The 57671-nt window shown below is 46.1% G+C and carries 49 protein-coding genes and 1 pseudogene (1 of these 50 only partly in view); 36 read left to right on the forward strand and 14 right to left on the reverse strand.

What is annotated here, in order from left to right; translation table 11 throughout:
- A protein-coding gene (locus tag H6F52_RS21390; protein WP_190536686.1) for an NAD-dependent epimerase crosses the window boundary here: on the forward strand, nt 1-218 show its end. The gene continues 793 nt to the left of window position 1, outside the view; only the last 218 of its 1011 coding nucleotides appear in the window; its start codon lies off the left edge, out of view; its stop codon occupies nt 216-218.
- Between the two features lie 88 nt (nt 219-306).
- Here H6F52_RS21390 and H6F52_RS21395 read toward each other — a convergent pair whose 3' ends face one another.
- Together H6F52_RS21395 and H6F52_RS21400 are read right to left on the reverse strand one after the other, a co-directional pair.
- Nucleotides 307-2679 (reverse strand): polysaccharide biosynthesis tyrosine autokinase, encoded by a 2373-nt coding sequence (locus H6F52_RS21395; protein ID WP_190536687.1) that lies wholly within the window; start codon nt 2677-2679, stop codon nt 307-309.
- Between the two features lie 161 nt (nt 2680-2840).
- Nucleotides 2841-4358 carry an SLBB domain-containing protein gene (locus tag H6F52_RS21400; protein WP_190536688.1) on the reverse strand — a complete coding sequence of 506 codons (1518 nt, stop codon included), beginning with the start codon at nt 4356-4358 and terminating at the stop codon, nt 2841-2843.
- Nucleotides 4359-4513: 155 nt separating this feature from the next.
- Between H6F52_RS21400 and H6F52_RS21405 the strand changes: the two genes are divergently transcribed.
- From H6F52_RS21405 to H6F52_RS21500, 20 genes are all read left to right on the forward strand, one after another.
- On the forward strand, nt 4514-6259 hold the full coding sequence (locus tag H6F52_RS21405) for an S-layer homology domain-containing protein (protein WP_190536689.1): 1746 nt from the start codon (nt 4514-4516) through the stop codon (nt 6257-6259).
- 25 nt (nt 6260-6284) lie between these two features.
- Nucleotides 6285-6848 (forward strand): hypothetical protein, encoded by a 564-nt coding sequence (locus H6F52_RS21410; RefSeq protein ID WP_190536690.1) that lies wholly within the window; start codon nt 6285-6287, stop codon nt 6846-6848.
- 124 nt (nt 6849-6972) lie between these two features.
- Nucleotides 6973-8346 (forward strand): lipid II flippase MurJ, encoded by a 1374-nt coding sequence (locus H6F52_RS21415; protein WP_347276241.1) that lies wholly within the window; start codon nt 6973-6975, stop codon nt 8344-8346.
- Nucleotides 8343-9086 carry a TylF/MycF/NovP-related O-methyltransferase gene (locus H6F52_RS21420; protein WP_190536691.1) on the forward strand — a complete coding sequence of 248 codons (744 nt, stop codon included), beginning with the start codon at nt 8343-8345 and terminating at the stop codon, nt 9084-9086. The genes H6F52_RS21415 and H6F52_RS21420 overlap by 4 nt, the downstream gene beginning before the upstream one ends.
- 38 nt (nt 9087-9124) lie before the next feature.
- Nucleotides 9125-9814: a class I SAM-dependent methyltransferase gene (locus H6F52_RS21425; protein WP_190536692.1), complete on the forward strand. Its 690-nt coding sequence runs from the start codon at nt 9125-9127 to the stop codon at nt 9812-9814.
- Nucleotides 9811-10545, forward strand: a complete 735-nt coding sequence (locus H6F52_RS21430) for a class I SAM-dependent methyltransferase (protein ID WP_190536693.1) — start codon at nt 9811-9813, stop codon at nt 10543-10545. The genes H6F52_RS21425 and H6F52_RS21430 overlap by 4 nt, the downstream gene beginning before the upstream one ends.
- Nucleotides 10536-11642: a glycosyltransferase family 4 protein gene (locus tag H6F52_RS21435; RefSeq protein ID WP_190536694.1), complete on the forward strand. Its 1107-nt coding sequence runs from the start codon at nt 10536-10538 to the stop codon at nt 11640-11642. The genes H6F52_RS21430 and H6F52_RS21435 overlap by 10 nt, the downstream gene beginning before the upstream one ends.
- Nucleotides 11639-12466 carry a class I SAM-dependent methyltransferase gene (locus tag H6F52_RS21440; RefSeq protein ID WP_190536695.1) on the forward strand — a complete coding sequence of 276 codons (828 nt, stop codon included), beginning with the start codon at nt 11639-11641 and terminating at the stop codon, nt 12464-12466. The genes H6F52_RS21435 and H6F52_RS21440 overlap by 4 nt, the downstream gene beginning before the upstream one ends.
- Nucleotides 12467-12732: 266 nt before the next feature.
- Nucleotides 12733-13677: a glycosyltransferase family A protein gene (locus H6F52_RS21445; protein WP_190536696.1), complete on the forward strand. Its 945-nt coding sequence runs from the start codon at nt 12733-12735 to the stop codon at nt 13675-13677.
- A 1-nt stretch (nt 13678) separates the two neighbouring features.
- Nucleotides 13679-14392 carry a class I SAM-dependent methyltransferase gene (locus H6F52_RS21450; RefSeq protein WP_190536697.1) on the forward strand — a complete coding sequence of 238 codons (714 nt, stop codon included), beginning with the start codon at nt 13679-13681 and terminating at the stop codon, nt 14390-14392.
- A gap of 42 nt (nt 14393-14434) precedes the next feature.
- Complete coding sequence (locus H6F52_RS26540; protein ID WP_347275932.1) at nt 14435-15583, forward strand: glycosyltransferase; 1149 nt, start codon at nt 14435-14437, stop codon at nt 15581-15583.
- On the forward strand, nt 15568-16722 hold the full coding sequence (locus H6F52_RS21460; RefSeq protein ID WP_190536698.1) for a hypothetical protein: 1155 nt from the start codon (nt 15568-15570) through the stop codon (nt 16720-16722). The genes H6F52_RS26540 and H6F52_RS21460 overlap by 16 nt, the downstream gene beginning before the upstream one ends.
- An 18-nt stretch (nt 16723-16740) precedes the next feature.
- The gene (locus tag H6F52_RS21465; RefSeq protein WP_190536699.1) at nt 16741-17874 is read left to right on the forward strand and encodes a glycosyltransferase; all 1134 of its coding nucleotides are present in this window, start codon (nt 16741-16743) and stop codon (nt 17872-17874) included.
- The gene (locus H6F52_RS21470; protein WP_190536700.1) at nt 17849-18214 is read left to right on the forward strand and encodes a hypothetical protein; all 366 of its coding nucleotides are present in this window, start codon (nt 17849-17851) and stop codon (nt 18212-18214) included. Before H6F52_RS21465 ends, H6F52_RS21470 begins: the two co-directional genes overlap by 26 nt.
- A 295-nt stretch (nt 18215-18509) precedes the next feature.
- The gene (locus H6F52_RS21475) at nt 18510-18656 is read left to right on the forward strand and encodes a hypothetical protein (RefSeq protein ID WP_190536701.1); all 147 of its coding nucleotides are present in this window, start codon (nt 18510-18512) and stop codon (nt 18654-18656) included.
- 247 nt (nt 18657-18903) lie between these two features.
- Entirely contained in the window at nt 18904-20871 is a 1968-nt protein-coding gene (asnB, locus tag H6F52_RS21480; protein WP_190416090.1) for an asparagine synthase (glutamine-hydrolyzing), read from the forward strand.
- A 98-nt stretch (nt 20872-20969) separates the two neighbouring features.
- Nucleotides 20970-22400: a hypothetical protein gene (locus tag H6F52_RS21485; protein WP_190536702.1), complete on the forward strand. Its 1431-nt coding sequence runs from the start codon at nt 20970-20972 to the stop codon at nt 22398-22400.
- Between the two features lie 364 nt (nt 22401-22764).
- Nucleotides 22765-22971, forward strand: coding sequence for a hypothetical protein (locus tag H6F52_RS21490; RefSeq protein ID WP_190536703.1), 207 nt, complete (start codon nt 22765-22767; stop codon nt 22969-22971).
- Between the two features lie 48 nt (nt 22972-23019).
- Complete coding sequence (locus H6F52_RS21495) at nt 23020-24324, forward strand: nucleotide sugar dehydrogenase (RefSeq protein WP_190536704.1); 1305 nt, start codon at nt 23020-23022, stop codon at nt 24322-24324.
- A gap of 241 nt (nt 24325-24565) precedes the next feature.
- Complete coding sequence (locus H6F52_RS21500) at nt 24566-25744, forward strand: glycosyltransferase family 4 protein (RefSeq protein WP_190416086.1); 1179 nt, start codon at nt 24566-24568, stop codon at nt 25742-25744.
- Between the two features lie 489 nt (nt 25745-26233).
- Here the strand turns inward: H6F52_RS21500 and H6F52_RS21505 are convergent, their stop codons facing one another.
- The 3 genes from H6F52_RS21505 to H6F52_RS21515 all read right to left on the reverse strand — a co-directional run bounded on the left by H6F52_RS21505 (nt 26234) and on the right by H6F52_RS21515 (nt 28962).
- A complete protein-coding gene (locus tag H6F52_RS21505) occupies nt 26234-27280 on the reverse strand; it encodes a fatty acid desaturase (protein WP_190416084.1) in 1047 nt (348 codons plus the stop codon).
- A 203-nt stretch (nt 27281-27483) separates the two neighbouring features.
- Nucleotides 27484-27747 carry a hypothetical protein gene (locus H6F52_RS21510; RefSeq protein ID WP_190416083.1) on the reverse strand — a complete coding sequence of 88 codons (264 nt, stop codon included), beginning with the start codon at nt 27745-27747 and terminating at the stop codon, nt 27484-27486.
- Between the two features lie 258 nt (nt 27748-28005).
- Nucleotides 28006-28962, reverse strand: coding sequence for an aldo/keto reductase (locus H6F52_RS21515; RefSeq protein ID WP_190416082.1), 957 nt, complete (start codon nt 28960-28962; stop codon nt 28006-28008).
- Between the two features lie 114 nt (nt 28963-29076).
- On the opposite strand from H6F52_RS21515, the gene H6F52_RS21520 reads away from it, so the two are divergent.
- Together H6F52_RS21520 and H6F52_RS21525 are read left to right on the forward strand one after the other, a co-directional pair.
- Nucleotides 29077-30525: a BCD family MFS transporter gene (locus tag H6F52_RS21520; RefSeq protein ID WP_190416081.1), complete on the forward strand. Its 1449-nt coding sequence runs from the start codon at nt 29077-29079 to the stop codon at nt 30523-30525.
- A gap of 73 nt (nt 30526-30598) precedes the next feature.
- Nucleotides 30599-31405: an inositol monophosphatase family protein gene (locus H6F52_RS21525; protein WP_190536705.1), complete on the forward strand. Its 807-nt coding sequence runs from the start codon at nt 30599-30601 to the stop codon at nt 31403-31405.
- 167 nt (nt 31406-31572) lie between these two features.
- Here the strand turns inward: H6F52_RS21525 and ggt are convergent, their stop codons facing one another.
- The 3 genes from ggt to H6F52_RS21540 all read right to left on the reverse strand — a co-directional run bounded on the left by ggt (nt 31573) and on the right by H6F52_RS21540 (nt 38847).
- A complete protein-coding gene (ggt, locus tag H6F52_RS21530) occupies nt 31573-33318 on the reverse strand; it encodes a gamma-glutamyltransferase (RefSeq protein WP_190536706.1) in 1746 nt (581 codons plus the stop codon).
- 103 nt (nt 33319-33421) lie between these two features.
- Entirely contained in the window at nt 33422-38662 is a 5241-nt protein-coding gene (locus H6F52_RS21535; RefSeq protein ID WP_190536707.1) for a PAS domain S-box protein, read from the reverse strand.
- Nucleotides 38656-38847 carry a hypothetical protein gene (locus tag H6F52_RS21540; RefSeq protein ID WP_190430582.1) on the reverse strand — a complete coding sequence of 64 codons (192 nt, stop codon included), beginning with the start codon at nt 38845-38847 and terminating at the stop codon, nt 38656-38658. The genes H6F52_RS21535 and H6F52_RS21540 overlap by 7 nt, the downstream gene beginning before the upstream one ends.
- Nucleotides 38848-39105: 258 nt before the next feature.
- Between H6F52_RS21540 and H6F52_RS21545 the strand changes: the two genes are divergently transcribed.
- The 3 genes from H6F52_RS21545 to H6F52_RS21555 all read left to right on the forward strand — a co-directional run bounded on the left by H6F52_RS21545 (nt 39106) and on the right by H6F52_RS21555 (nt 42875).
- Nucleotides 39106-40647: a DEAD/DEAH box helicase family protein gene (locus H6F52_RS21545; protein ID WP_190536708.1), complete on the forward strand. Its 1542-nt coding sequence runs from the start codon at nt 39106-39108 to the stop codon at nt 40645-40647.
- Nucleotides 40648-40678: 31 nt separating this feature from the next.
- Nucleotides 40679-41893, forward strand: a complete 1215-nt coding sequence (locus tag H6F52_RS21550; protein ID WP_190536709.1) for a DUF790 family protein — start codon at nt 40679-40681, stop codon at nt 41891-41893.
- Between the two features lie 556 nt (nt 41894-42449).
- Nucleotides 42450-42875 (forward strand): hypothetical protein, encoded by a 426-nt coding sequence (locus H6F52_RS21555; RefSeq protein ID WP_190536710.1) that lies wholly within the window; start codon nt 42450-42452, stop codon nt 42873-42875.
- A 103-nt stretch (nt 42876-42978) separates the two neighbouring features.
- On the opposite strand, the gene H6F52_RS21560 is transcribed toward H6F52_RS21555, so the two are convergent.
- The 3 genes from H6F52_RS21560 to H6F52_RS21570 all read right to left on the reverse strand — a co-directional run bounded on the left by H6F52_RS21560 (nt 42979) and on the right by H6F52_RS21570 (nt 46610).
- Nucleotides 42979-43281 (reverse strand): RNA-binding protein, encoded by a 303-nt coding sequence (locus H6F52_RS21560; protein ID WP_190416073.1) that lies wholly within the window; start codon nt 43279-43281, stop codon nt 42979-42981.
- 168 nt (nt 43282-43449) lie between these two features.
- Nucleotides 43450-43680, reverse strand: a complete 231-nt coding sequence (locus tag H6F52_RS21565) for a hypothetical protein (protein ID WP_190416072.1) — start codon at nt 43678-43680, stop codon at nt 43450-43452.
- A 176-nt stretch (nt 43681-43856) separates the two neighbouring features.
- Nucleotides 43857-46610 carry a cation-transporting P-type ATPase gene (locus H6F52_RS21570; RefSeq protein ID WP_190536711.1) on the reverse strand — a complete coding sequence of 918 codons (2754 nt, stop codon included), beginning with the start codon at nt 46608-46610 and terminating at the stop codon, nt 43857-43859.
- Nucleotides 46611-46862: 252 nt separating this feature from the next.
- Between H6F52_RS21570 and H6F52_RS21575 the strand changes: the two genes are divergently transcribed.
- The 4 genes from H6F52_RS21575 (at nt 46863) to H6F52_RS21590 (ending at nt 49637) form a co-directional block, all read left to right on the forward strand.
- Entirely contained in the window at nt 46863-47519 is a 657-nt protein-coding gene (locus tag H6F52_RS21575) for a CAP domain-containing protein (protein WP_242029188.1), read from the forward strand.
- Nucleotides 47520-47767: 248 nt separating this feature from the next.
- Entirely contained in the window at nt 47768-47956 is a 189-nt protein-coding gene (locus H6F52_RS21580) for a hypothetical protein (protein ID WP_190416070.1), read from the forward strand.
- Nucleotides 47957-48140: 184 nt separating this feature from the next.
- Entirely contained in the window at nt 48141-48851 is a 711-nt protein-coding gene (locus H6F52_RS21585) for a pentapeptide repeat-containing protein (protein ID WP_190536712.1), read from the forward strand.
- 246 nt (nt 48852-49097) lie between these two features.
- A complete protein-coding gene (locus H6F52_RS21590; protein ID WP_190434800.1) occupies nt 49098-49637 on the forward strand; it encodes a hypothetical protein in 540 nt (179 codons plus the stop codon).
- 477 nt (nt 49638-50114) lie between these two features.
- On the opposite strand, the gene H6F52_RS21595 is transcribed toward H6F52_RS21590, so the two are convergent.
- A complete protein-coding gene (locus H6F52_RS21595; RefSeq protein WP_190536713.1) occupies nt 50115-50657 on the reverse strand; it encodes an adenylate kinase in 543 nt (180 codons plus the stop codon).
- A 355-nt stretch (nt 50658-51012) separates the two neighbouring features.
- On the opposite strand from H6F52_RS21595, the gene H6F52_RS21600 reads away from it, so the two are divergent.
- A complete protein-coding gene (locus tag H6F52_RS21600) occupies nt 51013-51573 on the forward strand; it encodes a methanogen output domain 1-containing protein (protein ID WP_190430577.1) in 561 nt (186 codons plus the stop codon).
- The gene (locus tag H6F52_RS21605; RefSeq protein ID WP_190434791.1) at nt 51570-53216 is read left to right on the forward strand and encodes an ATP-binding protein; all 1647 of its coding nucleotides are present in this window, start codon (nt 51570-51572) and stop codon (nt 53214-53216) included. Before H6F52_RS21600 ends, H6F52_RS21605 begins: the two co-directional genes overlap by 4 nt.
- A gap of 35 nt (nt 53217-53251) precedes the next feature.
- Here the strand turns inward: H6F52_RS21605 and H6F52_RS21610 are convergent, their stop codons facing one another.
- Nucleotides 53252-53494 carry a hypothetical protein gene (locus H6F52_RS21610; RefSeq protein WP_190536763.1) on the reverse strand — a complete coding sequence of 81 codons (243 nt, stop codon included), beginning with the start codon at nt 53492-53494 and terminating at the stop codon, nt 53252-53254.
- A 349-nt stretch (nt 53495-53843) separates the two neighbouring features.
- Here H6F52_RS21610 and H6F52_RS26230 point away from each other — a divergent pair, with 349 nt between their 5' ends.
- Both H6F52_RS26230 and H6F52_RS26235 read left to right on the forward strand, forming a co-directional pair.
- Nucleotides 53844-54152 carry a phage holin family protein gene (locus tag H6F52_RS26230; RefSeq protein ID WP_190536714.1) on the forward strand — a complete coding sequence of 103 codons (309 nt, stop codon included), beginning with the start codon at nt 53844-53846 and terminating at the stop codon, nt 54150-54152.
- 38 nt (nt 54153-54190) lie between these two features.
- Nucleotides 54191-54343 (forward strand): annotated as a pseudogene (locus H6F52_RS26235) (phage holin family protein); the annotation flags it as partial.
- 78 nt (nt 54344-54421) lie between these two features.
- Here the strand turns inward: H6F52_RS26235 and H6F52_RS21625 are convergent.
- Nucleotides 54422-54820 (reverse strand): hypothetical protein, encoded by a 399-nt coding sequence (locus tag H6F52_RS21625; RefSeq protein WP_190536715.1) that lies wholly within the window; start codon nt 54818-54820, stop codon nt 54422-54424.
- Between the two features lie 258 nt (nt 54821-55078).
- Between H6F52_RS21625 and rppA the strand changes: the two genes are divergently transcribed.
- The gene (gene rppA, locus H6F52_RS21630; protein WP_190536760.1) at nt 55079-55762 is read left to right on the forward strand and encodes a two-component system response regulator RppA; all 684 of its coding nucleotides are present in this window, start codon (nt 55079-55081) and stop codon (nt 55760-55762) included.
- Between the two features lie 139 nt (nt 55763-55901).
- A complete protein-coding gene (locus H6F52_RS21635) occupies nt 55902-57161 on the forward strand; it encodes an ATP-binding protein (protein WP_190536716.1) in 1260 nt (419 codons plus the stop codon).
- Nucleotides 57162-57671 lie beyond the last annotated feature (510 nt).

A 57671-nucleotide genomic window follows, 5' to 3' on the forward strand; every position in this document is an offset into this window, starting at 1 on the left:
ATACGCCGGTTGAATTAGGGCGTTTTATCGAGGTTTTAGAAGATTGTCTCGGTACGAAGGCAGTGAAAAATATGCTGCCAATGCAACCGGGAGATGTTCCTGAAACTTATGCCGATATTAGTGATTTACAAAGAGATGTTGGGTTCAAGCCTAGTACACCCATTGAGGTTGGAATTCCACGTTTTGTTGAGTGGTATCGCTCTTTTTATGGGGCTTAGCAGTTAGTCATCAGTCATTAGTTCTATCCATGATTTAAAAAAATGACTAAAAACTAATGACTAATTCCTAACAATTAATCGCCAAGAGCTAGCGCAATCCGAGTTTCTTTTGCAAGAGTTTCTTGGCATTCTCTACTTCTGATTCTTGATTAGAAGTGTAGTAGCGATCGTAGTAATAGTACGATCCACCGGCGTTTCTTCTCACACCGTTGGCAACCATACCCAAGACGGGGGCACTAGAGATTTTTAATGCATCTATCGCTTGTAGCAGGATGGAGCGATCGGTTTTGCCCAGTCTCGCTACCATGATCACGCCATTGGTATGGACAGCCAGGAGTCTGCCATCTGCCAGACCTAGTATCGGTGGCGTGTCATAAATCACTAGATCAAAAACAGCGTTCAACTGCTCCATCAAATACTGCATTCGCTTGGAGGAAAGCAGTCTGGTTGGGTCTGGTGGGATTTGTCCAGCGGTTAGCACGTAGAGATTGTCCCAGGAGGGCAAGCGCTGGATGGCTTCTCTGGGAGTTAGACCTGTGGCAATGACGTTGCTCAGTCCCTGGTGGTTTTCTAAACCGAGGACATTATGAACCTGAGGACGCCGCAAATCTGCATCTACGAGCAAAACTCGCTGTCCCATTGCCGCAGCCGCCTGTGCTAGGTGTACGGATACAGTGGATTTACCATCACCTGGGGACGCTGAGCTAACCACTAGCGAGTGGATGGGGGTATCAGAACCGAGAAAACGAATATTGGTATGGAGAGAACGGAAGGATTCTAAGAAGGGAGAAGCATTGTACCAGCTAGCTTTGCGAGTGGTGGCACGCTCTTTGGATGGGCTATCTCCGATTTGGTTTTTGGCTGAGGCTCCGTTGCCATTTGGCTGGGCAAAATTGGCGAGTTCTGCGATGGGTTTGAATAGTTTGAGTTCTTTGTGGTGGGGAATCAAGCCAAGAATGGGCAGTCGGGTGCTGTCTTTGAGTTCTTCGGGGGAGTGGAAGACATTGTCGAGTCGCTCTGCTAATAAGGCAGATGCCAGCCCTAACATTACCCCAGCGATCGCTCCTAATATCAAATTTTGCTTTGGCTTGGGAAAGATAGGATCTTCTGGCTTTTGAGGTTTGGCAATCAGCTGCCAGGGGAGAGCCTTCTGTGCTGCTTCAATTTGCAGGGTTTCCCGAACGGCTAGAAAGCGGTTTAAACTCTCGGTTGCGACGTTGAGTTCCCGCTGTAAATCTGTGTACTGACGGGCAATCAGGGGCAGTAGTCTAACTTGTTGAGTTAAGCGCTTTTCGGCTTGCGCGATCGCGTTGCCGCGAACTTCCAGAACCTGGACTTGGTTTGCCGCATCCACAAATTGCTGAATCAGCTCTAGACGTACCGTGCTGGGGGAAGACAAATATTGCCGTTCGCTGAGACCAGATAGATTATTTCCCAGTACTGCCGCCGCTTCTTGTTGCAAGAGGGGCAGCAAATTTTGCTGCTGCTCTTTGAGTGACTGAATGGTTGGACTTTCTGCCAGAAATCGGGCTGACTCGGTGGCAAGCTTTGTTTCGACTTCCTTAAGTTTGTTGAGTAACTGTTGGTAACGCGGTGCTTCCGAAAGAGATGCGGCAGCGATCGCTTGATTAGGGGGTAATCCTAACTGCTTTTGTAACGTTGCATACAGCGAACGGACTTCATTATGTTTTAGTTGATTATCGAGTTTTTGTTCCTCAACATTAGACACCAGCACGGCAAGTTGTTTGGCTTGTTCTTCCGGATCGAGGATGTTGTACCGCTGCCGGAACGTTTGCAGTTGTCCCTGGAGTTTGTCCACTCGTTGCTGAAGTCCCGGTAATTGACCGTCTACAAACTTAATCCCCTGGTTGAGGTTCGTTTGTCGCTCCTGAAGAGAGTACCTCAGATAAACTTTAGCTAACTCAAATAATACATACTTAATTTTATCGGGATCGGTATCGCGGTAACGTACTTCTAAAATTTTTGTTTTATCTAGTTGGGTAATTGTCAGATTGTTTTTAAGAATTAGTGATTCATAGTCGATATCGGGATAGCGCTTTTGGATCTGAGCGATGAATGCCGCCATCCGTTCGGAACTAAGTAAAACTTTAATTTGGGTTTCGTAATCCAGACTAGAGTCGTTTAGAGCTGGCTCGATTGCCTGTAATTGAGTAAGTTTCGTCAGCTTATTTTCAGCCGTAACGGGTTCCACCAGGAGTTGGAACTTTCCTTCATACTTGGGTGTTTGGCTGAATGTCCATAAGCCGATTCCAGTCGTGACAACGATCGCCACCCCCGCAATCACCAAAGCACGGCGACGCACCACATTCAAGAGCTGACGAACATTCAAGTCGTCCTGGCTGTTTTCTAGAAACTGAGTTTCGTCGGTTAGCGGCAATGGCTGAAGTTGCTTGCCATTCCCTTTCGGCGATGACGGTTGAGAAAATTGGCCCGCTTCCATCTAAACCCCTGCACCTTGTTGGCTTGGTTGACGCGCTCGCCAGGGAGATTCCTGGTTCTAGCCTCATTTTGTACCATGAATGTGCAGGATGCTACATCCAAACGATCAAATTTTTTACTCAGCTCTTGATTGTGGCTCTCCAGACCTAGCCAGCCACGTTTTTACTCGAAGATTCTAAAGAAGTTGAATAAGCTGAAAACCCCTCCCAGCGGACTCAACACCGTCCCCAGCGTGTCTGAGAAATTAGCGAGGTTAGAGCGGTTCACCACCACCACGTCGTTATTGCGTAGAATCGGATTGTTTTGATCGTTGATGCCCTGAGCAAAATTGACCGGGACGTTCCGCTTTGATATGGTGCCATTGGCGTTGAGACGAATTAGCTCTACCGAACTCCTCCGGGCACGATTGTTAAATCCTCCGGCTGCCAGCACCGCTTGATTCAAGGTCGTATTGGGTGGCAGTTCAATCGTCCCTGCTTTGGCAACTTCCCCGACCACATTGACCCGAATGGTATTGGGAGAGAAGCTAGCCGATGCGACTTGGGGTACCTCAGAGGGATCGATATTGCTAGCAGTAGGCACCACCACGGTATCTCCCTCTTGCAAGATGACATCTTGGGTGACATCCCCGGACTGTAAAAGTTGCCAGAGGTTGATATTGAGGACTTTTTCGGGTCCTGAACGGGCGGAACGGCGGACTTGAACCTGGCGAATATCTGCTAAGGAGGTAATTCCCCCTGCGACTTGAATGGCTTGGGTTACGGTGGCAGGAGTGCTGCTAGAAGCCGCAGTCGCATTCGCCTCAGGGGGAGTATTCGCAGTGGCAATGGTCGTTGGTGACACGATATAAGGCCCTGGACGGGATACTTCTCCGACTACGACAATCTTGATCGGCCCGGTGTTCTGGGGCGCAAAGCTGGCATCCGCTAAGGTACGGGATTCATCGGCGTTGATTTGGGGGCTGGTGGGGATAAACAGCGAGTCTCCATCTCGCAAGGTAAGGTCTTGACTCAAATCACCGTTGTTGAGTAATTCCCAGAGATTGACAGCGATGACTCCCGATGAACCGGGCGAAAGGCGGCGCAGTTCTACTTGGCGGATATTGGCGGCTTGAGTAATGCCCCCAGCCAATTGTAGTGCTTGCGTGACGGTGGGAAATTGAGTGCCTTCGGTTAAGTTAACCGTGTAGGAACCCGGACGATTGACTTCCCCAGCCACGGCGATTTTGACCGGACGGGGTGCCAGCAGAGTAATGGTCAGCAAGGGGCGTCGGATGTAGCGACCGTATCTGCTAGAAATTTCATCGGTTGCTCTTTCGAGGCTCAATCCCTGAACGGGTACGCTGCCAATGATTGGCAGGTTGAGCGTACCATCGATTAGCACCTGATACTCTCCGCTGTATTCAGGAACCTCAAAAATATCCAGCCGGACGCGATCGCCTGCGCCTAGAGTATATGGGGCATCCGGTCCACGTCTGGTAGATGTTCCCGCTGGGGCAGCAGAAGGGCGCAATCCGGGGAGTTGCGCGATCGCTGGTGATGAAACCGTCATTGCCGCCACGGCTAGAAGCGCGAAGCCCGCAACGGTTCGGGTAGCCAGTTTCGGAAAACTAGCACCGCTCTTACAAAAATTACAGCTTGTTTCACGATGCCTTTTGGCGCTCAACTTAGCACTCTTCATTCCAAATCTGTTAAACCTCGTTACACAAAGTCACGCCATTGACGGATACAATCCGTAAAAAGTTGCAGTATAAAGTTTAATCACCAACGTAATTTTCCCAAACTCGTGTACCTTTGAGGTGGCAAGGAATATTTGGGTATGAGGAGGATAAGGTTATGACGCCAGCAACAGGTAGGAGCCGTGTCAGTGCAAGCAAAAAGAAATTGTGGTATCGGGTACACATCCTACTAAGTTCCATGTTTTTGGGCAGTACGATCCTCTATGCAGCTGCCAGTCTGGCTACCACGAAGGCAAGTTCTACCAACGGGAATGCTTCAGCACCAGCCAAGGGTAGCGGTTCAATGGGTGACGCACTCTTAAAAACGATGCTGGGAGCTGACGCGCTGCGTTCTAACCCGCCCGCTCCTTCAACCACCCCCCGTTCTAGCTCTTCCCTACCAGCGGTTAGCAATCCAGCCGCCCCTGGAAGAAGTTTACAGCAACCTGGAGCCGTCACGACGCCGACTCAACTGGCTCAAGCCAGCACCTTCCCAGATGTACAAGGTAGCTGGGCGCAGACGTTTATTGAAGCACTCGCAGAGCGAGAAGTGATCGTAGGCTTTCCAGATGGCTCTTTCCGCCCTGACGAGCCGGTGACACGCGCTCAGTTTGCCGCCATGATCCGGAAGGCTTTTCAAAGACCCGCCACTCGCCAAGCGATCGATTTTGTGGATGTGCCTGCCAATTACTGGGGTTACACAGCCATTCAGGAAGCTTATCGGACAGGGTTTTTAGAAGGATACCCCAACCAGGTTTTCCAGCCGAATCAAAACATCCCCCGCGTTCAAGTCTTGGTATCTTTGGTCAGCGGACTTAACTTGAATCCAACCGCAGATACCGCCTCAATTTTAAATGGTTTATTTCAGGATGCTGGGAGCATTCCTGCCTATGCCCGCACCAGTGTTGCCGCTGCCGCACAAAATCAGCTAGTTGTCAACTATCCAGATGTGGCGCTGTTAAATCCTAATCAGTTAGCCACCCGTGCTGACGTGGCAGCGTTTATTTACCAGGCTTTAGTGAATGCGGGGCAAGCGCCGCAGATTCCCCCAACGGATGTTGCCGCTCGTTACGTGGTTGGCTACGAACCCGTTGCGACAACACCGCCTCCCCTGACAGCAGAGCAAGTTGCAGCCTTGCGCCAACAGTATCGACTTCCTGCACCCCCGATAGTAGAACAGCTACGGCGGTTAATTGGGGGAAATTCCAGTATTACGACACCCACGGCTTTCGGGGCTGACCGAGGGCAGGCATTTATCGGAGCTGGCTTCCAAGAAAGAACCCGCAACACCAATAAGGCAGATGGGGTAATTGCTGCGGGTATTGGTGTGGGCGATGCTCGCAAAGCCGTGGGTGTAGAAGGAGTTATCTCAATCTATGACCTCTTCGGCGATGATAGCTTTGAAGATGGTGGCATCAGCTTCAAGATTCACCGCCAGTTTGCTAATGACATAGCCGTCGCTGTTGGGGTAGAAAATATCGAGACATTTGGAGAACCCGATCCGGGGTACAGCACCGTTTACGGTGTCGTCAGTAAAGTTTTCCCACTAGGATCTCGGACAACCGCAGGCTTCTCCCCCTCAGTTACTGCCTCTGTGGGTCTGGGTGGCGGTCGCTTTCGTTCAGTACCTGATATTGAGGCTGGTAGAGATTCTGTCAATCCGTTTGGCAGTATAGGCGTGCGCGTAGCTCAACCAATATCGGTCATTGCCGAATGGAGCGGTCAAGATTTGAATGTGGGTGCTTCGATCGCTCCATTCGAGAATATACCGCTGATCATCACTCCAGCGCTTGCTGATGTAACCGGAAATGCTGGTGATGGGGCGCGTTTTATCCTGGGCGTCGGTTACGGCATTACTTTCTAAGTTCTTTGCTCGCAAAACAAAAGCCATGAACATCAAACGTCTTTCTGTAAATCTCGGTCTGGGTTTAGCTTTGGGTTCTTCTCTTCTGCTTTCGGAAACAGCGCTTGCCCAGACTCCAGGCTTCAATTCAGATGTCACCGGGCCGGTTATGACGACTAGCGACGTTGTCAACGGAGCCTTCATACCCGGCAGAGGCGGGCGGGGAAGACTCGCCTTCAGAACGGAGGCGATCGCGTCTGCTGTCAACCAGGCAGCAGCCTCAGTCAACTCCCAGACTGCCAATAATAGCTTAGGGAACGTTTTGACAGGGACTGGAAATGTTGCTGCTAGCGCGAGCCAGCTAGAAAGCGGTCTGGTGAATGCTACTGAAGGCATTAATCCAACCCTGGCTCGTAACGTGGTTGCCAACTTGCAAGGGCTAACCGCAAATGGTAGGGTCGATGCGGTTCGGCTGGCGGCGGCAGTGGAAGCATATAATGCTCTCATCAACTCCAGTAGCGGCGTATTTTTGAGCGAGCCTCCCGATGAGCTGCTAGCGATTCAATCTGTCCTGGCTGCATTGTTGAATGCGGCTTTTGGAGCAGGTTAATGGTACTTCCAAATTTGATGTCAATTAATGAGGATCTATGGGGTTGAGCGCTGCTACTATCAGTCCCTATCAGGGAGTTTGGGATGAAATCGCTCAGCAAGCTGAAAACTTGAGCTAAGTGTAGGTGAAACAAACTCTAGCAGCACAAAAGCTGCTCCATTCGTGGAAAAAGCTGACTAGTGGCTCGACCAACCGCCAAATCTTTGGTGCAGCTGTTACAGTTGCTCTGATGACAGCGTTGGTAAAAGTAGCAGCTGCGGGAAAGGAATTGGTAGTTGCTTGGAAATTTGGCACTGGGGACGAACTCGATGCATTTTTAATTGCCTTGCTCGTTCCTTCTTTTATCATCAATGTGGTAGCTGGCTCTTTTAATGCTGCCTTCATCCCCACCTATATTCAGGTACGGGAGAAAGAAGGTGTAGAGGCAGCACAAAGGCTTTTCTCCGGGGTAATTGTCTGGAGTTTAGGGTTGTTGTTAATTACTACCATACTGATGGTAGTTACTGCGCCTCTATATCTACCCTGGATTGCTAGGGGGTTTAGCTCTGAAAAGTTAGGCCTGACGTTTCGTCTTCTGTGGGTGATCGCGCCTGTTGTGCTGCTGGATGGGGTGGTTGTTATCTGGGTTGCACTTTTGAATGCGGGTGAGCGATTCGCTTTAGCTGCACTTTCTCCGATTATTACCCCAGTTATCAGTGTGATATTTCTGCTGATATGTTCGTCTTGGGGAATCTTTGCCTTGGCAGGTGGTCTACTGTGCGGTGCAGTTTTGGAGATGGTAGTTATGGGAGTGGCGCTGAAGCGGCAAGGTATCTCATTGCGCCCCAGGTGGTACGGATTTGATCCTCACTTGCGTCAGGTAGCTGGTCAGTATGCACCGATGATTGCTGGAGCTTTTTTAATGAGCAGCACCAATCTGGTGGATCAATCAATGGCAGCAATGCTGTCACCGGGAAGTGTCGCCGCCTTAAACTATGGCAATAAAGTAATTGCATTTCCAATTGGGCTAATGGCTACAGGATTGGGAACAGCAGTAATTCCATATTTTTCAAAGATGGTTGCCTGTAAAGATTGGACAGGAGTACGCTATACACTTCAGCGGTTTCTTTTTTTTATTTTTATGGTGACCGTACCCTTAACAGGGTTTTTATTTCTGTTTTCTGAACCTATTATCCAAGTGTTGTTTCAAAGGGGTTCATTTACACCTGAAGCTACGCGCTTAGTAGCCCAAATACAAGCTTTTTATGCCTTGCAAATCCCTTTTTATATTTCAGGTATTTTGGTTGTGCGGTTAATTTCGTCAATTCAACTTAATCAGATACTAATGTGGGCGTCTGGGTTTAATTTAATAATTGATATTAGCTTCAATTACTTGCTTACAAAGTATATGGGCGTATCAGGTATTGCCTTATCTACTTCCATTGTTATCTGTTTTTCCTTTGGGTACTCGACCTACTGTTTATTGAGTGTGAAAAAAATTACACCCAAACTTATATGAAGTTAATAACCCTTTTTCGCCTCTTATACAAAAAGTTTTTTTCTAAGCAAGAAAGTAAGTATGCTAGCTTTGTTCTCGGTGAGAAAATAGCATCTTTATGGTATCCAAAATTTACTTTCAGTGAGTATGGAAAGATATGGCTTGAAGATAAAGATTTTTTCGATTTTTACGAAAAATATGTAGGAAAAAGCTACCGTTCTGCTGACAGAAAATTTTTTATTACATCTTTGTTATCGCTTGTTGATGAATTGCCGGGTGACACGGCTGAGTGTGGTGTCTTTAACGGTGCTTCATCTTGGCTAATTTGTAATAAATTTAAAAATACTAACAAGGTACATCATGCTTTTGACTCGTTTGAAGGCTTATCTTCACCTTTGGAGATAGATGGAGTGTATTGGCAGGCAGGTGATTTGAAAGCCACTGAAGATATAGCTAAAAGAAATCTTGCCGAGTATAAAGATAAAATAGAAATCTATAAAGGCTGGATACCAGAAACATTTAATAATGTCTCAAGTAAAAAATTTTGTTTTGTTCATATAGATGTTGACCTTTATCAACCTACCTTTGATTCCCTTTGTTTTTTCTACCCTAAAATGGTAACTGGTGGACTAATCTTGTGTGATGACTACGGATTTACAACCTGTCCAGGCGCAAAAAAAGCGTTTGATGAGTTTATGGAAAATAAGGCAGAAAAGATTATTAATGTTCCAAGTGGTCAAGCTTTTGTCATAAAAAAATAATTGTACTGGCTACAGCAATGCTTCAGTAAAATAAAAAAATGCAACAGGACAAAATCTGGGATTATTTTCAGGTACAATCATCTGACATATTCTTGCAGTCAGCTCCAAGGTTGAACTATCTTTTTCGCCAAGTTTTGGCAATTTATAGTCACACCAAGCCAAGAGTATTGAACATAGGAGTTGGCAACGGCTGGCTTGAACAGAAATGTATGGAGCAAGCCTGGGAAACTTATGCTTTAGACCCAAGTGAAACCACAATTGCTCTGCTGGAGCAAAGGGGTATTGAAGGAAAGGTAGGGTATATAGAACAGATTCCGTATCCTGATAATTTTTTTGATGTTGTTTTTTGTTCTGAGGTTATCGAACATTTATCAAGTGAACAAATACAGCAAGGCTTGTATGAGATAGAACGGATATTAAAAAATTCTGGGTTATTGGTTGGGACTGTTCCATTTAAGGAAAACCTTTTTAACAGCCAAGTTATCTGTCCTGATTGTGGACATATTTTTCACAAATGGGGACACCAGCAGTCTTTTAATACTCATAGTTTAGCGGCTATATTTTCAGGTAATCTGAAAGTAGAGAAACTTAAAGTAATTTATTTTGTTAGTTGGTCATCATTGAATTGGAAGGGTGTTATAAGTGCCTTGCTCAAAAAATGCTTATCAGTAATTGGCTTACATGGAAGCAACGGAAATATATTTTTTATAAGTAAGAAATTTGTATGAGTCTTATCGGTGATATCTATTCTAACCTATATAAAAAGGTTTGCGGAACGCATCCGCATATACGATTTTGGCATTTTCAATGGTTGGCAGTAAAAGACCTTTATTCAGATCTCAAGCGTATATTACCGACTCTTGAAGGGCGCTTGCTCGATGTTGGCTGCGGTGATAAACCTTACAGCACTTGGATAAATTTAGAGAAAGTCAAACATATCGGCATTGATATTTATCCCGGCTCAAAGGTTGATATTGTCATTGACACTGATGAAGAATGGCTTTTAGAAACATCTTCTTTTGATGCTATTTTATGCACTCAGGTTTTAGAACACACAGCCAACTTAGGCAATACTATTGAGGAAATTACTCGGGTTTTAAAAACGGGCGGTATACTAATACTAACTGTACCTTTTATTTATAACGAGCATGGTACACCAGATGATTATCGGCGGTTTTCAGTATACGGACTTAAAAATTTAATCGAGCAAAATTATGAAGTTATGGAAGCAAAACATCAAGGCGGTATTGGTAGCACGGTTGGGGCGCTAGTTTTAAATTGGCTCGAAAGGCAAATGAACTTGTACAAATACAGTCGTATATTAAAAGGCGTAATTCTCCCGCTTTGGATATTTTTTTGTATGGTCATTAACTTAAGCGGTTGGTTGATAGATTATAGCGATCGCACTCAGGCATTTTATAGTAATGCTTTAATAGTTGCAAAAAAAAAATGCGGTTAACCTTAGTAATTCCTTCCATATTCGCTGGCGGTGCTGAAAAGGTAATGTCAGTCATGGCTAACTACTGGGCAGCTAAAGGATGGAAAATTACTTTGTTGACTTTCGATGATGGCAAAGTACCTCCGTTTTATGACCTAGATTGCCATGTTCATCATATTTGTTTGGGTATAGCTAGAGAGTCGCCAAGCTTGCTCGTTGGTATCTGGAATAACCTGAAATGCATTCAAGTTCTAAGAGTCGCCATTGCTGATAGTCAGCCCGATGCTGTAATTAGCTTCATAGATAAAAATAACATACTCACCCTACTGGCGACGCGCGGGTTACATATCCCAGTAGTAGTATCTGAACGCATTCATCCAGCAATGTACTCTATTGGCGGGGTAAGGGGGTTATTGCGTCAGTGGATTTATCCCAAAGCCAATCGAGTTGTTGGGGTAACTGCAAGAGCATTGAGTTATTTTTCTGCCCAGATACAATCTCGCTCGTATGTTATCCCTAATCCAGTTATATTTATTAATACAAACCAAACAGAGTCAGCAAAATTGATAACTAAACCATCTCTAATTGCTGTTGGACGGCTTGACTCTCAGAAGGGTTTTGACTTACTGCTACAAGCTTTTGCACTGCTAAAAGTCTGCTACCCTGATTGGACATTGACAATATTAGGAGAAGGGGCATTACGCACAGAATTAGAAGCTTTGCGGAACCAACTTGGTTTGTCTAACCGGGTTCATCTACCTGGACGGGTGAAAAATATTTATGAGTTTCTGAAGCAGGCGGATATTTTCGTTATGTCTTCCCGGTTTGAGGGATTTCCTAACGCTCTGTGTGAAGCCATGGCTTGTGGGCTACCCGTCATTTCTACAGACTGTCCTAGTGGACCAAGAGAGATTATTCGTGATGGCGTCGATGGTATTTTAGTACAAAATGGAAATGTAGATGCTTTGGCAGCAGCAATGGAGCGTCTGATGTCTAATGAAGCAGAGCGCCAACGCCTAGCTAGTCGTGCTACACAGGTAATGGATAGATTTAGTTTAGAGAAAATAATGGAAATGTGGGAAAACTTGTTGGATCAAGTTATCAAGGAGAAGCTATGACAAGCACTTTTGAGCAGGAAGTGAAGCAGGGCGATCGCTTTGAGTTTGGCAAAAACTGGAGAGGATTTTTATCAGTTCTCAATGACGCTCGCATAGCAGAAGCAGAGAAGTCTCTTAAGCAAATGCTAGTAGTAGAAGATTTACAGAGCAAAACATTTCTTGATATTGGTTCTGGCAGTGGATTATTTTCACTGGCTGCCCGTAGGCTAGGGGCGAAGGTACATTCCTTTGATTACGATACAGAGTCAGTAGCTTGCACGCAAGAACTAAAATGCCGATACTTTCCTAATGATTCTAACTGGACTATAGAACAGGGTTCAGTGCTGGATGTGGATTACATCAAGTCTCTAGGAAAATTTGATATTATTTATGCTTGGGGTGTGCTTCATCACACTGGTGCAATGTGGCAAGCTCTAGAAAATGCAATATTCCCTGTTGCAGAACAGGGAATATTGTTTATTGCTATTTACAACGATCAAGGTAGAAAATCTAAAATTTGGCGCAGAATCAAGCAAGTTTATTGTTCAGGGATCGCAGGTAGAACTCTAATTTCTGCTTTATTTATTCCCTATTTTATCCTGAGTGGATTAATAGTGGATCTGGTTAAAGGTCGAAATCCAATAATTCGCTATACTGAGTACAAAAACTCAAGAGGTATGTCCAGAGTTTATGATTGGTTGGATTGGTTAGGTGGCTATCCTTTTGAGGTAGCAAAGCCAGAAGATATTTTTAATTTGTATGAAAACAAAAATTTTGTTTTAGAAAAGTTCATTACTTCTGGAGGTGGTTCAGGTAATAATCAATTCGTTTTCATAAAAGGATGATTAGTTATATTTATGCTTTGTTTAACGAGTGAAACAAAAATATGAATAAAAATTATTTTAGATAAGAAAATGTTATTTTAATGCTAATTATCCTTGTAAATGCCTTAGCTATAGCTATAAATCGACTGATGTTTTTGAAATTAGAAACAGATGTTTTGCTGTTGCTATGCTAGAAATAATATAACGATTGAGAATAGTTTTTTTTGATGATTTTATGGCGAGCGTTGTAGAGAGATTCATTAGCAATTTGATGGGGAACAATAGCGATGGAAGAGCGAAATAAACAGCCGACAGTGCATGAGCAAGCTTATCAGCCTGTATTCACAGTTTTCACTCCAACCTATAACCGCGCTCACACTCTTCATCGGGTTTATGAAAGTCTTCAAGCACAAACATATCGAAACTTTGAGTGGGTAGTTATTGATGATGGTTCTATTGATAATACCTGTGAGTTGGTAGAGCAGTGGCGGCAAGAAGCTAATTTTACAATTCGTTATTTTTATCAAGAAAATTCTGGCAAGCATATTGCGGTTAATCGTGGGGTACGAGAAGCTAAAGGCGAACTATTTCTTGTTCTTGACTCTGATGATGCTTGCGTCTCAGAAGCGCTGGAACGTTTTAAAGAGCATTGGGATCTAATTCCTGAAGATAAAAAACATCGTTTTTCTGCTGTCACCTGTTTGTGCAATGACCAAAATGGGGAAATAGTTGGTAGCCGTTTCCCATTTGACCCAACTGACTCGGATTCTTTAGAAATTCGTTACCGCTACAAAGTTACAGGCGAAAAATGGGGATTTCACCGCACAGAGGTGCTGCGTCAGTTTCCTTTTCCAGAGATAGTTGGTGAGAAAACTATTCCTCAAGGTTTTGTATGGGGCAGGATTGCTAGAGAATATAAGACAAGATTTATAAATGAGCCTTTGCGAGTCTACTTTAGTGGCACAGATCAGTTGACCCGACTTTCACCACAAGAAATTTCTTTGGGTCATGCTTTATGGCATAAAATTATTTTAAATGAGCAGAGCAGTTGGTTTTGGTATGCACCATTCAATTTTATGCGCTCGGCTGTTCACTACAGCCGATTTTCTTTTCATACCGGGATTACTGTCAGCGAACAGTTTAAAATGCTTAACACAAGAATTGGTAAATTTCTATTGCTAGGAGCTTTACCTGTAGGGTATTTGGTTTACTGCCAGGATCGAAAGGAATAATATGGTAAACATTCAGCCTTTTTCAGATACAGAACTATTAGAAGCTTTTTATAGCTCTGAAATTGCTACTTCCAAGCATCTACTGACTATTTACTCATTAGCTATTGGTTTAAATGCAAAAATAATAATTGATTTGGGGATAGGCTCAACAACAAAAGCTTTGCGTGCTGCTGCTTTAAAAACAGGTGGAGTTGTTATGAGTTGTGATTGTGATGTTAATAGATTCTCATCTTTGTTAAAAAACCAAGACAAGCATTGGCAATTATATTTGGGCGCTAGTGAAACTTTTTTAAAATCCTTGGAACAGCCTTTTGATCTTGTTGTTCATGATGCCGCCCATGATTATTTTCAAGTCAAACTAGATTTAGAGCTGATTTTACCTAAGATGAAAACTTTTGGTATAATTTGCGTGCATGACACACAGCAAACTAACCTTTGCCATGATATGCTTGCAGCAATTAGAGATGCTACGAACGGATACAAAATTTCCCTTACTCACCTACCATTCAATGCAGGTCTTTCTATTATTAGAATCGAAGAAGGGAACTATCCTTCTATAACACCCAATGGTAGTCTCTTAAAAGATGGGCTGTTTGATACTCAACTGATATCATTTCATCCTTACAATGATAATTTAAACAATATTAATGCGAATAATTCTTCGTTAGGGCGATGGCTTCGCTGGAGATTAAGAAAATTGATAAAGGGTTGGTAAGAAAGGCAAAATATTCTTATAGTTTTTTGTTGAAAGCAGCTTGTGCAACAATCGTTCTTTATTAATAAAGCAAAATTTAATATCACTTTTATCATCCGCTCACTCAATTATGGCGGTGCTGAAAGACAGTTATTGACGCTAGTACAATGTCTTGAAAAAGAACGCTTTAATATAACGGTTTTATACTTTTATTCGGGCGGTACTTTAGAAAAAAATCTCAAGGATACTCGAGTCCAATTGATTTCTCTGGACAAGGGTGGACGATGGGATATAGTTGGTTTTTCTTGGCGTCTTGTCTCTCAGATAAGACGCATCAAACCTGACTTATTGCATGGATATTTGGGTATACCTAATTTACTGACTATCTGCCTAAAAATGCTTTTTCCCTCAACTCGGGTAATTTGGGGAGTACGAGCATCCAACATAGATTTCAGTTGCTATGACTGGCTATCCCGTCTGGTCTTTAAACTAGAGTGTATGTTTTCACGCTTTGCCGATCTTATCATCGTGAATTCTCGTGCTGGTCGCACCTATCATCTGGAACATGGCTTCCCTGCTGATAAAATGCTGGTAATTCCTAATGGTATTGATACAGAGCACTTTAAACCTAGCTTAGAAACTAGAGCAAAGGTGCGGACAGAATGGGAAATTTCAGAGGATACCATTTTAATTGGTTTAGTTGGACGGCTAGATCCCATGAAAGACCATCCTACCTTTCTCAGAGCAGCTGCACTCTTGTGCAAACAACGCCAAGATGTACGCTTTGTATGCGTGGGTACTGGTTCTGAGAGTTACGCTCAAAAGTTGTATCAGTTGGCTAAGAAGTTAGATATTTCTGAAAAAGTTATCTGGGCAGGAGCGCGTGCCGATATGCCTATGGTTTACAATGCTCTGGATATTGCTACCTCTTCTTCTTCTTATGGCGAAGGGTTTTCCAATGCGATTGGCGAGGCAATGGCTTGTAGTGTCCCCTGCGTGGTAACGGATGTAGGGGATTCATCGTGGATTGTGGATGATACAGGGCTAGTTGTACTCCCTCAAAGTTCAGAGGCTCTGTTAGCTGGGTGGTTGACCTGTTTGGGAAGAGACAGAAACGCAATGGGGCTAAAGGCGCGATCGCGTATAGTCGAGCATTTCAGTGTAAAGCAACTCGTAGAGCAAACAGAGGAAGCACTGTGGCTGAAGGTTTAACCAGCGATTTGCTCTGGCCTGCTTTCTGTATTGGATTATTATGCTTCTGGATTGCTAGTCGAAATCTTTCAAATTTTACAGCCTTTTATGCAGCCCTTGTCAAAGTTTTAATTCCGCTGCTTTATTTTGCTTTTTTCTATGATGGTACTTGGACATTTCTAGATGACATAGGTTATCAATTCCAGGGCAAAAAAATGTTGGAATTGGGATATAACCCGATTACAGCCTTAGTCAATCCAGATGGTCTGTCGAATCTGATGTTTCTATCAGGAGGGAGACATATCCTCTATGGCTGGTGGAATATACTCGGTCAGTATTTATTTGGTAAGTATTACTATCCTCCAGTATTTCTTAACGTTTTTCTTACTTTTATTAGTGGATATTTTCTTTTTCGTATAGCTCATCTGAGTGGTTTTAGCCGTAAGTATTCTAGGGGGCTTTTTTTATTTTCTTTATTTCACTGGGAAATAGTAGTATGGTCATCCTTTGTGAATTTAAAAGATATTCTTGTTATGACTGTTACCATAATAGCACTTTACTTAATCTTAAGATTATCCAAACAACTCAAATTATATGATTTATTGAGTTTGGGAGGAATAGTTTTCATCTTTTTCTGGATTAGATTTTATGTCCCTGTCGTCATCATGATAGCTACCCTAATTTGGATTTCTCTTTTTCAGAAGGGCTGGCGGAGATACATCTTACTTGTTTTAGCAGCCATTGGTAGCATTTCTGTAGTATTTTTTTTAGGATTAGAAGATACTCTATATAATTTAAATCGCCTCGATCGGAATTGGACAACTATTGTACTTGGAGTAATCAGGATGGCACTAACACCTCAACCTTGGTCAATTGAGCCAGCATATACTTTCCTGTTTTTTCCATCTATTATTCATTGGGTATTATTTCTCCCTGCTATCTGGGGTGGATGGATGCTTTGGTGGCGTTCAAGGGAAGTCAAATTGCTGTTCATATACCTTGCCCTAGCCCTTCTGCTTTATGGAGCTTTTTATGATCTACAAGGACCTCGTCAGCGGCTTCAGATAACACCTATCATTGCTTGGGCACAATTTCACTTTTTGTGGGTAATTTTAAAAAATCAGCGCCCTCGCATTCCGTTAAAAGCACATACGAGCTAGCTAAGACTAGAAAACTAGATGAAGTTGTTGTTTATCATCACCGGGCTTTCAACTGGTGGGGCTGAAATTATGCTCTACAATCTGTTGTCTCGGATAAATCGAGAGAAGTTTGAGCCGGTTGTTATTTCTCTAATGAAGCGAGGAACCTTAAATGCTTGCATTGAAGCTTTGGGTATTTCAGTTTATACACTTGGTATGCAAAGAATACCGACATTGGTCTCGCTTTGGCACCTCGTCTATACAGTTCGTCAACTGAAGCCCGACTTGATACAAGGCTGGATGTATCACGGCAATCTAGCAGCACAGTTGGCTAACATTTTGTGTTTTCCAAATTTACCTGTTTTATGGAGTATTCATTATTCAATTGATTTAGTAGCCGCTGAAAAGCCTATAACTGCGCTGGTAATCGTGATATGTAAATATATTTCAAAATTATCCCATAAAATTATTTTTGTAAGCAAAACTAGTCAATTGATACATGCTAAATTTGGTTATTTTAAGGAAAATAATTGTATTATTCCAAATGGCTTTGATAGTTCACTCTTCAGACCTTCAGAGCGTGCTAAAGTAAGGGTTCGTTCAGAGTTAGGCTTACCTGAAAAATCTCTTATCATTGGATTGGTTGCTCGTTACCATCCAATGAAAGACCATGCTAATTTTATTCAGGCTGCTTCATTACTAGCAAGAAACTACCCTGACCTATACTTCCTTCTAGTTGGACAGGGTATAGAGCGAGGAAATAAAATTTTAAATCAATTAATCCAAGACTTTGGACTTGTAAGGCAAATACATTTGCTAGGAGAGCGACATGATATTCCGAAGCTCACTGCTGCTTTAGACATTGCTTCGTCTTCCTCCTCCTATGGCGAAGCCTTCCCTCTGGCTATTGGTGAAGCTATGTGTTGTGGTGTACCCTCTGTAGTTACAGATGTGGGAGATTCAGCCTGGATTGTGGGAGATACAGGGCGAGTTGTACCGCCAAGAAATCCGCAAGCACTCGCCAATGCTTGGAAAGAATTAATTGATTTAGGATCAGATGGTAGGCAAGCGTTGGGAAAGGGGGCACGGGAAAGAATCATCGAATACTTTTCTTTGGACTCTGTTGTGGAACAATATGAGGCATTATATGAAAATATGCTTAAAAAAAAATAAACTACAACTACAATCTTTTCTCCAAGTCCATCAAGCTATGTTTACAAAAAGGGTAAATAACATATTAAATTATTCACCTTTTGTCAAGGCAAATGCATTTGTACCCGCTCATATTATTTCTAAGCTTTGTATCGCAGCTATACACTTCGATACAAATTCTGGTTCAACCCATACGGCCTTTTTTGAAGAAAATTCAGTACGTCATATAGTAAAGATATTTGTTGACCACAAAAAATATGGATATTTAGACAAATTTTATGGAGTAGCTGCTGAAATAAATCTAGGGGGTAATGCTGGCGTTGCAATAGACAGGAGGGATGCAAATAAGTATGCTGCTTGATAGACAAAATGTATAGCCGTCGTAATTCTGAATAGCAAAGCCGAATTTATGATGAGCTTGCATAAAAATATAAATTAGATGATTTCCGAAAGCACGATTGATGAGATGGTCAAGCATTAGTCAGTATCGATTGGGAAAGTGGTCAGACAGCAGAAAGAAAATTATTTTACAAAATGTGCGGTTGAGCAAGGCAAAATCTAAAATTTTATTGTATCCCGTGCTGTTCTAGAACATCTTTACAATCCCCTAGATAATCTAACATAAGATGGTCGCCTGCCTCAAACAAGGAGGACAAATGTTCCACAAAATTGATTTGCGCGATCATGGGATGTTAACCGCAAGACAACATGAAGTCACTTTTCTACAATTACCTACCTATATTTATCCTTACATGGTACGCAACTCTGGTCGTCTGAACCGGATTCTAGTACATCGCTACTGAGATGTACTAAAAGAGATGAAGAGTAATAGTTTGATTGATTACTCATTGTTAGTTACACGTTTAGTAAGTTTCAGAGATATCACTCTCCACCAAAAATTTGAATACATTGATGCGGACAAGCGGCATCAAGCAATAAATTTAGTGGAATATCATAGGCAAAAGTTTGCAAGGGAGTTTCGCCATGTAAATAGCCAAGACATAGCTATATCTGGCATTTTTAATTGAAAAAAATGGATAAATAAAAATTGTGTGTGGTATTACAGGTTTTTGGGACACATCCTGCCAAAAAAGCGCATTGCAGATGCAGGCGATCGCGCAGAAAATGTCAAATACCCTACTCCATCGAGGGCCAGATGACGGCGGAGTATGGGTGGATGCTGCATCTGGGATTGGTTTTGGGCATCGGCGACTGGCGATTGTAGACCTTTCCCCAGAAGGACATCAGCCGATGGTGTCTGCAAATGGGCGCTATGTAATTGTATTCAATGGCGAGATTTATAACTTTTTAGAATTGCGGCGAGAATTGGAACGGCTAGGACATCGGTTTCGCGGTCGTTCCGACACAGAGGTGATGCTGGCTGCTTTCAGCGAGTGGGACGTGGAACCAGCAGTCAAACGTTTTAACGGGATGTTTGCCTTTGCGTTGTGGGATTGGCAAGAGCGAGTTTTACATTTAGGGCGAGACAAACTAGGCGAAAAACCCCTCTATTACGGCTGGATAAATGGAACTTTTTTATTTGCATCTGAATTAAAAGCTATCAAGGCTTATCCTAATTTCGAGGCTGAAATTAACCGGGATGCCTTAGCCTTGTTTATGCGGCATAACTACATCCCAGCACCCTATTCCGTCTATAAAGGTATTTACAAGCTACCCCCTGGCACTCTTCTAAGTTGGAATGGGGGTGCGACTCGTTCTCCTACCGTACCCTATTGGTCTGCCAAGGAAGTTGCTGAATCGGGTATTGCTAACCCTTTCACAGGTTCAAAGTCGGAAGCAGTAGAACAGTTGGAAGCTTTGTTACAGCAAGCAGTACATCTGCGAATGGTGGCAGATGTGCCCTTGGGTGCTTTCCTGTCAGGGGGCATCGATTCTTCGACTGTAGTTGCCTTGATGCAGCAGGTTTCCAGCCAACAAGTGAAAACATTTACCATCGGTTTTGATGAAGACGCTTTCAATGAAGCAGCTTATGCCAAGGCTGTCGCCAAGCATCTAGGTACAGACCATACAGAACTGTATGTGACACCAGAGGAAGCACTAGCAGTTATCCCCAAGCTACCGATGCTGTACGATGAACCCTTCTCCGACTCATCCCAGATTCCTACCTTCTTAGTGTCTCAACTTGCCAGACAGCAAGTTACCGTTGCCCTTTCCGGAGATGGCGGCGATGAACTATTTGCTGGCTACAACCGCTACTTCTGGGGTGCCAAAATTTGGCAGCAGATTGGCTGGATACCACCAAGTTTGCGGCAGGTTGCAGCGAGTGCATTAACCCGCTTATCCCCTCAAGCTTGGGATCGGGGCTTTACACATTTTGATAGCCTACTACCGGCTCGACTCCAGCAACGCCATCCAGGAGACAAACTGCATAAGCTGGCTGAGATTTTGGCAGTGTCTCATCCCGATGCCATGTACAAAGGTCTAGTTTCTCACTGGAAAAACCCCGAAGCTGTAGTCATAGGTAGCTGCGAACCACCGACAATCTTAAGCGATGCCTATGGTTCGGACTCTGCCCTCCGTCAACACTGGACGCGCCTACCATCCTTTATTCAGCGAATGATGTACCTCGACACTGTCACCTATCTACCGGACGATATCCTTACCAAGGTAGACAGAGCGAGTATGGGTGTGGGTTTAGAAGCCCGCGTACCGCTGTTAGACCATCGGCTGGTCGAATTTGCTTGGCGCGTGCCGCTGTCTATGAAAATTCAGAATAAGCAAGGTAAATGGCTGTTGCGCCAAGTTTTGTGTAAGTATGTGCCAAGTAACCTGATCGAGCGTCCCAAAATGGGCTTCGGCGTTCCAATTAAACGTTGGTTGCGCGGTTCTTTACGAGACTGGGCAGAGGAACTACTTTCTGAACAGCGACTGCGAGATGAGGGTTTTTTCAATCCGCAACCGATTCGTCAGAAATGGAAGGAGCATCTTGCGGGCGATCGCAACTGGCAATACTATCTTTGGGATGTCCTAATGTTCCAAGCTTGGTTAGATGCCTGACACTCTTTATGTGAATTCCTTATCAAAACTTGATAAATGTTAAGTCAGTAATTGATCCAGTTACTCTGCCCCTAAAAATAAACTATTGGAGGATATAAATGTCTAATCTACTTAGACCACTCCGCAAAATTCTGTTATTGGAAATAAATGAAGTTCCGTGGCAGCTTATCGATAAATTCAAAACAGACCCACGCTTCCCTCATATCAGAAAGTTTTTTGACAACGCCAAAACCTACACTACGTTAGCAGTTGATAGCGGTGAACTTTCCCCTTGGGTTACTTGGCCTTCATTTTATCGGGGTATGAGTAATCAAGAGCATGGAATCAAAAATTTAGGGCAAAATCCCGGTACTTTCAAAGGTAAGCCACTCTGGGAGGAATTTCGCGAACTTGGTCTAAGTATTGGTATCTGTGGCTCTTTACAAAGTTGGCCTCCTAGCGATCCAGGTGAGGGTGGATTCTACATTCCCGATACTTTTGCTCACGACGAAAGGTGTATTCCCAGATATATTGAGTCTTTCCAAAAATTCAACCTGGGGCAAGTTGCCAAAAACGGTCTTGTTGTCAAAAAAGATAGACTGATTTCTAAAGATTTATCAGGTTTATTAGCTTCTCTACCTAAACTGGGTATTTCCAGGAGTACCATCATACAAATCGCCAAGCAGCTTTGTATGGAATGGATTGACCCACCACGTGTTGCACGTCGATCAACTTTCCAGACTATCCTTTTATGGGATATATTCAAATCTCTCTATAACGCCCATAACCCACCCGCATTTTCTACATTTTTTACGAATCATGTGGCTAGTGTAATGCACCGCTACTGGCACCATATTTTTCCTGAAGAATTTGGCGATCGCTACCTCACTCAACCCAAGATCCATGCGGCTACCATGATTTTCGCTCTTGAAATACTTGACAAAATATTGGCTGATGCCATGCAATTGTGCAAAGTAAATCCAGAAATAACTTTAGTCTTTGCCACCAGTATGGGGCAAGCCGCAATTCATCGGGATGAATATCAAGGGTTTTCATCGGCAATTTCAGATATCCCCAAATTTATGGGTGTATTTGGCTTACAAAAAACAGATTACAAGCAACTTCTGGCAATGGTGCCGCAGATTGCTGTAGAAATTCCCGACCCAGAAGTAAGATACCATCTCATTCAAAAGTTGAATAACTGTTACTCTATGAGTGGGAAGCCACTATTCAAGATTGAAGAAATCACTAGTAGCCTTAGTATTACTATTAGAACGCCTCCTGCTATAGACATTAAATTAAAGAAATTTATTTATAAGAATAAAAATGCAGAAAGTATTGATTTTAGTTGGGAATCAGCAGGCATTACAATGCATCAAGTCGAGGCGGGCACAGCCTACCATATACCAGAAGGTATAATGGCGATATTCGGTTGTGGAATTGTACCACAGGACTCACGACAAAGAATTAAGGCTTCATCGTGTAAATCTCTACTACTTAAACTTGCCTTTGAAACTACTGAGGTAAAAAGTGCGTATACCCTCTTATGAAGCAGGAGCATTGCTTGAAAGCTACAACAAATGATTGATTATAATCTATAGGTATCAAGCTGAATACGCCAAGTAAGGTGTATATCAAAGGTGCTGTAGTTTGGTATTAGAACGCCTAGTAAATTAAAATATTTCAAAACGTGGAATAGAAATTAGTTGGTAATACTAGGGTGGGATAAATGGTGTAGGAATGAAACATTTTCCAAAAAATTTCTGAGTCGCTAATATAAATTGTTAGCTTTGTAGTTATGGAATTTGCTAAGTGCGTGCCACTGACAATTAAAATTAAAAAAGTTAGGGTACATAACTTTTGCCGCAAGTTTTATGTAAGTATATGCCTCGGAACTTGATTGAGGAAACCAAAATGGGCTTTGGTATCTCGATTAAATGCTGGTTGCCAGAGTTCTGTGTGCCACTGGTGAGAAGCATTGCTTTGAGAACAGCGATCGCAGCATTGGGGTTGTTTCAATCCTCAACCCATTGGTCAGAAACAGAAGAAGCATCTATCGGGGATCGCAAGCTGGCAATATTATCTATGGGCTGTTCTAATGTTCCAGGCATGGTTAGATGACTAAAGGCAGACCGATCCGGTTCTAAACATCAAAGAGAAGCAAGTATCATGAGCGATCGCAAAGCGTTTAGGCAAACAAATCGCATTGCCGTCATCGGTCTTGGTTATGTTGGTTTACCTGTTGCCTTGGCGTTTGCCAAAAAGTTCCCCGGCACAATTGGCTTTGATAGTAATGTCGAGAAAGTCAAGATCCTCATGCAGGGCATCGATCCTGCGCGTCAAGTCAGCAATGATGACTTAAAAACCTCCAATCTCCGGATCTCCACTGCGATCGCCAACCTCGCCGAAGCAAATTTTTTTGTAGTCGCCGTACCAACGCCAATCGATCGCAACCACCGACCGGACTTAACCTGCCTGATCCAAGCTTCTGAAACAATTGGCAAAGTGCTACAACCAGGAGCAGTAATCGTATACGAATCCACTGTGTATCCGGGAGTAACAGAAGATATTTGTGGGCCGGTCTTAGCAAAGGTATCAGGCTTACAGCAAGGTATAGATTTTAAGCTAGGTTACTCACCAGAGCGGATCAATCCGGGCGATCGCGTTCACACCCTAGAAAACCTGGTCAAAGTCGTAGCTGGGGAGGATGCCGAAACCCTGGAACGGGTTGCCAATGTCTACGGCAGCATCATTGACGCAGGCGTTTACCGCGCCCCTTCCATCAAAATAGCCGAGGCAGCCAAAGTCATCGAGAACACTCAACGAGACTTGAACATTGCCTTGATGAACGAGTTAGCCTTAATTTGCGATCGCTTAGGCATCCGTACCTGGGATGTTTTGGCAACAGCCAAAACCAAATGGAATTTTTTGCCCTTCACACCTGGACTCGTCGGGGGTCATTGCATTGGGGTCGATCCTTATTACCTGACGACTAAAGCAGAAGAGCTGGGGTATCATCCTCAAGTCATCCTAGCCGGTCGCCGTATCAACGACAGCATGGGTACATACCTAGGACAGCGCCTAGTCAAGCTTTTAGTTCAGGCTAATCTGCCCATCAAAGGGTCGCGAATTGGGATTCTAGGGCTAACGTTTAAGGAAAATGTGCCAGACCTTCGCAATAGCCGAGTGCCAGATATTGTCGCAGAGCTGCAACAATTTGGTGTAGAGCCACTCGTACATGACCCCTTGGTCGATCCCGATGAAGCCCAGCGCTACTACAACATTGACCTTGTCCCTTGGCAAGTCTTATCCGATCTGGAGGGGCTGATCCTTGCAGTCAGTCATCAAGTCTACCTAGACATGCCCAGCGCTCAACTACTCACTTGTCTGCGCTCAGGTGGAGTATTAATGGATGTCAAATCGGTTCTTGACCCTGCTACATTACCATCCACTATCCATTATTGGAGTCTTTAGAGTATATCTGTAAGGCGCTAATTATCTTGTAGTGGCGAAGCATTCAACTAGGAATGAATCGATAGAACCCTGTTTTTCCCTAAGATTGTTAGCTCTGAAGAGAGCCCCTACCAAGAACACATCTAAGCTGGGCGAATTGACTTTATAGACAACCTTATTAGTATTGGTTTCACTATCAAGTTTATATATTTCCATACCTGCATATAAACTAATTGATAAAACTAGGGTGAGATTAAGTTGTGTGGAAAACAAAAATCGCCTGAAAATTTTGCTAGTTGCTAATACGGGCTGGTATCTTTATAACTTCCGTCTGCCTCTAGCTAGATTTTTGCGTCTTCAGGGAATCGAAGTCGTTTTAGTTTCCCCTTGGGATGCCTACGTCGAAAGGCTGGAAGCAGAAGGGTTTCGTTGGATTCAACTGCGGCTGAGTCGGCGGAGTATCAACCCTCTAGTAGAACTCTTAACCATTGCTCACTTAACATACATTTACCTTCGTGAGAAGCCCTCCGCTGTCCATCACTTTACAATTAAGTGCGTTCTGTACGGAACGATTGGTGCAAAGCTAAGTAGAACCAGAGCAGTTGTGAATGCTGTAACCGGCTTGGGCTACATCTTTATTAGCACCGAGTGGAAGGCTCGTATTTTACAACCGATTATCCGGTTTCTGTATCGGCAGATATTGACTGCTCGTAGAGTGAGGGTTGTGTTCCAGAATATGGATGATCTGCAAGCTTTTGCAGACCGAAAGTTGATCGTTCCGGACCGGACGGTACTAATCAGAAGCTCTGGTGTTGACTTGAAGCGCTTTTCACCACGTCCTAGTCACCCTGATGCTCCACCTGCTCCGGTTGTGTTGTTCGCCGCTAGGCTGCTAGTTGATAAGGGTCTGATTGAATACGTTGAAGCTGCCCGCATCCTCAAAACAAAAGGAGTCTGCGCGACCTTTCAAATAGCAGGTGTCCCAGACACCGGAAATCCATCTTCAATTTCTGAGACGACCTTGGAGCAGTGGCGCAGGGAAGGAGCGGTTGACCTTCTAGGGTATGTAGAGAAGATGGAAAACCCGATCGCCTTATCAACCGTTGTTGTGCTTCCTTCCTACCGGGAAGGTGTGCCTCGGATTTTACTAGAAGCAGCTGCGATGGGGAAACCACTGGTAGCAACGGATGTCCCTGGCTGTCGAGAGGTGGTTATTCCTGGCGAAAATGGCTTTCTGGTTCCAGTTAAAAATGCTCGGCTGCTGGCTAATGCCATTGAGGTACTCCTGAAAGATCCAGATCTGTGCAAAGCAATGGGGGACGCCGGGAGAGAGAAGGTGTTACGTGAATTTGATGACCAGGATGTGGTAAGAAGGACGGTAAAAGTCTACGAAGTAATAGGAGTAAGACTATCAAGCGACATGGCAGCAACTGAGCAATAGCGATTAATTTCTAATTCTTGGAGTTGGTTGAGCAGTGGTTGGTAACGGTAGCCTCACTCACCCGCAGCAAAGGCAAACTGATGAAGATGTTTCATCCCCAGCGCAAAAGATACCATTTTTGTGTTTAGCTAGTTCTGCCTTTATCTTGCTATTAATCGAGATTATTCCTGTGGGAATAGGGATTACTTTCTATCTAAGCACCCTTGCCCCAAGCTATAAACGCTAGGTGGAGAACCAAACTAGGAAAAGTTTATTGCTCAAGTTGTCCAAATTATCTGTTACTGCAAATTTGGGTTTTCCAGGCACGCCGCCTAACCAAACTCGTGAAATTTTTCGTGCAGATGAAATTCCGGAGTGGTGGGTACATCTCGACCGGCGTGCAGTTGATCCGTCACCTAAAAATACCCTTTTGCCAAAAAAAACACCCCATTCCTAAAAAGTCAAGGGTGCTTGAAAGAGTGTATACCTGATTATTTTGGAGCTGCTAGCCTATCGCCCAAAGTGGTAGTCCTCAAAAGACTGGTAGTAAGAGTCTTCGGGATTGTACAGGTGACATTCATCTGTAATCTGCTTCATCAAAGACCAAGAGAAGCGACATTCACGAATTGAGTCTCCCCACTTTTCTTGGATACTGCGATGAGCTAGTCGCAAGTTATAGGAGGGAATTGCGGTAGAAATATGGTGGGGAATATGAACGTTGATGTCGTGGCAGAGAAATTCCACCCAGCGCGGATAATCGCAATGGACGGTTCCAAAGAGTTGCGCTTGAGCTTGATTCCACTCGTTGGCGGGGGTGAAGGGAATTTCCGGCGCTGTGTGGTGAACCAAGGTAAAGGTACTCATCCAGAAGTGGTACACCAGCCAGGGTAGAAGCCAAAATTTGACAAACCCCCAGATGCCGATTGTGGCAATTAATAAGGGGAAAGCTACGCTGGCAAATCCCAACACGACTATCGCCGATAATTTCACCTTCTGGCGGTCTTTGCCTTTAAATTGCCACCAATTAAAATGCATAACGCCCCAGTGGACAATCGAAGCCACCCACCAAAATCGACCCCGCAGTAAGCGATAGCCCCACTGTCCCAAGCTTCCTAAACTGTTATAAAACTCTGGTTGAAAGGGTTCCCAAGCATTGTCTTCATTAAGCTTATTGGTGTGGGCATGATGGTAATTGTGCAGAATCCGCCAACTGTGGAAAGGATAAATTAGCGGCAGCATGAATAAATGCCCCACGAGATCGTTCACCCAGCGCCGATTGGCAAAGGAGCGGTGTCCGCAGTCATGACCAATCACAAAAAAACCAGTCAACCCTGTGCCGATAAAAATCCAGAGGGGAGGTAAAAGAAACCAGGGAGCGATCGCTAAACCCCAGTAGCCCAAGCCAACCATTAAAACGTTAATCAGCGCTGTGAGCCAAGCTTTGCGGCGATTCTTGGTAAAAACCTCACGCGGTAGACTTCTCAAAATGTCTCTTAGGTGCAGGCTGTCAGTGGTTGCATCCGAGTTCGGGATCGTTGCTGGGATGGTCGATGTCATGCAGAGATTAAAGTTCTCGTGGTTTTCGTTGAGTGCAGTGCGTTTATACGCGCACAAAAATACTGCCCGATACAGATTTGTGGCAGGCAGTATTTTTGATCGGCGAATGATTTATAACTTCGGGCAAACGAAGCTAGCACCGAAGAGTTGCCGATAGAGTTACAAACAGCATTTCTAGGGATAAAAGCCTCTTCCTACGAACCTTACGGGTTAGCGGTGCTGGGTGTCGCCGCCATCTCGCGATCCGATGCTAACCGCTGCTGTTTGATTGTTTGCAGCTGTTGCAAGAGAATTTCAACTTCCGCCTGCAAATGCAGGAACTTAACTTGCTGGTCGGCTTGATAGACAGCTTTGGTCACAGGCTTCAGATGCTTTTCACCAGTTGGGGCTGTCAAAAGATTGCTCAGCGGCTCGGAATTGCCAACAGAGTCTTGCGGACGGGTCAGTGTAGATGAACGAGTGGACATCAGCTAAACAGATATTTCTGTGTACTCACACCATCCAGTAATTTTAGCCTGAAGTGGTAACTAAGTTAAATTTTATGTGTCGCTTTTCTAATTGGCTAAAAAAATGCTGTGTTCTGTAGAAGTTAGGTCGGTACTGCTACCTTTGTCGCTCTGGCGGATGCAGGCTGCGCCTACGGGTCGAATACGGCTCGCGTCGTTCCTTCAATAATGGACACAATCGAGGCGGTGCCTCGATTGCGAACCAAATTTAAAATCGGTTTAATTTCGCCAAGGACGACTCACCTGTTCCAATTGGGCAACTTCCTCGCTGCTCAATTCCCAACCGAGCGCCCCGGCATTCTGCCGCGCCTGTTCGGCTGTCTTTGCGCCTGGAATCGCAATCACATCGTTCTGAGCGATTAACCAATTGAGGGCAACCTGAGCGGGGGTTTTTTGATACTTTTCCCCTAACTGACTCAGCAAGGATGTCACTGGGGAGATTTTCTCTAAGCCGCTGCGGCTGAAGCGAGAGTCAAATCTGCGGGCACCCGTCGGTTCCTGGTACTTCTCAACGGTGTACTTACCAGTGAGTAACCCTTGTGCAAGAGGGCTGTAAGCCAGGATTGTCACCCCCAGTTGACGCGCTGTGTCTAGAATGCCGTTGGTTTCGATTTGTCGAGTTAGCAGAGAATAGCGTACTTGGTTCACCGCTAAAGGCACACCCCTGGCTGCCAGCAGTTGGTGGGCTTCTTTCATTTGTTCGGCTGAATAATTGCTGACGCCGACTGTCGCAATTCTGCCTCGCTTCACCTCATCGGCTAGAGCATTCATCAGCGTCTCTTGACTCATCAAAAAGGTAAAAGGCCAATGCACCTGATAGAGGGCGACTTGCTCAACCCGCAGACGTTTTAAACTTTCTGTTAAAGCATCTGAGACCGATTGAGCCGTGAATCGCCAAGGGGCAGGGCCGTATTTAGTAGCAATTTGGGCAGGACATCCAGTTTCTTGCATGAACTTTCCCAAAAGTGACTCTGACTCTCCGAACCCATAAATCTCAGCAGTATCAAAAAAGGTAATGCCGGAATTTAGCGTGGCTTCAAAGGCTTCTCGTAGTTGGGCTTCCCCGTAATCGCTGCCATAATTCCAAAACAGCTTGTCCCCCCAAGCCCAAGTGCCGATACCGAGTTGGGTGACTGTGGGACCATCGCGTCCTAAAGTAATCGTTTGTAGGCTCAAAATTTCTACTCTTTACAAAACTTTATATTTTTCAGTTTAACGTCGCAGACAGTCGCAGATGAGTATGGTGAAATGAAAACAGCAAAAGATGCTTTCATTTGCTTTTAAAAAAAGATGGCAACAGGTGATATATCAAATTTGCAACCAGAAGACTCGAAACCCCGCGAGTCATTTCCTCCCAAGGTGAATTTATTCACCATGTTCCGACTCGGCTTATTTCAGATGGGATTGGGGATGATGTCCGTTTTGGCGCTGGGCATCCTCAACAGAGTCATGATTGGGGAGTTAGCAATTCCTGCCACAATTGCAGCGGGTGCCTTGGCGATGCACCAGTTTGTTGCCCCAGTGCGAGTGTGGTTTGGGCAAATGTCGGATGCAAAGCCGATATTGGGGTATCACCGCACGGGTTATGTGTGGATAGGTGCAACACTGTTTGCGATCGCATCCTTCCTCGCCGTACAAGTTATGTGGCGTCTGGGCAATGTGGTGCAAGCTGCTGGGGGTTGGTCGTGGACAACCCAAACCTACGGCTGGACTGGTTTGCTGGCACTTGTGTTCGTGTTTTATGGCGTGGCGCTGAGTATGAGTTCGACTCCCTTTGCCGCGATGTTGGTGGATGTTTCCGATGAAGATAATCGTTCTAAACTCGTCGGGATTGTCTGGTCTATGTTGATGGTGGGAATTGTTATCGGGGCAATTCTCGGCAGCAGTTTGCTCAAGCAAGTCGGCACAGACGCACCCCTATCAGCATTGCAAGCCTCGATCGACCGCTTGTTTATGATTGTACCGGCGACCGTGGTGGGTCTGGCATTGCTGGCGACGGTGGGCGTCGAGAAAAAATATTCCCGCTATACCTCTCGTTCCACTTTAGTAGAGCGAGAAGATAGCATTACCTTGGGTAAGGCATTGCGAGTGTTAACCGCTAACCGGCAAACGGGAATCTTTTTTACGTTTTTGCTGGTGATGACGATTAGTTTGTTTATGCAGGAAGCAGTCTTAGAACCTTATGGGGGCGAGGTTTTCCGAATGCCAGTTTCGGAAACAACCAAGCTGAATGCTTACTGGGGACTGGGAACCCTGATTGGAATTAGCAGCACTGGTTTTTTGATTGTGCCGCGCCTAGGTAAGCAAAAAACCGCTAAGCTAGGCTGTTTGTTAGTAGCCGCTTGTTTTGTGTTGATTATCCTGTCAGGATTTAGCCAAAATCAAAAGTTATTGCAGGGTGCGTTATTCTTGTTTGGGCTTGGCTCTGGTGTCACAACCACCGGCGCGATTAGCTTAATGCTGGATCTGACAGCAGCGGAAACAGCCGGTACGTTTATCGGTGCTTGGGGATTGGCGCAGGCAATGGCACGGGCACTGGCAACCGTGACGGGAGGTGCTGTTTTGGATGTGGGGAAACAGCTATTTGCAAACCCGGTACTCTCTTATGGATTGGTATTTGCGCTGCAAGCCGTGGGGATGGTGCTAGCGGTTTGGTTCCTCAGTCGGGTAAATGTGTCAGAATTTCGCACAGATGCCAAAAATGCGATCGCAACTGTCCTGGAAGGTGAATTAGACTAACGAATTGCGAATAGATCATCGCTAATGGTGAATTGTATTGCCATTAGCCATCAACCTCGAACCACGAACGCAGATGACAGATTTTTGGGAGAAGGTTCTCAGCTTTGCACAAGAGACGACTGTTAGACTCGGCAAGCAACTGCTGCAAGATTTTGGACAGATCCAGGCAGAACATAAAGCAGATGGGAGTTTGGTAACGCAGGCAGATAAGTGGGCGGATCGAGAAATTCGAGAAGCGATCGCGCGCACATTCCCCAGCCACGATGTTTTAAGCGAAGAGGCAGAACATACCTTTTTCGGTTCCGAATGGTGCTGGGTCATCGATCCGGTTGATGGCACCACCAATTTCACGCGGGGAATTCCAATCTGGGGAATTTCAATGGGGTTGCTGTATCAGGGCACTCCGGTATTCGGGTACGTGTATTTCCCCCCCACCAGGCAATCTTTTCACGGCTTTTGGCACGGTGAAGGCGGTGACAATGGTGCTTTTTTAAATAATCGCCCGATTCACACTAGTCCAGATGCTCCGAGTAATAGTCACTTCTTCTGCGTGTGTGCCAGAAGTACCTCTATCTTGCAGAAACCTTTCCCCTGCAAAATCCGGATGCTGGGCGTCACTACCTACAATTTCCTGGCAGTTGCTTCTGGTACCAGTTTGGGCGGGGTTGAATCTACCCCCAAAGTTTGGGATATTGCAGCAGTTTGGGCAATTTTGCAGGCGGCGGGTGGGGTTTGGATACCGCTGAATTCAAAACCTGTGTTTCCTTTGCAAAAAGGAGTGAATTATGGCAGTATTTCTTTCCCCACTTTAGTCGTGAGTCGTCCCGAACTCGTCCCAACTTTTCAACCTTTAGTGCAATTTTTGGGCAATAACAATTGACACTCCCGCTCTTTAAGGAAAGCTTCTCACATCTAGCTGAGGGCGGTTGAAATCAATCCTCTTCCCTGAGCCCTCTTCCCTGACTCCTCAGCCCTCACTCTTTTTCTCTCAGCCCTCAGTCCTCAGTCCTCAGTCCTCAGCCCTCAGTCCTCTTCCCTCAGTCCTCTCTAATAACCGCTTGGGGCACCTTCGCCGCGAGGATCGGCAGCCCCTTCTAATAAGCCATCAGGAGTAACGACGATCGCGTTCGCATTTCCCCAAGGCGATCGCTCTTCGATTTTGTGCCCTCGACGGCTCAGTTCTGCAAGCGTGGCGGCGTCTAAGCCGTAAGGTTCCACGTTGAGCTTGTCCGGAAGCCATTGATGATGGATACGGGGGGCGGAAACGGCGGCACCAGCATCCCTGCCGTATTCCAGGACGTTGAGGACAACTTGCATCACGGTAGTAATGATCGTGCTACCCCCAGGCGCACCGACAGCCATCCGCAGCTTGCCATTTTCGGTGACGATCGTTGGGGTCATACTGGAGAGGGGAATTTTGCCGGGAGCGATCGCATTCGCTTCACCGCCCACTAATCCAAAAACATTGGGGACTCCCGGCGCGGCGGCAAAATCGTCCATCTCGTCATTTAGCAGAATTCCCGTTCCCGGCACCACCACACCCGATCCAAACCCGTAGTTAATCGTAAACGTGAGGCTGACAGTATTGCGCTCCTCATCGACTACCGTTAAATGAGACGTATCTTGCGATTCCTTGGACTTGCCAAAGCCTTGTAGCGTCTCCTGATTCGCTGCCTTTACCTCAGTGGAAGCTCGTGCCCGTTCTAGACTAATTTCCTGGCGTCTTTTGGCGGCGTATGCCGGATTAATCAAGGCATTAACCGGAACTTTCACAAAATCCGGATCGCCCAAATGTACAGCCCGATCCGCATAAGCGATCCGCATTGCTTCCACCATCAAATGCAGGGAGTCTGGGTGGTGCCATCCTTTGGATTTTAAGTCAGTTTCCCCAATAATATTTAAGATTTGCAGCAGGTGAACGCCTCCTGACGAAGGCGGCGGCATCGAGCAAATCCGAGCAGCGCGGAAATTGCCGCAGACGGGGGCACGCCAAGCCGTTTTATAAGATTTTAGGTCATCAAGGGAAATCAAACCCCCATTTTTTGCCATATCGCTCGCGATCGCGCGGGCAATGTCGCCAGTATAGAAGTCTTGAGGATTGAGGGCGATCGCTTGTAAGGTTTTGGCCAAATCTTTTTGTACCAGCTTCTCTCCCGGTGCAAACAAAGTGCCGTTCGGCGCAAAAATTTGTCGGGCTGCGGGATTATTGAGAATGGCATCCTTACGGTTTCCCGCAACTTGGGCAAAACGCGAGGTAGGGTTAATCGTAGAGCCTTCGTTGGCAAAACGAATCGCCGGTGCGATCGTTTCTTTCCAGGGAAGTTTGCCATACTCGCGATGGAGTTCGTACAGTCCCGCTACCGTTCCGGGCACTGCGACTGACAAATATCCATTGACACTGGCATTGGGACGCACTTTCCCTGCTGCATCCAGATACATATCCCGCGTTGCCTTCAGGGGGGCGCGTTCGCGGAAGTCAAGCGCTTTGATTTCTCCAGTTTTCTCCAAGCGTACCAGGGCAAAACCCCCGCCGCCGATCCCAGCCGAAAAAGGCTCGACAACGGAAATGGCAAAAGCAGTTGCCACGGCTGCATCGACTGCATTGCCTCCCTTACGTAACATACTCAACCCGGCATCACTTGCCAGTCGGTGAGCGGAGACAACCATCCCCCGTTTGCTTCGCAGAGGCTGTATAAATGCTGCGGGTGCTTTGTCGCACCAAGACACGGAGACAGAGACAAGAACTGTCACCAGTGCCAGGGAAAAACGCTTAGACCTTAGAGAAATAGGCATTATTGTGGCGCAACAGAGCGATCGCTTTTGCCACTAAAGATATCACTTACCACTAGCGATGATTGTTTTTTTTCTTGAACCAATCCCTTTTCCTTACCACCATTCAAGATTGGGTGCGTCCGGTGAGGTTAGCGATCGCTGTCGCTAACTCCACGGGGTTGACTGGCTTAGAAATGTGTACCTGGAAACCTGCTTGCAGCGCCTTTGTACGGTCTTCAGCTCTGGCGTAGGCTGTCAGCGCTACAGCCGGAATTTTTCTACCTTGTGTATCCAGCGCCCTGACTTGACGAATCAGGTCGTAGCCATCTTCTCCTGGCATCCCAATATCGCTTACCAAGATATCCGGCTGCAAGCGGTGGAGGGCTTCCAGTGCTTCGCGGGCACTCGTCACAGCGGTGACTTGGGCGTGGTATTGCTCCAAGATGGCAGTTAGCACTTCGCGGGCGTCGGGTTCATCATCCACAATTAGCACTCGCAAGCCATCCAGCGTTACGGCACAGGAAGCGAAGTCGGCGGAGGAAGGAGGAAGGTGAGAATCTAATTCATCTTTCCGGTTTTCTGCTTCCTCCCTCCGGAGCGGTAAATTCACAATAAAGGTTGCGCCTAAGCCAATTCCGGGGCTTTGGGCGCGGACGGTTCCCCCTTGCAATTCTACGAGGTGGCGCACGATCGCAAGTCCGAGTCCGAGTCCGCCATGCGATCGCGTCGTTGTACCATCGGCTTGACGGAAGCGTTCAAATACATAAGGGAGAAAGTCGGCACTAATCCCTTGTCCCGTGTCAGTTACTCTGATTTCGGCATAGTTGGGAATCGGGAATGGTTCGTTCCCATTCCCCCTGCCTACAGAAAGTTGTACCTCGATCCGCCCTCCCTTGGGGGTGAACTTGACGGCGTTAGAAAGCAGATTCCAGACGACTTGCTGCAAACGAGCGGAATCGCCCAAAATGAGTCCGACTGAGCGATCGCATCTAGAGTCAATTTGAATGTTTTTCGCTTCTGCTGCGGGTAGCACCGTATCGATAGCCGCCTCAATCACGGGTACAAGTTCGATGGGACGCACATTTAGGCGCAACTTGCCGGTAATAATCCGCGAGACATCTAGGACATCCTCAATCAATTGAGACAGTGACCTGGTATTGCGGTCGATGGTTTCCAGGGCGCGGGTGGCAGTGGCTGGGTCAAATTTCCGGGTACGCAGGAGTTGAGTCCATCCCAGCATGGCGTTGAGAGGCGTTCGCAGTTCGTGGGAAAGGGTCGCTAAAAACTCATCTTTGGTGCGGTTTGCTTCTTGGGCTTCCCGGTAAAGGCGTGCATTCTCAACCGCGACGGAAGCCATCTGTGCCAGTTGGACGAAGATGGCTTCATCTTGTTCGGTGAACTCACCCTCGTATTTATCCGACAGTTGAATCAAACCGATATTTTTCCCGTTGTGTCCCGTCAGGGGTGCAGCTAGCCAGCCTCGCATTGGTAGATTATCAACAGTTTTGTCAAATTCTTTCCAAGCCGGATGTGCCTCCAGCTCAGCTTGCGTCATCCGCATCGGGCGGTTCCTCTGCCAGACAAGCGAGTAGATGCTCGTCGTCACATCAAGTTCTTCAGGGGATTCGCGCCTGGCTGCATATTTGTCTGACACAGAGATGGCGTTGAGAGACTGCGCCCAGTCTTGATTAAAACTTAGTTTGGCGTGTGACTGGTGGGCACCGATGATGGTACGCGCTTGGTCAGCGATCGCTTGCAACCGCTCATCAATCGAGAGTGTAGAGTTGATGGCTAAAGCAGCATCCGCCAAGCCTCGAAGTTGGGTCGCCCGTTGTTGTTCGTTGAGCAAAAGTTGATTGCGTTCTTGCTCTAACTGCTTGCGCTCGCTAATATCGGCAACAATGGACATACAGCTAAGATTTCCCTGAGCGTCACGCACCGGACACGCCCAGACACTGATATCAACCAGTGAACCGTCCTTCTTTCGGCGACGTGTTTCTATAGCCGTTAATGTTCCGCCTTGCTCGATAGCATCAAGTTGTGCTATAAACTCGTCTCGTTTATCTTCTAGGATGCTAGGAAGAAAACAGCCGACTACCTCTTGTTCGCTCCAGCCGAAGATCCGCTCATCTGCTGGATTCCACAGTTTTACCGTTCCATCATCAATACTGAGAACTGTAATCCCCAGGGGACAAGCTTGAATCAGGCTGTCAAGAGTTTGGTTCGTTGCTTGCAGCGCTTCCTCAGCTCGCTTCCGTTCGCTGATGTCTTCAACCATGCCCAATCCATAGCAGGGGTTCCCTTCTCGATCGTAAATTGCCGTAGCTGTAAGATTAATCCATAAAATTTCCCCATTTTTCTTGATATAACGTTTTTCTACTTGATAGCGAGTTAGTTCACCTGTGAATAATTGCTCTGTATAGCGCCAATCTTTTTCAACATCTTCGGGGTGGGTAATCTCTGTAAAGGTCAATTGACTGAGTTCTTGCTCTGGGTATCCCAACATCTCACAGTAGGTTTTATTCATTTTGACCAAACGACCGTTTAAGTCAACCACGGAGATGCCAATGGGTGCCTCTTCAAAAAATTTTCGGAATCGTTCTTCGCTTTCTCGAAGTGCTTCCTCGGCTCGGACGCGCTCTGTAATATCTTCGTGTACCAAAACCACTTCGCGAATATTTCCGGTTTCATCTTTGACGGGATAGATGAAAGCCTGCGTCCAGCGTTCTTGCTCGTGGAAATCTCCTAGCTCCGAAACATAGTAGACGATGGGTGGCATGGCTGTCGCCTCGCCAGCAAATGCCTTTTGAATGTACGGCATGATGCCTTTAGCAACTAATTGCTCATCCTGCAACAGGTTGTATTCCGAAAGTTGGTCAAGCGTGATTCCCCAAAGTTTCTCCCAAGCCTGGTTTACCTGAAGAATCCGACCGTCGAGAGCCATAATTTGCGTACTCAACGGGGACTGATCCACCAAAGCTCGGAAGCGAGCTTCTGATACTCGCAATTCCTGCTCAGCGCGTTTGCGTAGCGTAGCGTGCCGCAGGCTTTCGCTTAAGTCAATCGCAAAACCCACTCCGATTTTGTTCGCTCCGCCCAGATAGCCTGTCCCCACTAGGACGGGAACCCTGGTGCCGTCTTTGCGGATGTATTCTTTCTCGAAAGGCGTATGGGTGCCTGTCTGCTGCATCGTCTCCATCGCCTGCAAATCTAAATGCCGATATTCTGGCGGCGTCATTTCCGCCCAGTTCGCTTTTCCGGATAGCACTTCCTCCTGTGTATAACCGACGATGTTACAAAAGACATCGTTTGCTTCCAGGATATTGCCAGAAAAGTCCGCAATGATAACCCCGATAATATTTGACTCAATCAAGCGTCTCGCCCGTACTTCACTTTCTCGCAGAGCCTCTTCAGCTTGCTTGCGCTGGGTGATGTCGCGGGAAATGACCACGATCCCCTTGATGCTTTTATCCTGATTGTGCAGGGGGGCGACGATATATTCGTAGTGTTGCAAGCCGCTAGCACCTAAGAACTCGTTCTCATGTCTGATCGGTTCTCCGGTAGAGATGACTTCTTCTCTGTGAGCATCAAATCGGCTCATAATTTCTTCTGGCAAGCCGATATCTCGCCAAGTTTTGCCTACCAGCTCGCTTGGCTGGAACCCTACCACTTGGGCACCGCCAGCGCTTACATATTGGTAGCGACCTTCACGATCGAAGATGTAAATGTGATCGACAGATGCCGAAAGAATTGCATCCAGCGTACTGGCTTGTTCTTGAAGCTCGTTTGCGAGATGCCGAGAGTTTTCTTCCGCTTGTTTGCGTAGCGTAGCGTGCCGCAGGCTTTCGCTAATGTCCTGTTGAGTTCCCCACGCTCGTACTAAAAAACCATTTTCCACAATTCCTACGAGGTTATTTAAAAAATATTTGGGATTTCCTTCTTTATCCACCTCATAGGATTCTGCATCGCTGAGTCGGTAGCCAGACTGAATAAACGCCCGCAAATATTCAATATTATGTGGCTCGGAGGGAATTAAAAAATCTTCTAATCTTACCCCAATAATTTCTTCTACACTACTAAACCCATACATTTGAGCCATGACCCGATTGCATTCAGCTAAGTATCCATGTTGGTAAAAACGCTGAATCTGCTCATCTTCTGTCACTTCTATGGGAATCGGTTGCTCAAGTTCAAATCGCCAAATTCCTTCTGAACTTCGCTCAATAAAAGCGCGGTAGCGTTCTTCGCTGTTCCGCAACAAGGCTTCAGCTTGCTTGCGCTCAGTAATGTCTCGAATAATACTTAAAACTATTTTTTTATTGCCAATTCCTAAGCTTTGGGCACTCACTTCTACCGGAAAAGAACTCCCGTCTTTCCGGTAGTGAATGGTTTCAAACAAAATCCCTTCTTTGTCTGCTTGTTCAATTTGCTGAGCGATTAAATTCCGAGTTTGTGGCGCTCGTAAATCGTTAATCTTCAGGGAAATCAACTCTGATTTAGAGTAACCATAAGCTTTAACAGCAGCTTGGTTTGCTTCAATAATTTGACCATCAAGCTGAATATATAAAACAATGTCACGACTGTGTTGAGAAAGAAGTTGATATCGTTTTAATTCTTCCTCAGCGGCTTTGCGCTCGGTGACATCAGTTAACATCGCGATCGCTTTCGGCATCGCTTCACCTTTCGCGTCGCTGACACCGCCTTCATGAAAAATAAGATTTGTGGAGACAATTGCCCAAAGCGTCGAACCGTCTTTGCGGCGGTAACGGAAGTCAAACTGCTCGTTGATACCCTGCTTCCCACGCTCCAAAGATTGCTCTAACTGAATACGAGCCTCTTCATCCATGAAGTCAAAAATTGGACGACCGAGCATCTCTTCTACACCGTAACCGAACATCTCGGCTAACCGTTGATTGACGTACTCTATTCGCATTTGGGCATCCAATAACCAGATGCCCTCGTTAGCCGTCTCGACGATGCTACGATACCGCTCCTCGCTGGCTCGTACTTTTAATATGTTCTTCTCGGATCGATGCTTGGCAGCTTTTAATTCCGCGCTGAGCCAACTAATAAATAATGCCACCAACCCAAACACCGCCACTCGCAGGATGTCCCCTCCACCAAACAAAACTGAATGGAACGGCGGGATAAAAAAATAAGAAATCGTTAAAGTAGACAAAACAGTAGCTAACAGTCCCGGTTTCGAGCCGCCGTACCAGGAACTCAACATCACGGCAGCAAAAAAAAGTGGGGAAATGTGCGGCTGAATGTGCGGCAATAACCACAGCGTCAGTACCCCAGCGCTAGCAACGGCGAGTACAGCAACACCGTAGCGCCGTAATCGAGGGTTGATTTTTTTTAACATATTCTGTTCTCCTGGCGGGTTCGGCATTTGGAGCGCTTCGCACTAATGCCAACACCGATTCTTAATGTAAAAAATGAAAAACGAATCTCCCGCGCCAGCGCGATCGCGTTGCGCTGACTTGTCAGTTCGCTGGTTCGCACATCTACCCTAGTGGCTCCTCGATCCGTATCATAGCCAGATGTCAAGGTCTAGCGCCTCTATATTGCAAAATACTGATGATGCCAGTGTTAAACACAAAAATCGGCTCCAATTAGGCTGTTGCACAAGATTGCACCATACTGTAACAATTTTGCGCGGTTGGGTTGTGAGGTTGGGAGAGTCTATTTACTACCCCCGATGCATTCATCCCTTAATTAGGGAAAGCTCCAATTACTGCAAGGGTTCAATCGCATTGTGCATTAAGTCTCCTAAAATTATCGGGGGATTAAGAATTTAAAAAAATAATGGCTCGTAGCCCTACTTTATCTTTTGATCGTGGCACTTTAATATTGCATCCGCCTCCTAGGGGCAAAGCTTGGGTGGAATATGCGACTTGGGACGATCGCGTGGAAAAGTTCCGCATTCCGGCGATGCACTATCGTCAACTGGTAGAAGCACTACAAGCGGAAGAAACAAATTTTATCGATGAGGCGAAGGGTTTTCAAGCGCTGGAACTCGTCGCCAGCATGGAAATGGAACCCTACCCGCATCAAACCGAGGCGCTGATGGCTTGGAAGCAAGCGGGACGTCAGGGAGTGGTGGTGCTGCCTACAGCGGCTGGGAAGACGTATCTGGCTCAATTGGCGATGCAGGCGACGCCGCGCAGTACGTTAATTGTGGTGCCGACACTGGATTTGATGCACCAGTGGTATGCTCACTTGACGGCGGCTTTTCCGGATGCAGAGGTGGGGTTGCTGGGAGGGGGTTCGCGGGATAGAACAGCAATTCTGGTTGCCACTTACGACAGTGCGGCAATTCATGCCGAAAACTTGGGCAATCGCTATGCCATGCTCGTGTTTGATGAGTGTCACCACTTACCGACTGATTTTAATCGGGTGATTGCCGAATATGCGATCGCGCCCTACCGACTCGGACTTAGTGCCACTCCAGAGCGTTCTGACGGCAAACACGCCGATCTAAATCTTCTCATTGGTTCCGAAGTTTACCGCAAAACGGCAGAGGAACTTTCGGGTTCGGCACTCGCTGAGCATGAGATCGTCCAGATTAAAGTCAAGTTATCGCAACTAGAGCGCGATCGCTACAACGAGTTAATTCAACTCCGCAACAACTTTTTGCGAGAGTCCAATATTTCTCTCGGCAGCATACAAGGCTGGCAGCAGTTTGTGATGAGAAGTGCCGGTTCGCCAGCGGGACGCCGGGCGATGCTAGCCCACCGGGAAGCGAAAGATATCGCCTTGGGTACAGACGGCAAACTGCGAATTCTCGCCAATTTGATTGCCGAACACCACCCAGAACGAATTCTGATTTTTACGGCTGATAACGCGACTGTTTATCGGATTTCCCAAGATTTCTTAATCCCAGCGATTACCCATCAAACGCCGGTGAAGGAACGCCACGAGATATTAACTCGGTTTCGGGAGGGAGAATACAAAACTCTGATCGCTTCCCACGTCCTGAATGAAGGGGTGGATGTCCCCGCCGCTAGCATCGCAATTATCTTATCGGGCACGGGTTCCCAGCGTGAGTTTATTCAGCGGATGGGACGGGTTTTGCGGAAAAGTCAGGATAAAAATAAACGCGCTATTCTCTATGAGGTAGTGGCGGAAAATACGAGTGAGGAAGGTACGTCCCAGCGGCGGCGGGGAGATAAGAAAAACGAACCGCCAAGGCGCAGAGAACGCGAAGAAAGAGAGGAGAAGAAAGGTAAACAATTGGAGATTTTGCCGTCGAAACCGATTTATGGGGTAAATTCTAATGTCGCTAAGCGAGCAGCGGAGTCACCGGCAAGATGGGGAGAGGAGGATGAACCACCCATTAGCGATTAGCAATTAGCAATTAGCAATTATCTAAATCCAAATGTTACCTACCGACCTTTTAATCCACCGTCAAAATGGCGAAACAATAGTCCCAAAGCGCTTAAATATAGATGATAAGCATCTAGAGATTGCATCCGATCTGATTACCTGTTTTCAGGAAGCGCTTGGTTGTACGCAGGGAGAACTCGATCGCCAGTTGCTGGAATTAGAAGGCGATAGTCCAGATTATCGCCTGAAGCGAGGACTTGCCCACATTCTCAAAAGCAGTTTGTGTACGTTTGAAATCGTCAGTCCCTTGGAACCGCAAGAATTGCGGGAACGAGTCTTTGCGCTGGCGGCTCAATCTGTTCCCAGCCCCCAAGCGTCGGCGCAGACACTAAGCTTATTAGCTGACAAACTCAGCCAGGAATTCGATCGAGAAGTGCTGGCAAGTCAAATTCGCATGGGACTTTACGCAGATTTAGCCGAGAATCGCATCCTCACCCAGTTTGACACTCCCACGCCCGAAAATTTGTTGCACCGCTACAATTTATCCCAGGTGCAGGGTGTCTTCTATCGTGCGAGTCAAATTACCCTGAATGCTCACCGCAACGTTCCGGGCGAATATAAGCTGTTATTCCGCTATCTCAAATTATTTCAATTGATGGCATATATTGAAGGCGATGCGGATCATGGCTTCACGATAACAGTGGATGGCCCTACCAGTTTATTTAAGCCGAGTACGCGCTATGGGTTAGCGATCGCTAAACTCCTCCCAGCTTTACTCCACGTCACTAAATGGAGTCTCAGCGCCACGCTGCAAAACCGCGATGCCTTCACTGGCAACTGGAAAACCGGACGCTTTACGCTGAATTCTGAATGTGGTTTGGTGTCCCACTATCCACCTGGCAAGCCTTATGACAGTATGTTAGAGGCGTCTTTTGCCGACCGCTGGGACGCGCTGAAAAGTGAATGGGTATTAGAAAGAGAAGTTGACCTTATCCCCATTCCAGGCAGTGTCATGATTCCTGACTTTCGCTTAGTGCATCCTGATGGTCGCACGTTCTTACTCGAAATTGTCGGCTACTGGCGTCCCGAATACTTGCAAAAGAAGTTTTCCCAGGTGCGTCGCGCTGAATGCGAGAACTTAATTTTAGCGATTTCTGAGCGCCTAAATTTGGAGAAAGCCGGTGTTAAATTGAACGATGTACCGGCAAGAATTGTTTGGTTTAAAGATAAATTAGCACCCAAGGCGGTGCTAGCAGCAATGGATTAATCTCTACTTGCTTTCAGAAGAGTGCATTCATCGCTATGCTCATCATGACAGCTCGCTTTGGCAATTTGTTTTGGCAATTTGTTATCAACGATACCGAAATCCAGTTAATCTACTTTTAAATATTTTCTCGCTTCTACGTAACTTTCTGATTCCCTACTTGCATAGAAAACTATATAGCAATTTTCGTTTGGATGCAGTACAGTTTAAACTCCCTCCGGCTTCTCTCCGAAAGCCGAGTGGGGTTTGAGGTTCAATGTGGAGCGCACACTTAGCGAAAACCGCGATACCAACTCTCGAAAAAGAATTTTTTTTACGTAGGGACTGCCCCAATACTGCTCGTTGAAAAATAATAATTTTAGCTTGACTTTAGCAGCAAAAAAAACAACAAATACTAATTTTGGTGGTTTAGCTCTCGTCAAATCTTATTAAGGAGTGCCCACTACTTAAGCATTGAGTATACTTTACTTCTACTTCTATCGGAAGTAGGAAGACGATTACAGAGGAATGAGTTTTAATCAAGTGCATCCCGATTTTAGGAGAAACCAAGTAGATACCGATGAATAAAGATCTTAAAACTCAAATTAAAACGCGAGTTGGCATGATGTTGGTTGTGAGTGCTGGAATTTTGCTGAGTTTTCCAGCTACTGCACTAATTAATAGTCCTAATAATCACTCCAATGCTGGTAGTGGCTCCGAGCAAGCTGATTTAACTGTGAGTAGCCAAGAGTTATTCGCTCAAGATGCGCCAGCCAGCCCCGAAGATAGTCCCGAAGCCAGTCCTGAAGCCAGTCCCGAAGCCAGTCCCGAAGCTAGCCCTGAAGCCAGTCCTGAAGCTAGTCCTGAAGCCAGTCCTGAAGCTAGCCCCGCAGCTAGTCCTTCAACCACAAGTACTATGAACAACAACAACACCGACCTCATGCCAGGAATTTGGCTATGTTTAAATAATCCTAGCCCGCAGTGTGGTAATCCCCCCAGACCTTAAACTCTCCACCTGTCTGGAGTGCGAAGGGGGCGCGAAGGGAGCGCGATCGCACTCCAGCGACCAATAAAAAAGCCCCCAGAAATGGGGGCTTCTTCTTTATGTTTTAGTAGCGACGAGAGAAACTGTTGTTTCTGCGACCGCCACCATCGGACGAACTTCTGTCTTCGCGGGGCTTGGCTTTATTCACTTTCATGTCACGACCCATCCATTCAGCACCATCCAGGGCTTCAATGGCAGCTGTTTCTTCAGCCTCGGTAGACATTTCCACAAAACCAAAGCCGCGCGGACGACCTGTTTCGCGGTCAGTGGGTAGCTGAACCCGCTTTACAGAACCATATTCTGCAAAAACGCCGGTTAAATCGGCTTCGGTAACGTCGTAAGACAAATTACCTACATAAATAGACATAGATCGACTCCAAAATCATAGGAACGTGGAGATTTAGATTTCGGAGAGGAGTCTGTTAAGACCAAGACGAAAAAGCCAGTCAATAAAAACAAAACCTTGCAACCGAATCAACTCTCATTTGCGATGATAGCATTTTAGGATTTGATCTGGAAAAGAGCCATAAAAGTATTACAAAACGCAATATTGAGGATGATGTAGGGGCAAGAGGCGCTCGCATACTTGGATCGGCAGTTCTCTCCCCTTCTCTCCACTTAACCGAGGATAACGGTGCGCGATCGCATCAAAAGAGTCAGTACCCGCATGGGCGAGGAGACTCCATCCTGACAGCCCTATTTTCCAGTGAAATCCAAAGCGCTGAGTGCTGACAAAATGTATCTTCAAGAACACGTTAAGCTGCATAGAAACTGTAAGTAAGTTTGGATTGTTTGGAATCAGCAACCAGAAGCACAGAATTTGGACGGGTCTACACGCTTAAACAACAAGCTATGTCTTCAGCCTTGCAGCCAGAATCGGATAGCTACTGACAACAGATGCGATAACCGCAAGTCTTCTACAACTCAAAATCTAAAATGGGATTAGTGTTGTGGATCAAAGCGATTGACGAAGGCGGCTACTGCAATCATTGGCAACCCCACCAACAGGCAAATGAGCCATTGATTTAAGTTCAGTGGTGTTGTGGAGAATAAGCCATTCATTAGGCTCCACTGACTGAAGATTACTTGCAAAAGCACAGTGCAGACAATCCCAATTGCCAGGGCTGGGGAATTGCGAATGCGTCCGATGCCACGAATTTTGGCGATGACAGCATTTCCAAAGTGGCTAATGCTTAAAAGATAAAAGATTCTCCCGACCACTAAAGCCTGGATTGCCATTGTGCGGGCTAACTCAATATTCCCGGTTGTTTGTTTCATCCATTCAAATACGCCAAAAATTACAATCCAGTTAAAAGCAGAAATTACTAAGATCCGCTTTAACAGACTGCCAGAAAGCAAGGGTCCATTCGGGTTGCGTGGAGGCTGTTGCATCACCTGCTGAGATTTAGGCTCAAAGGCTAAGGGGACGGTCATTGCAATGGAATTAACCATATTTAGCCAGAGAACTTGTAAAGATAAGATGGGCAATTCTCTAGCGAGTAACACGCTAATCAAAATCGTCATCGATTCGCCACCATTAACGGGGAGAATGAAGGCGATCGCTTTCAGGAGATTTCGGTAAACGGTACGACCTTCCTCAACAGCCGCTTCTATTGAGGCAAAGTTATCATCGGTCAAAATCATATCGGCGGCTTCTTTTGCCACCTCAGTCCCCGCACCTCCCATTGCAATCCCAATATCTGCTTGCTTGAGTGCAGGCGCATCGTTAACCCCATCCCCCGTCATCGCGACAACTTCGCCTTTAAGTTGTAAAGCTTCAACAAGACGGAGTTTTTGTTCCGGTGCGACGCGGGCAAATACGACTCCATCTTCTACCGCCGTCGCCAGTTCTTGTTCATTCATTTGAGCAAGTTCTTGCCCGGTAAAGGCCAGAACTTCCCCATGCCTTTTCAATTCCATGCGAGAAGCGATCGCAGCTGCGGTGACAGCATGATCGCCCGTAATCATCTTGACTTGAATCCCCGCTTCTTGACAGGCTTGCACGGCAGCGATCGCTTCTTTTCGCGGCGGATCGATCATGCCCTGCAATCCGATGAAAATCAGATTCTTTGCAATATCACCATGATCTACTGATTGTTGCTCGGCTGACACGGGCTTCTTCGCCAAGGCCAACACCCGTAGCCCTTGTTCTGCCATTGCATCGACTTCCCGATGCACCGTTTCTCCATCCACAGGGATTAAACTCCCATCAGCATCTAGCATCTGCTGACAGCGCTGGAGAATTGCCTCCACCGAACCCTTCACGTAAATCGTCGTACCGGGGTTTCCCCGCCCGTCCCCATCGCTTTTACCTTCATGCAACGTTGCCATGTACTGAAATTCAGACTCAAACGGAATAACATCCAACCTAGGCATTTCTCGCTCTAAGTTTGACTGCTTTAATCCCACTTTATTGGCAACAGCAATTAAAGCTCCCTCTGTCGGATCGCCAATCACAACCCATTGCTCGTCCTTGACTTCTAGATGGGAGTCATTGCATAACAATCCGGCTTTTAAACACTCTAGAAGAACGGGGAAATTGTTCAGGTTAATCGGCTTTTCTTCTAACAGGATTTCCCCTGCCGGATTGTAGCCGCTACCGCTGGCTGTATAGTGCTGACCTCTGGCATAAATGGCTTGTACCGTCATCTGGTTTTCAGTCAAGGTGCCGGTTTTGTCAGAACAAATGACTGTGGCACCACCCAGAGTTTCAACGGCTGGCAACTTGCGGACAATAGCATGACGACGAGCCATGCGGGAAACGCCAATCGCCAACGTCACCGTCACAACGGCGGGTAATCCTTCGGGAATCGCACTCACTGCTAAGGCTACGGCAGCTTCAAACATTTTTACCCAGGAATTGCCGTACCCCCATCCCACTGCAAACGTCAGCGCGGCGACTCCTAGAATGACGTACAGCAACTTTCGACTGAATTTGTCAAATTTGCGAGTTAAGGGGGTTGTCAGGCTGCTTCCCCGATCCATTAACTGGGAGATTCGCCCGGTTTCAGTCGCCTCCCCAATTGCCACCACAACGCCGCTGGCAGTACCAAAGGTCACGAAGCTGCCAGCATAAGCCATATTGGTTCGCTCCGCCAAGGGTGCGTCTAGGTGCAAAAGCGGGGCTTCTGTTTCCGCCTCTTTTTGTACTGCAACCGACTCGCCGGTGAGTGCAGATTCGTTCACTTGCAAGTTACGCACCTTCACCAGTCGCAAATCGGCGGGTACTTTGTCTCCAGAAGTGAGGAGTACGAGATCGCCCGGTACTAACTCAGTCGAAGGAACTTGTACTTTTTGACCCTCGCGCAGTACATTTGCATCTGTTTGGACAGAAGAAGCTAAGGCAGCAATCGCGCTTTCGGCTTTTGATTCTTGGACAAATCCGATAATGGCGTTAATTAGCGTCACGCCCCAAATTACCCACGCATTCACCCATTCCCCTAGAAATGCCTTGACTGCACCAGCAATTAACAAGATATACAGGAGCGGTTGATTAAATTGCTGGAGAAAGCGCACTAAGGGACTTTTTCCGGCTTTACCCTTGAGTTCGTTCGCTCCAAAACGTTCCTGTCGCTTTGCTACTTCAGCGGATGTCAAACCTGTTTCTATGTTGCTGTCTAAATTCTGAGCAACTTCTCCCACAGGTAGATGATGCCACTGATTTCCCACTGATTTCTCTTTCGCTGTTGCTGTCATTTTGTTGGCTCCTTTAGAGGCAAGAAGTCTATCTTTTGCAGACAAAAAACCAAAGGAGATTAGTTTCTTGCATAGATTCTGTTTTCTTTAGTGTTAGTAACAAATGTGACTAGAAAGTGACAGCGAGCGCAAACAAAGTCAAATGTGCCGATTGTCGTCCAGCACAGCCATCTCGGTTCTCGCTAAGCTGAGAATACTAGCTCAACATGATGGCTGATGCCAGCAGCGATGAATCACAAAAGGATTTTTCGATTGATTCAAATTCAACAAACTAAAACAGCAACCAGCAGAAGCATACCCGCGCAAAATTTAAAGGCAACCATCAGGCGTCAGCGACGACCAAGGATAGCTTGGATATTCTGGATACCGATGGCTCTAGGATTGGTGGGGTGCGAACCTGCCGCAGAGTTATTGCGGCAATTGCCTGGACAGGATGTACCCGAAGCGCCGAAATTGCCTAACAGCGCCGCTCAATCCCCCACCAGTGCCCAAATGGAAGCTTCTGTCCGTCAGCGGATCAATGAAGTCCGCCAAAAGAATGGCTTAAATCCACTTCAAAACAACGAAAAATTAGCACGGGTTGCTCGCAATTACAGTCAGAAGATGGCTCGTGAGAACTTCTTCAGCCACGATAGTCCAGATGGCAGCACTTTGACTAAACGGGTTCGTGCGGGGGGAATCTCCTACTGGATGGTTGGGGAGAATTTGTTTAAAAGTGTGAATGCTCCCCAACCCGTACCGTTAGCTGTTGAGGGATGGATGAATAGTCCCGGACATCGTGCAAATATTTTGCAAGCCGAATACGCCGAGACGGGTATCGGAGTTTGGCGGCAAGGAAACACTTGTTACATTACGCAGTTATTCTTGCGATCGCAATTTTCACCCAAAGATTTATTCAAGAAATTGTGATGACAATTTCTTGGCGACGATCTGGAACTGCTGTCATTAAAGAAAAAGCCCTCTTGCTGTTGAACAAGAGGGCTGTATTTTATGGTGTGAGGAGTAGAACTTTGCAGTTCTTACTATCAGCCTACTCAGCGAATGTGACGTTTTGGTGACTATCCGATGACATTTCTTACACCATCAGCATTGGCTGCCATCCATCAATTAGAAGAAGCATCGCTGCCGCTGCATCCCCAGATTTAGAACGACAATGCATGGCTAAGTGTTTAGAAAGCTGCCTGTGTCGGGTGAGCCGAAAAACCTATTGCATCATTCAGGCACTCGCCAAGGCAGCGGATAGAGATATAGAGAACGGCTTAATCTTTTTCGGAGCATACGCCGGACGCGCAGACCGAATTATGTCTGTCGCTGAGGTGATGGCGGAGTTAACCGGAACGTGTTGAGATCGAATCGGGTGCGTACCTGCTTGTAGCGGGATCTCTTTTAGCGATCGCATTTCCTGACAAGTTCCTCAAACTGCGTTTCTATAATGAGACTGGGGAATAATACCTAGCTTGAACGGTGATGGCTGAGCGAACCTCTTTTCAAGAGAACCCCCTACAGTTGCAACACTTAAAGGCAACAGAGATGACTATTGAAGAGATCCTGAATCGGTATGCCGAAGGGAAAAGAAGCTTTCAAAGGGTCAACCTGCGAGAGGTTGATTTGCAGAATGCTCACCTTCATGGTGTGAACTTCAATCAAGCAGATTTACGGCAAGCGCGATTGGGTAAAACGGACTTTAGCCGAGCCAGCTTCCGGGAGGCAGACCTCAGCGAAGCGCTCTTGTGCGGAACTGATTTGAGCGAAGCTGATTTGGAGCGAGCCATTCTACGAGAGGCAGACTTGAGTGGTGCCGAGCTGAGTTACGCCAATCTGGAGCGAGCGAACTTGAGTAAAGCAACCTTAGGAGGTGCGAATTTAGTCCGCGCCAGATTATTTCGTGCCAATTTGTTTGACGCCAATTTGCATTCTACGTCCGACCAAGCGACGGATCTGAGTCATGCGATTTTCAGCGATGCAGACCTGTGCTACGCCAATTTGAGTGGAGCTGTTTTGTATCGGGCAAATCTAAATGGTGCAAAGCTTTGCCGCGCTCATTTAAATCGAACGCCACAACAAGGAATGAAATCAACCGATTTCAGCGAAGCCAACTTGCGAGGAGCTGACTTGAGTTACGCCGATCTTACAGGAGCAATTTTACGCAAGGCCAATTTGAGAGATGCTGATTTGACAGGTGCTGTGCTGACGGATGCAGAGTTCCAGGGAGCCATTATGCCGGATGGATCGGTACAGTGAGGGGTTACTAACCCCTCACGCGGAGAGAGCAGTGAAGTTAATGGCTAGACTGGTTATTTCACAAGTGTTCATAGAACTTTATGGCATACCTTTGGTTTAAGTCGTTCCATATTCTTCGTTTTGTAGCCTGGTTTGCAGGGCTATAGTTAGCCATTTCTGCTAGTGCCCTTTAACCTTACCTGCCTTGTGTGTTAAAAACCTAACTTCTATATATGTTTTGTTCAGCGTCCATCCTTGGAGTAGTTCATGTCAGTCGTACTCAAGCAACATGTACAAAAAACCGTGGCGGCCAAAGAACAGCAGCACGTGGTAGAAATTGCAGAAAAGTTGTTGATGTATCTTAATTTGAATGAGGTACAACAAGCAATAGAAAATGCCAACCAACCAGGTGCAAGTAGTGCTAAGGTACAAAGTACCTTTAATGAGTTCGCTACTAAAAAGCTTGGATTTCGTAGTGAGGCACGAGGATTATTCAATAATTATTTAACCGCAGGTTTACGGCCTGACTACTACTTATCCTTAGGTGAAACACTTAACACAGGCATTTTGCTAGAAGTTGAACGGGGCAAGACAACCATGAATAATATGGATATTCTCGACTTTTGGAAATGCCATATCTGCGAACATGCTCATTATCTATTCTTACTCGTACCACAAGAACTTCGTCAGAAGGAATCTGCAACAGTTCGACGCGAGTTTGAGACTGTTAATCGAAGGCTTAGGCCGTTCTTCGATCTTGAAGAAAACTACACAAATGTTCGAGGGCTATTCCTGTTTGGTTATTAGCGAAGAGGGCTAACAATACGATAGAGTGGGCAGAACGAAAAAGCTTGGCGGGGAATGTAGAAGTTGTTTACCGCCGTTCATCTTAGCCGTTATGATGACGAATATTGGTAGTAGCTCATTGCTAACCAAGGAATGAGCGCTCTGTGGAGTAAAGGTGATAGCCTCTCAATTCCCAAACCGTTCCTCGCAGAGCCTCAGCATCAATTGGTTTGAAAAGTTAATTCGCAGGTGATGACTGCGATCGCAAGCTGAAACGGTAATTTGTTTGCTGCTTTCAACCACTTGGATTGAGATGTGCAAGAAGCCAACCAAGCGGAGCGAAGCTAGGTTGAGAGGAAGTTTCTGTCTATCTCGCTGAACTAGCATCCGATCCGGAATATTTCTACCGATTCATCTGATTTGGTCTGAGATCGGGAATTCGTCAATCTATCAATCTGATGCGAGAGTATTAGACAGAAACTTTCAGTCTAATAATACTTAAGCTGTACCATCTTCCAAGTTGGTCTCATTTCCAATCAATTCATAAAATTGCGAAATCTGTTCGGTAGAGCTGATGTGATAAACCCTTTTAGTATTTTGCGCCTGTTCGATATACTCACGATATTTGGGGGTCAAATATTTGTAGCATAACCAAAGTACGCGGTAGCTATTAAGTGAACTCTTTAATATTGGACTTTTTTCAGGCCAGCCTTCAGGGGGTTTAAAAAAACCTGCGATCATTCGTTTAGTTACCCACCAAAAATGCACATGGATTGGTAGATCCACAAAAACCAAAGTATCCGCTTCATCAAGTCGCAGCCAGACGGTTTCCTTGCAACCAAAACCGTCAATAATCCATCGGTCAGTAACTAAAATTTGCTGATGGCCGTGCTTATAGACTTCATGGGGAACTGGCGTGCCCCCCACTTGATATTGAATCTTGTCCAAGACGTGAAGTGGCAAACCCGTGATTTCGGATAGTCTCTTGCTTAGAGTTGATTTACCGCCTCCAGCATTGCCAAATACTGCTACTTTTTTCATCGCCATTCTTCTTTTAGTGCTTTTCTGTCACCTCGTAGACTAGATTGAGTGATGAAACCGAGCAATTCCCGTCTTTTGAATATCTAACAAAAAACGCTTGCACCGGACGGTCGGTATATACTTATGCTGAATTATATTTTACTTGCCGCCTGTGAAGCGCAAGCCGTTATGAGGATGAAGATTGGTAGTAGTCCATTACTCGCTGACGAGCGATCGCCCTCTCGCCACAGAGCGCTCGTCTGACCATGTAGTATCAGTATAGACATCTATCTTTAGATGTATTAAAGTGTCACTTCGCCGGGTGGCATTATAGCCTTGAGTAAGGGCTGCCGATCCCCATTCACGAGATATTGCTATGAATAGTTCTCTTAAGTCTGAAACATCCATGAAGGGACTCGAAATTCCTTTAGAGCGGGATATATTTTTACGTACCTTAATTCGAGAGTTGGCAGGTACATTACAGGATGTCGTGGGCTTAGAGGAAGCCTCCGGGTTTATTAGTGTCGTGGGTCAAAACATGGGGAGGCAAATCGACCGGGACTATAAAGCGGCTCTAGAGGTATCCCATCTAACGCGAGAGCAAGTTGCTGATGTTTTGGTAGATTTGAAGAAGCGAATCCAAGGTGACTTTTATATTATTGAACAAACGGATGAAAAGATTGTCTTAGGGAACCGGGCGTGCCCGTTTGCCGAAAAAGTCATCGATCGCCCCGCTATGTGTATGATGACCTCCAATGTTTTTGGCTCCATTGCAGCGGACAATCTGGGGTACGCCAAAGTAGAACTGCAAGAGACGATCGCAATGGGTGCGCCTGGATGCCGTGTGGTTGTTTATTTGAAACCCACCCCAGAGGCAGAAGAAAGTCACGGCAGAGAATACTTCAAAGGAGAGAGTGAGGGAGATAACGAGGGGTGACGCCCGAACAGTTTCTCGAATTCGCTAGACCTTTACCCGAACCCATGCTCCTAATTGCCGGAAATGGTCAGCTTCTGGCTGCCAATCCGCCATTTTCCAAGATGCTGGGGCTACCCCGTCAGCTCCTGCAAGAGAAAATGCTCTTTGAGATGGTCGTCGATCCTGCTGATAAGGTTAAACAGTATCTGCGTGCTTGTTCCAGCAGTCGAGAAATGGTGATTGGCTCATTAACCTTCAATGCCAACAATGGAGAGACTTGCTTGTGTCGCTGTGAAGGAGCGGTCATCCGACCGCGATCGCCTGAATCCCCGGCACTTATTCTCTTACGCTTGAAAAACAAGGAATCTGCCAGTAGCCGATTCACCCTGCTGAACAAGAAGATCGATGAATTAGCCAAAGAGATTCGGCAGCGTCAACGAGCGGAAGAAGAGCGAGCTAAACTTCTGGTGCAGGAACAGAAAGCACGAGTAGAAGCTGAGAAGCTGAATCGATTGAAGGATGAATTTCTATCTACCGTATCCCACGAACTGCGAACCCCTCTCAATGCCATCCTTGGCTGGTCTAATATCCTGAGAACTAGCAAGGTAGACGCAGCCAAGATGCATCGGGCGCTGGAAACGATAGAGCGCAATGCCAGATCCCAGGCACAGTTGGTTGACGATCTCCTGGATATTTCCCGCATCATTACAGGCAAGATTCGCCTCAATGTGCAAACAGTTGACCTATTGCCCGCGATTCAGGCAGCAATCGATACGGTGCGTCCTGCCGCTGATGCCAAGAACATTCGCTTGCAGTCGGTGCTCGATCCAGCAGCAGGCCCTGTTTTAGGAGACTCCGAGCGATTACAACAGATTGTCTGGAATTTGCTCAGCAATGCGATCAAGTTCACACCGAAACAGGGGCGGGTTCAGATTGGTCTGCAACGGATTAATTCTCATATTGAGATTGTGGTGGCAGATACGGGTCAAGGCATCAGTGCAGAATTCCTCCCCTACGTCTTTGAGCGCTTTCGTCAGGCAGATGGTTCCATCACTCGTTCCTTTGGCGGATTGGGGCTGGGTTTAGCGATCGTTCGCCAATTGGTAGAACTGCATGGCGGAACGGTGCATGCTCAAAGCCCTGGAGAAGGACAAGGTGCAACATTTACCGTGAAACTACCCCTGCTTGCCGTTGGGCCAACAGCGATTGAACCAGAACGGGTGCATCCAACCGTGGGAGACAGTGTCCCATTTGACTGCTCCTCTCAACTAGAGGGATTGAAGATACTGATCGTGGATGATGACCCGGATATGCGGGATTTGCTCGCCTACACGCTGGAAGTTTGTGGGGCAGAAGTCATCGCCGCCGCTTCAGCAGACGAAGCAATCTCAGCACTGACCCAATCTTCACCACCGATGGATATATTAATCAGTGATATTGGGATGCCAGATGAAGACGGTTATGCTTTGTTGCGTCGCGTCAGAGCTTTGGAGTCAAACAATAAAGGCAGAATTTCCGCGATCGCCCTGACCGCCTATGCTAGAACTCAAGACCGCACGGCTGCGCTTTTAGCAGGCTTTCAATCCCATATTGCCAAACCCGTTCAACCTGCTGAATTAATTGCAGTAATTGCCAATTTAACTGGACGAATCAGCGGTATCTAGAATATTACCGAACCGTTCCTCGCAATGACTCAGCATCAATCAGTTTGACAGGTAAATTCGCAGGAGATGACCGCGATCGCAAGCTGGAGCGGTAATTTGCGTAATGCTTTCAACCACTTGGGTTGAGATGTGCGCTCGCAGAAATCTTTAAATAGCGATCGCAAGAGCAATGTAAACGGCGGAAAAACCTCCGGATGTTCTGTAGAAAAAAGTGGCTCTACAAGCGAGATTTCCAGGTTTACCAGAGTTGAGGATGCGATCGCAAGCTCACTGCTCACCCACCGCTCCCCTGAATTCCCACCGCCAAACGAATCTTCTCCGGCAAAAAATTCAAATCGTCTCAATTACAAAAATTTACTTAAAACTCTCTCACTTCAAGCGCAAGCGGGGGAAGATAAAAAGGAGTTTTTCTTCGCGACGGTTTGGATTGGGTTCGGGACTCCCGGAATGGAGAACCCAATTAATTCGGTTTTTCCCGGCGAGATTTTCTGGTTTCCAAGGCTGGTTATTCAGCTAATTCTGAATTCCAAGGTTACTGTCACTTTCTGGTCACATTTATTGATGACCCTGAAGATGGAAACTTGCCCGACCCTGTAACAAAACGATTGATGATAAGGAGTTTTGGTTATGGTTGGAATCCTCATCACCTGGTTAGTCACTACTATCAGTTTTTTAATTATTTCCCGGCTGCCGATTGGCGTAGAAATTGACACTTTTGGAAAAGCCGCAATTTCCGCAGCAGTTTTTGGAATTTTGAATGCTCTCTTAAAACCCATCTTAGGGTTTTTTACCTTTCCATTCATTCTTTTGTCATTTGGTTTATTCCTGTTTGTCTTAGAGGATGTTTTAAAAGGGTTAACTTGGGTTCTGAAAGCTACCTTAGTAGGGGACTCCGTAGTCTCAAACCCTCATTTCGTCGTAGTATATCCTCAGTAGTTGAGGTAGTCAAAGTCGGGCAAGAAGACTTTTAAAACATCCTCTTAAATGCAGTTATTTTCGGTTTAGCTGCTTGGTTAGTGACAGGATTTCGGTTACGGTGGGGTTTTTGGAGTGCTTTGCTTGGCTCATTGGCACTGAGTATTGTTAATTCTTTACTTTTCCATCTGCTAGCATCGCTCAGATTGTAAGCGCAGGTTTGTTCTGAGCGGGGAAATAGAACCGGAAGTAGAGGGTTCAGAGAGTTCGGATTGAGTGAGAGTAACTGTCTATAAGGAGCGGTTTTTCAATTGGTAACGCACTAGCGTCCTAACATTTTCAACAGACAGTCCTAACTCTTGCGCGATCGCAGCTTCCACCTGACTGAATTCTGTTACTGGAAACTCAAATTCTAACTTTTTGAGTGTCGAATCTGTCGTTTTGACCTGTACTTTGGTAAATCCCTGCTCTTTGTCAATTTCTGCTTTGATGACTAACAAGGTGACTGAAAGTTGCACTTCTAACTGTGTATCAGCTTGAAGCTTATCAACTGTATCGTAGGAGCGACTTAATGCTTGGTCTGTTACCAGTCCACCCCCAATCCAAAAAATAATTCCCAGCAGGGGTAGAGGAAACCAAAATTCTAGCCCTAAAGAATGCAATGTTTGTAACCAGCGGGGAGAGGACATAGGGAGCGGTGAGGAATTTTAGCTTTAAAGCAAATTGAGTTTAAGGGAAAAAACAATCAAATTCGACATCAAAAGTCAAAATTTAAAAGATAAAAAAAGAGAAGATTCGCTTTTGCCCCTTGATTTTCTGGGGCACTCGATAAAAAACTGACTGGTGGAAGACGTGCGATCGCTTTAGGCTTCTCTACTATGAACAGCAAGATATATGAGCAGCGCGATCGACGATTCTCCGGAAAAGAGGTTTCACTCAAGCGTCTTATGAGAATTTTACTGGTAGAAGACGACCCCGAACAATTAGAGCCACTAAACGCAGCATTGTTGCAAGCCGGACATATTGTCGATGGCATAGAGGATGGGGAAACTGCCCAATGGCTGATCTCCCAAAAAGACTATGACTTGTTAATTTTGGACTGGATGTTGCCGACAGTCAGCGGGTTGAGCCTTTGTCGCCAGTATCGACAAGCAGGGAAAACCTCGCCGGTGCTGATGCTGACTGCCAAAGACACGACTGTGGATAAAGTTACAAGTTTGGATGCCGGTGCCGATGATTATCTGGTTAAACCGACTGATATTATCGAACTCTTGGCGCGGGTGCGGGCATTGGGAAGGCGATCGCCTCTATGGCAGGGAGATATCCTTCGCATAGAAGATTTACAACTGCACTTGAATAGCTTGACTGTTGAACGGGGACAGACAACTGTCCAATTGTCCGCCCGCGAGTTTCAGCTATTAGAATACTTCCTGCGCCACCCTTATCAGGTCTTAACCCGCGATCAAATTGAACAAGCCTTGTGGGAGTGGGGTGCAGAACCAGAGAGTAATGCCGTGACTACGCTTGTCCGGAGGCTGCGGCAGCGTTTGCAGTTAGTTGGTGCGGCAGATTGGATTGAAACAGTCTATGGCATGGGATATCGCCTCAATCCTTCGGGAAGTCAAAAGTAAAAAGAGAAGAAATTCAAAATATAAATGAATCAAAATGACAGAATAAATCTTTCTTTTGCTTTTTGCCTGTCTTGCTCCAAGATTCGGGGAAGCAAAGATACACCCGAATTTGGGGCGCTTTTTAACTTTGCTTTTTTCCATGTTTGGTCGTAGCCGTCGCAATCTGGCTCGCTGGTTCACCCTATCAATGGGAAGTATTTTGGTGATTTTTGCAGGAGTCGTCTACTACGTAGAAGTTGCAGACGCGCTCTTAGCATTGGATCGATTACTCTACCAACAAACCAAGGTAATGGCAGCGAGCGTAAATTATGAGCGTCGCAATGGTCAATGGCAGGTAGAGCTGGACAATGTGCCACTTTTGGGAAATAACCCACAGCCGTTGGATAGTGGGCTGGCGTATGGGCGTTGGTACGATGCCAAAGGTCAATTGGTGCAATTTTTTGGTACGCTTCCTCCAGAGAAGCTAACGGTGACAGATGGATTTCAAACCATCAAAACTGCCAATGGCTCTGCACGTTGGCTGCGTCAGGTAACGCTGCCTGTCTACGAGAAAAGTGTATTAATTGGTTATCTCCAGGTTGCGACTTCCCTGACATCCACTCAAGAGGCTTTGTCTGAGTTGCGGCTGGTTCTGACGCTCTTGGTGCCAGTCACCTTGGGGGTAATTAGCCTGACTGGGTGGTTTTTGGGGGGGCTAGCGATGCAACCGATTCGTCATGCTTACGAGCAACTGCATCGCTTCACCGCAGATGCTTCCCATGAATTGCGGACACCATTGGCGGCGATTCTTAGCAATGCACAAGTCGGGTTGCTGTCTGACGATCGTTCACAGCAACGGCTTCGGCTAGACAAGATTGTGAATGTTGCTAAGTCAATGAATTCGCTGGTGAGTAATCTGCTGTTTTTGGCTCGGAATGATGGGTCATTATCTCCTGAATCTTTGAGAAAGATTAATCTAACTCTTTTGCTACAGGAGCTAGCAGAGAATTATGCAACGCAAGCAGCCACCAAAAATCTAAATTTTGTTAGTAATCTGCCGACTGAGAGCTTGGAGGTGAAGGCCGATCCAGAGTTGCTCCGTCTGGCGGTGATGAACCTACTGAGTAATGCTTGCAAATATACCCTGGAGGGCGGTGAAGTTCAACTGCGATTGTTTACGCGATCGCATTTGGCTATTATTCAAGTTTCAGACACTGGGATGGGGATTGCGGCGACTGATTTGCCGCATATTTTTGAACGGTTTTATCGGGTGAATCGCGATCGCTCTCGCACTACAGGGGGTTTTGGTTTGGGATTAGCGATCGCTGAGCAAATCGTCAAAGCTCATGGAGGTGGGATCGACGTCACCAGTGTAGTCGGTCAAGGATCAACTTTTCAAATTGAGCTGCCACTCCAGTAGCAAAAATAACCTGGCGATTGGAAATCGCGGCTACGCCAACCCCCCTTACCCCCCTTCAAGAAGAAGAGGGGACATAAGTTGCTTCGCTTCTATTCAACCAAGTCCGCCTGCGCGGAATCAATTCAGCCTGCGGAGGCAGGCTTTGTTTGTGTAGCCCCAGACTTCCAGTCTGTGGGGGATTTGCAAATACGGGATGCTCCCACTGTCACTTTCTAGTCACATTCGTTGCCAACACTGAAGATAGCAGGAGCAGAAGGTTATCACTCCTAAATCATTTTTCTTTAGTTTGTTTTCAACACTTTTTTTCATGGAGTTAGTGTAAATCCGATGTTGTTCAGAGGTACTTCTTCTCTACTCTGCCTTGCCGCTCTGGCTGTTGTTTGTAGTGGTTTATCAGCTCAAGCTGAAACTGACGACTTCACCCCTAAGACAGATGCGTTTGCCAGGGTAACTAATCATAATTCTGAATCAAATAAGACTCCAATTCAATCTGACCAAGTTACAACTTTC

Source organism: Coleofasciculus sp. FACHB-542, assembly GCF_014695825.1.
In the GTDB taxonomy this organism is placed as follows: Bacteria; Cyanobacteriota; Cyanobacteriia; order Cyanobacteriales; family FACHB-T130; genus FACHB-T130.

Coding starts and splice junctions, on each gene's coding strand:
- H6F52_RS21395 (WP_190536687.1), bottom strand. CDS start 2,679: ATGGAAGCGGGCCAATTTTCTCAACCGTCATCGCCGAAAGGGAATGGC.
- H6F52_RS21400 (WP_190536688.1), bottom strand. CDS start 4,358: ATGAAGAGTGCTAAGTTGAGCGCCAAAAGGCATCGTGAAACAAGCTGT.
- H6F52_RS21405 (WP_190536689.1), top strand. CDS start 4,514: ATGACGCCAGCAACAGGTAGGAGCCGTGTCAGTGCAAGCAAAAAGAAA.
- H6F52_RS21410 (WP_190536690.1), top strand. CDS start 6,285: ATGAACATCAAACGTCTTTCTGTAAATCTCGGTCTGGGTTTAGCTTTG.
- H6F52_RS21420 (WP_190536691.1), top strand. CDS start 8,343: ATGAAGTTAATAACCCTTTTTCGCCTCTTATACAAAAAGTTTTTTTCT.
- H6F52_RS21425 (WP_190536692.1), top strand. CDS start 9,125: ATGCAACAGGACAAAATCTGGGATTATTTTCAGGTACAATCATCTGAC.
- H6F52_RS21430 (WP_190536693.1), top strand. CDS start 9,811: ATGAGTCTTATCGGTGATATCTATTCTAACCTATATAAAAAGGTTTGC.
- H6F52_RS21435 (WP_190536694.1), top strand. CDS start 10,536: ATGCGGTTAACCTTAGTAATTCCTTCCATATTCGCTGGCGGTGCTGAA.
- H6F52_RS21440 (WP_190536695.1), top strand. CDS start 11,639: ATGACAAGCACTTTTGAGCAGGAAGTGAAGCAGGGCGATCGCTTTGAG.
- H6F52_RS21445 (WP_190536696.1), top strand. CDS start 12,733: ATGGAAGAGCGAAATAAACAGCCGACAGTGCATGAGCAAGCTTATCAG.
- H6F52_RS21450 (WP_190536697.1), top strand. CDS start 13,679: ATGGTAAACATTCAGCCTTTTTCAGATACAGAACTATTAGAAGCTTTT.
- H6F52_RS21465 (WP_190536699.1), top strand. CDS start 16,741: ATGAAGTTGTTGTTTATCATCACCGGGCTTTCAACTGGTGGGGCTGAA.
- H6F52_RS21470 (WP_190536700.1), top strand. CDS start 17,849: ATGAAAATATGCTTAAAAAAAAATAAACTACAACTACAATCTTTTCTC.
- H6F52_RS21475 (WP_190536701.1), top strand. CDS start 18,510: ATGTTCCACAAAATTGATTTGCGCGATCATGGGATGTTAACCGCAAGA.
- H6F52_RS21485 (WP_190536702.1), top strand. CDS start 20,970: ATGTCTAATCTACTTAGACCACTCCGCAAAATTCTGTTATTGGAAATA.
- H6F52_RS21490 (WP_190536703.1), top strand. CDS start 22,765: ATGGGCTTTGGTATCTCGATTAAATGCTGGTTGCCAGAGTTCTGTGTG.
- H6F52_RS21495 (WP_190536704.1), top strand. CDS start 23,020: ATGAGCGATCGCAAAGCGTTTAGGCAAACAAATCGCATTGCCGTCATC.
- H6F52_RS21505 (WP_190416084.1), bottom strand. CDS start 27,280: ATGACATCGACCATCCCAGCAACGATCCCGAACTCGGATGCAACCACT.
- H6F52_RS21510 (WP_190416083.1), bottom strand. CDS start 27,747: ATGTCCACTCGTTCATCTACACTGACCCGTCCGCAAGACTCTGTTGGC.
- H6F52_RS21520 (WP_190416081.1), top strand. CDS start 29,077: ATGGCAACAGGTGATATATCAAATTTGCAACCAGAAGACTCGAAACCC.
- H6F52_RS21525 (WP_190536705.1), top strand. CDS start 30,599: ATGACAGATTTTTGGGAGAAGGTTCTCAGCTTTGCACAAGAGACGACT.
- ggt (WP_190536706.1), bottom strand. CDS start 33,318: ATGCCTATTTCTCTAAGGTCTAAGCGTTTTTCCCTGGCACTGGTGACA.
- H6F52_RS21535 (WP_190536707.1), bottom strand. CDS start 38,662: ATGTTAAAAAAAATCAACCCTCGATTACGGCGCTACGGTGTTGCTGTA.
- H6F52_RS21545 (WP_190536708.1), top strand. CDS start 39,106: ATGGCTCGTAGCCCTACTTTATCTTTTGATCGTGGCACTTTAATATTG.
- H6F52_RS21550 (WP_190536709.1), top strand. CDS start 40,679: ATGTTACCTACCGACCTTTTAATCCACCGTCAAAATGGCGAAACAATA.
- H6F52_RS21555 (WP_190536710.1), top strand. CDS start 42,450: ATGAATAAAGATCTTAAAACTCAAATTAAAACGCGAGTTGGCATGATG.
- H6F52_RS21560 (WP_190416073.1), bottom strand. CDS start 43,281: ATGTCTATTTATGTAGGTAATTTGTCTTACGACGTTACCGAAGCCGAT.
- H6F52_RS21565 (WP_190416072.1), bottom strand. CDS start 43,680: ATGCAGCTTAACGTGTTCTTGAAGATACATTTTGTCAGCACTCAGCGC.
- H6F52_RS21570 (WP_190536711.1), bottom strand. CDS start 46,610: ATGACAGCAACAGCGAAAGAGAAATCAGTGGGAAATCAGTGGCATCAT.
- H6F52_RS21580 (WP_190416070.1), top strand. CDS start 47,768: ATGGCTAAGTGTTTAGAAAGCTGCCTGTGTCGGGTGAGCCGAAAAACC.
- H6F52_RS21585 (WP_190536712.1), top strand. CDS start 48,141: ATGACTATTGAAGAGATCCTGAATCGGTATGCCGAAGGGAAAAGAAGC.
- H6F52_RS21590 (WP_190434800.1), top strand. CDS start 49,098: ATGTCAGTCGTACTCAAGCAACATGTACAAAAAACCGTGGCGGCCAAA.
- H6F52_RS21595 (WP_190536713.1), bottom strand. CDS start 50,657: ATGAAAAAAGTAGCAGTATTTGGCAATGCTGGAGGCGGTAAATCAACT.
- H6F52_RS21600 (WP_190430577.1), top strand. CDS start 51,013: ATGAATAGTTCTCTTAAGTCTGAAACATCCATGAAGGGACTCGAAATT.
- H6F52_RS26230 (WP_190536714.1), top strand. CDS start 53,844: ATGGTTGGAATCCTCATCACCTGGTTAGTCACTACTATCAGTTTTTTA.
- H6F52_RS21625 (WP_190536715.1), bottom strand. CDS start 54,820: ATGTCCTCTCCCCGCTGGTTACAAACATTGCATTCTTTAGGGCTAGAA.
- rppA (WP_190536760.1), top strand. CDS start 55,079: ATGAGAATTTTACTGGTAGAAGACGACCCCGAACAATTAGAGCCACTA.
- H6F52_RS21635 (WP_190536716.1), top strand. CDS start 55,902: ATGTTTGGTCGTAGCCGTCGCAATCTGGCTCGCTGGTTCACCCTATCA.